At 62.9% G+C, this 54,863-nt stretch carries 60 protein-coding genes and 2 tRNA genes (1 of these 62 only partly in view); 36 read left to right on the top strand and 26 right to left on the bottom strand.

Translation table 11 applies throughout. The features are described 5' to 3' along the window. The 7 genes from LZ538_RS05220 to queA form a co-directional block, all read left to right on the top strand. Nucleotides 1-977, top strand: the 3' portion of a protein-coding gene (locus LZ538_RS05220; RefSeq protein ID WP_249830954.1) for an NAD(P)H-quinone oxidoreductase. It extends 25 nt beyond the left edge of the window; only the last 977 of its 1,002 coding nucleotides appear in the window; the start codon falls outside the window, past its left edge; its stop codon occupies nt 975-977. A 127-nt stretch (nt 978-1,104) separates the two neighbouring features. After that, nucleotides 1,105-1,794 carry a DUF1013 domain-containing protein gene (locus tag LZ538_RS05215; protein ID WP_249831567.1) on the top strand — a complete coding sequence of 230 codons (690 nt, stop codon included), beginning with the start codon at nt 1,105-1,107 and terminating at the stop codon, nt 1,792-1,794. A 44-nt stretch (nt 1,795-1,838) separates the two neighbouring features. Next, entirely contained in the window at nt 1,839-2,087 is a 249-nt protein-coding gene (locus LZ538_RS05210) for an exodeoxyribonuclease VII small subunit (RefSeq protein ID WP_249830953.1), read from the top strand. Then, nucleotides 2,077-2,991 (top strand): polyprenyl synthetase family protein, encoded by a 915-nt coding sequence (locus tag LZ538_RS05205; protein WP_249830952.1) that lies wholly within the window; start codon nt 2,077-2,079, stop codon nt 2,989-2,991. The genes LZ538_RS05210 and LZ538_RS05205 overlap by 11 nt, the downstream gene beginning before the upstream one ends. A gap of 15 nt (nt 2,992-3,006) precedes the next feature. Next, nucleotides 3,007-3,495: a pantetheine-phosphate adenylyltransferase gene (coaD, locus tag LZ538_RS05200; protein ID WP_249830951.1), complete on the top strand. Its 489-nt coding sequence runs from the start codon at nt 3,007-3,009 to the stop codon at nt 3,493-3,495. Between the two features lie 49 nt (nt 3,496-3,544). After that, the gene (locus LZ538_RS05195; protein WP_249830950.1) at nt 3,545-4,114 is read left to right on the top strand and encodes a peptidylprolyl isomerase; all 570 of its coding nucleotides are present in this window, start codon (nt 3,545-3,547) and stop codon (nt 4,112-4,114) included. Nucleotides 4,115-4,126: 12 nt separating this feature from the next. Next, nucleotides 4,127-5,155 carry a tRNA preQ1(34) S-adenosylmethionine ribosyltransferase-isomerase QueA gene (queA, locus tag LZ538_RS05190; protein ID WP_249830949.1) on the top strand — a complete coding sequence of 343 codons (1,029 nt, stop codon included), beginning with the start codon at nt 4,127-4,129 and terminating at the stop codon, nt 5,153-5,155. A gap of 3 nt (nt 5,156-5,158) precedes the next feature. Here queA and LZ538_RS05185 read toward each other — a convergent pair whose 3' ends face one another. Both LZ538_RS05185 and LZ538_RS05180 read right to left on the bottom strand, forming a co-directional pair. Then, nucleotides 5,159-6,169: a sulfotransferase family protein gene (locus tag LZ538_RS05185; RefSeq protein WP_249830948.1), complete on the bottom strand. Its 1,011-nt coding sequence runs from the start codon at nt 6,167-6,169 to the stop codon at nt 5,159-5,161. Nucleotides 6,170-6,238: 69 nt separating this feature from the next. Beyond that, nucleotides 6,239-6,994, bottom strand: a complete 756-nt coding sequence (locus LZ538_RS05180) for a TSUP family transporter (protein WP_249830947.1) — start codon at nt 6,992-6,994, stop codon at nt 6,239-6,241. A gap of 47 nt (nt 6,995-7,041) precedes the next feature. Here LZ538_RS05180 and tgt point away from each other — a divergent pair, with 47 nt between their 5' ends. Then, a complete protein-coding gene (gene tgt, locus LZ538_RS05175; protein WP_249830946.1) occupies nt 7,042-8,157 on the top strand; it encodes a tRNA guanosine(34) transglycosylase Tgt in 1,116 nt (371 codons plus the stop codon). On the opposite strand, the gene yghU is transcribed toward tgt, so the two are convergent. From yghU to LZ538_RS05160, 3 genes are all read right to left on the bottom strand, one after another. Beyond that, complete coding sequence (yghU, locus tag LZ538_RS05170; protein WP_249830945.1) at nt 8,154-9,062, bottom strand: glutathione-dependent disulfide-bond oxidoreductase; 909 nt, start codon at nt 9,060-9,062, stop codon at nt 8,154-8,156. The two genes, tgt and yghU, sit on opposite strands and share 4 nt — an antisense overlap. Before the next feature lie 74 nt (nt 9,063-9,136). Continuing rightward, nucleotides 9,137-10,456, bottom strand: coding sequence for a DEAD/DEAH box helicase (locus LZ538_RS05165; RefSeq protein ID WP_249830944.1), 1,320 nt, complete (start codon nt 10,454-10,456; stop codon nt 9,137-9,139). Between the two features lie 93 nt (nt 10,457-10,549). After that, on the bottom strand, nt 10,550-10,981 hold the full coding sequence (locus LZ538_RS05160; protein ID WP_249830943.1) for a hypothetical protein: 432 nt from the start codon (nt 10,979-10,981) through the stop codon (nt 10,550-10,552). Between the two features lie 198 nt (nt 10,982-11,179). Here LZ538_RS05160 and LZ538_RS05155 point away from each other — a divergent pair, with 198 nt between their 5' ends. Further along, on the top strand, nt 11,180-11,968 hold the full coding sequence (locus LZ538_RS05155) for a SapC family protein (RefSeq protein ID WP_249830942.1): 789 nt from the start codon (nt 11,180-11,182) through the stop codon (nt 11,966-11,968). Nucleotides 11,969-11,971: 3 nt separating this feature from the next. Here LZ538_RS05155 and LZ538_RS05150 read toward each other — a convergent pair whose 3' ends face one another. Next, entirely contained in the window at nt 11,972-12,811 is an 840-nt protein-coding gene (locus LZ538_RS05150; protein ID WP_249830941.1) for an N-formylglutamate amidohydrolase, read from the bottom strand. Between the two features lie 103 nt (nt 12,812-12,914). On the opposite strand from LZ538_RS05150, the gene cpdR reads away from it, so the two are divergent. After that, complete coding sequence (cpdR, locus tag LZ538_RS05145; RefSeq protein ID WP_249830940.1) at nt 12,915-13,292, top strand: cell cycle two-component system response regulator CpdR; 378 nt, start codon at nt 12,915-12,917, stop codon at nt 13,290-13,292. A 68-nt stretch (nt 13,293-13,360) separates the two neighbouring features. Then, nucleotides 13,361-13,435, top strand: a tRNA-Val gene (locus LZ538_RS05140). 93 nt (nt 13,436-13,528) lie between these two features. Here LZ538_RS05140 and LZ538_RS05135 read toward each other — a convergent pair. The 8 genes from LZ538_RS05135 to LZ538_RS05100 all read right to left on the bottom strand — a co-directional run bounded on the left by LZ538_RS05135 (nt 13,529) and on the right by LZ538_RS05100 (nt 21,039). After that, complete coding sequence (locus tag LZ538_RS05135) at nt 13,529-14,356, bottom strand: class I SAM-dependent methyltransferase (RefSeq protein ID WP_430741951.1); 828 nt, start codon at nt 14,354-14,356, stop codon at nt 13,529-13,531. Nucleotides 14,357-14,430: 74 nt separating this feature from the next. Next, nucleotides 14,431-15,966 carry a TadA family conjugal transfer-associated ATPase gene (locus LZ538_RS05130; protein WP_249830939.1) on the bottom strand — a complete coding sequence of 512 codons (1,536 nt, stop codon included), beginning with the start codon at nt 15,964-15,966 and terminating at the stop codon, nt 14,431-14,433. Nucleotides 15,967-16,054: 88 nt separating this feature from the next. Beyond that, nucleotides 16,055-16,315 (bottom strand): ATP synthase F1 subunit epsilon, encoded by a 261-nt coding sequence (locus LZ538_RS05125; RefSeq protein ID WP_249830938.1) that lies wholly within the window; start codon nt 16,313-16,315, stop codon nt 16,055-16,057. Continuing rightward, nucleotides 16,315-16,500 carry an eL24 family ribosomal protein gene (locus LZ538_RS05120; RefSeq protein ID WP_249830937.1) on the bottom strand — a complete coding sequence of 62 codons (186 nt, stop codon included), beginning with the start codon at nt 16,498-16,500 and terminating at the stop codon, nt 16,315-16,317. The genes LZ538_RS05125 and LZ538_RS05120 overlap by 1 nt, the downstream gene beginning before the upstream one ends. Before the next feature lie 3 nt (nt 16,501-16,503). After that, a complete protein-coding gene (atpD, locus tag LZ538_RS05115; protein WP_249830936.1) occupies nt 16,504-18,027 on the bottom strand; it encodes a F0F1 ATP synthase subunit beta in 1,524 nt (507 codons plus the stop codon). Nucleotides 18,028-18,054: 27 nt separating this feature from the next. Then, nucleotides 18,055-18,945: a F0F1 ATP synthase subunit gamma gene (locus LZ538_RS05110; protein WP_249830935.1), complete on the bottom strand. Its 891-nt coding sequence runs from the start codon at nt 18,943-18,945 to the stop codon at nt 18,055-18,057. Continuing rightward, nucleotides 18,946-20,475: a F0F1 ATP synthase subunit alpha gene (atpA, locus tag LZ538_RS05105; RefSeq protein ID WP_249830934.1), complete on the bottom strand. Its 1,530-nt coding sequence runs from the start codon at nt 20,473-20,475 to the stop codon at nt 18,946-18,948. It lies immediately after the preceding gene. A gap of 9 nt (nt 20,476-20,484) precedes the next feature. After that, nucleotides 20,485-21,039: a F0F1 ATP synthase subunit delta gene (locus tag LZ538_RS05100; RefSeq protein WP_249831565.1), complete on the bottom strand. Its 555-nt coding sequence runs from the start codon at nt 21,037-21,039 to the stop codon at nt 20,485-20,487. 200 nt (nt 21,040-21,239) lie between these two features. On the opposite strand from LZ538_RS05100, the gene LZ538_RS05095 reads away from it, so the two are divergent. The 3 genes from LZ538_RS05095 (at nt 21,240) to LZ538_RS05085 (ending at nt 23,770) form a co-directional block, all read left to right on the top strand. Then, nucleotides 21,240-21,707: a DUF1203 domain-containing protein gene (locus LZ538_RS05095; RefSeq protein ID WP_249830933.1), complete on the top strand. Its 468-nt coding sequence runs from the start codon at nt 21,240-21,242 to the stop codon at nt 21,705-21,707. 44 nt (nt 21,708-21,751) lie between these two features. Then, nucleotides 21,752-22,810 carry a bifunctional transcriptional activator/DNA repair enzyme AdaA gene (locus LZ538_RS05090; RefSeq protein ID WP_249831564.1) on the top strand — a complete coding sequence of 353 codons (1,059 nt, stop codon included), beginning with the start codon at nt 21,752-21,754 and terminating at the stop codon, nt 22,808-22,810. Nucleotides 22,811-22,873: 63 nt separating this feature from the next. Beyond that, complete coding sequence (locus tag LZ538_RS05085) at nt 22,874-23,770, top strand: CPBP family intramembrane glutamic endopeptidase (RefSeq protein ID WP_249830932.1); 897 nt, start codon at nt 22,874-22,876, stop codon at nt 23,768-23,770. Here LZ538_RS05085 and LZ538_RS05080 read toward each other — a convergent pair. After that, nucleotides 23,767-26,043 (bottom strand): primosomal protein N', encoded by a 2,277-nt coding sequence (locus LZ538_RS05080; protein WP_430741949.1) that lies wholly within the window; start codon nt 26,041-26,043, stop codon nt 23,767-23,769. The genes LZ538_RS05085 and LZ538_RS05080 overlap by 4 nt on opposite strands. Here LZ538_RS05080 and LZ538_RS05075 point away from each other — a divergent pair. Continuing rightward, nucleotides 25,979-26,281: a hypothetical protein gene (locus tag LZ538_RS05075; RefSeq protein ID WP_249830930.1), complete on the top strand. Its 303-nt coding sequence runs from the start codon at nt 25,979-25,981 to the stop codon at nt 26,279-26,281. The two genes, LZ538_RS05080 and LZ538_RS05075, sit on opposite strands and share 65 nt — an antisense overlap. Nucleotides 26,282-26,283: 2 nt before the next feature. On the opposite strand, the gene purC is transcribed toward LZ538_RS05075, so the two are convergent. The 3 genes from purC to LZ538_RS05060 form a co-directional block, all read right to left on the bottom strand. Beyond that, a complete protein-coding gene (gene purC / locus LZ538_RS05070) occupies nt 26,284-27,063 on the bottom strand; it encodes a phosphoribosylaminoimidazolesuccinocarboxamide synthase (RefSeq protein WP_249830929.1) in 780 nt (259 codons plus the stop codon). A gap of 92 nt (nt 27,064-27,155) precedes the next feature. After that, nucleotides 27,156-27,320: a hypothetical protein gene (locus LZ538_RS05065; RefSeq protein ID WP_249830928.1), complete on the bottom strand. Its 165-nt coding sequence runs from the start codon at nt 27,318-27,320 to the stop codon at nt 27,156-27,158. A gap of 28 nt (nt 27,321-27,348) precedes the next feature. Continuing rightward, complete coding sequence (locus LZ538_RS05060) at nt 27,349-27,537, bottom strand: hypothetical protein (protein WP_249830927.1); 189 nt, start codon at nt 27,535-27,537, stop codon at nt 27,349-27,351. 158 nt (nt 27,538-27,695) lie between these two features. Between LZ538_RS05060 and LZ538_RS05055 the strand changes: the two genes are divergently transcribed. From LZ538_RS05055 to LZ538_RS05035, 5 genes are all read left to right on the top strand, one after another. Next, a complete protein-coding gene (locus LZ538_RS05055; RefSeq protein WP_249830926.1) occupies nt 27,696-28,643 on the top strand; it encodes a LysR substrate-binding domain-containing protein in 948 nt (315 codons plus the stop codon). Nucleotides 28,644-28,696: 53 nt separating this feature from the next. Continuing rightward, nucleotides 28,697-30,922: a DNA topoisomerase IV subunit A gene (gene parC / locus LZ538_RS05050; RefSeq protein ID WP_249830925.1), complete on the top strand. Its 2,226-nt coding sequence runs from the start codon at nt 28,697-28,699 to the stop codon at nt 30,920-30,922. A gap of 87 nt (nt 30,923-31,009) precedes the next feature. Continuing rightward, nucleotides 31,010-32,752, top strand: coding sequence for a putative bifunctional diguanylate cyclase/phosphodiesterase (locus LZ538_RS05045; protein WP_249830924.1), 1,743 nt, complete (start codon nt 31,010-31,012; stop codon nt 32,750-32,752). A gap of 114 nt (nt 32,753-32,866) precedes the next feature. Beyond that, entirely contained in the window at nt 32,867-33,193 is a 327-nt protein-coding gene (locus tag LZ538_RS05040; RefSeq protein WP_249830923.1) for a hypothetical protein, read from the top strand. Nucleotides 33,194-33,518: 325 nt separating this feature from the next. Beyond that, a complete protein-coding gene (locus LZ538_RS05035; RefSeq protein ID WP_249830922.1) occupies nt 33,519-34,091 on the top strand; it encodes a LuxR C-terminal-related transcriptional regulator in 573 nt (190 codons plus the stop codon). Here the strand turns inward: LZ538_RS05035 and LZ538_RS05030 are convergent. Genes LZ538_RS05030 through LZ538_RS05020 form a run of 3 tightly spaced genes read right to left on the bottom strand, consistent with a single transcriptional unit; the run spans nt 34,088 to nt 36,431 of the window. Beyond that, a complete protein-coding gene (locus LZ538_RS05030; protein ID WP_249830921.1) occupies nt 34,088-35,248 on the bottom strand; it encodes a CCA tRNA nucleotidyltransferase in 1,161 nt (386 codons plus the stop codon). The two genes, LZ538_RS05035 and LZ538_RS05030, sit on opposite strands and share 4 nt — an antisense overlap. Nucleotides 35,249-35,283: 35 nt before the next feature. Beyond that, on the bottom strand, nt 35,284-35,865 hold the full coding sequence (locus tag LZ538_RS05025) for a CoA pyrophosphatase (RefSeq protein ID WP_249830920.1): 582 nt from the start codon (nt 35,863-35,865) through the stop codon (nt 35,284-35,286). Continuing rightward, nucleotides 35,862-36,431: a DUF1285 domain-containing protein gene (locus tag LZ538_RS05020; protein WP_249830919.1), complete on the bottom strand. Its 570-nt coding sequence runs from the start codon at nt 36,429-36,431 to the stop codon at nt 35,862-35,864. Before LZ538_RS05020 ends, LZ538_RS05025 begins: the two co-directional genes overlap by 4 nt. An 80-nt stretch (nt 36,432-36,511) precedes the next feature. Between LZ538_RS05020 and LZ538_RS05015 the strand changes: the two genes are divergently transcribed. The 8 genes from LZ538_RS05015 to glmS all read left to right on the top strand — a co-directional run bounded on the left by LZ538_RS05015 (nt 36,512) and on the right by glmS (nt 43,651). Continuing rightward, nucleotides 36,512-37,243 carry an SDR family oxidoreductase gene (locus LZ538_RS05015; protein ID WP_249830918.1) on the top strand — a complete coding sequence of 244 codons (732 nt, stop codon included), beginning with the start codon at nt 36,512-36,514 and terminating at the stop codon, nt 37,241-37,243. Beyond that, a complete protein-coding gene (locus LZ538_RS05010; RefSeq protein ID WP_249830917.1) occupies nt 37,240-37,662 on the top strand; it encodes a dihydroneopterin aldolase in 423 nt (140 codons plus the stop codon). Before LZ538_RS05015 ends, LZ538_RS05010 begins: the two co-directional genes overlap by 4 nt. 186 nt (nt 37,663-37,848) lie before the next feature. Beyond that, nucleotides 37,849-38,511, top strand: a complete 663-nt coding sequence (locus tag LZ538_RS13210; RefSeq protein WP_283937635.1) for an energy transducer TonB — start codon at nt 37,849-37,851, stop codon at nt 38,509-38,511. A 46-nt stretch (nt 38,512-38,557) separates the two neighbouring features. Beyond that, nucleotides 38,558-39,358, top strand: a complete 801-nt coding sequence (locus tag LZ538_RS04995) for a MotA/TolQ/ExbB proton channel family protein (RefSeq protein WP_249830915.1) — start codon at nt 38,558-38,560, stop codon at nt 39,356-39,358. 69 nt (nt 39,359-39,427) lie between these two features. Beyond that, nucleotides 39,428-39,913 carry an ExbD/TolR family protein gene (locus LZ538_RS04990; protein WP_249830914.1) on the top strand — a complete coding sequence of 162 codons (486 nt, stop codon included), beginning with the start codon at nt 39,428-39,430 and terminating at the stop codon, nt 39,911-39,913. Between the two features lie 12 nt (nt 39,914-39,925). Further along, on the top strand, nt 39,926-40,360 hold the full coding sequence (locus LZ538_RS04985; RefSeq protein ID WP_249830913.1) for an ExbD/TolR family protein: 435 nt from the start codon (nt 39,926-39,928) through the stop codon (nt 40,358-40,360). A 107-nt stretch (nt 40,361-40,467) separates the two neighbouring features. After that, nucleotides 40,468-41,823 (top strand): bifunctional UDP-N-acetylglucosamine diphosphorylase/glucosamine-1-phosphate N-acetyltransferase GlmU, encoded by a 1,356-nt coding sequence (gene glmU, locus LZ538_RS04980; protein ID WP_249830912.1) that lies wholly within the window; start codon nt 40,468-40,470, stop codon nt 41,821-41,823. A 4-nt stretch (nt 41,824-41,827) separates the two neighbouring features. Further along, on the top strand, nt 41,828-43,651 hold the full coding sequence (glmS, locus tag LZ538_RS04975; protein WP_249830911.1) for a glutamine--fructose-6-phosphate transaminase (isomerizing): 1,824 nt from the start codon (nt 41,828-41,830) through the stop codon (nt 43,649-43,651). 60 nt (nt 43,652-43,711) lie between these two features. On the opposite strand, the gene LZ538_RS04970 is transcribed toward glmS, so the two are convergent. Further along, nucleotides 43,712-43,785: transfer RNA gene (locus LZ538_RS04970), tRNA-Gly, on the bottom strand. A gap of 108 nt (nt 43,786-43,893) precedes the next feature. On the opposite strand from LZ538_RS04970, the gene LZ538_RS04965 reads away from it, so the two are divergent. The 6 genes from LZ538_RS04965 to LZ538_RS04940 all read left to right on the top strand — a co-directional run bounded on the left by LZ538_RS04965 (nt 43,894) and on the right by LZ538_RS04940 (nt 50,192). Continuing rightward, nucleotides 43,894-44,337 carry a MarR family winged helix-turn-helix transcriptional regulator gene (locus tag LZ538_RS04965; protein ID WP_249830910.1) on the top strand — a complete coding sequence of 148 codons (444 nt, stop codon included), beginning with the start codon at nt 43,894-43,896 and terminating at the stop codon, nt 44,335-44,337. Nucleotides 44,338-44,342: 5 nt separating this feature from the next. After that, nucleotides 44,343-45,389 (top strand): HlyD family secretion protein, encoded by a 1,047-nt coding sequence (locus LZ538_RS04960; RefSeq protein ID WP_249830909.1) that lies wholly within the window; start codon nt 44,343-44,345, stop codon nt 45,387-45,389. Nucleotides 45,390-45,396: 7 nt separating this feature from the next. Beyond that, nucleotides 45,397-46,947, top strand: coding sequence for a DHA2 family efflux MFS transporter permease subunit (locus LZ538_RS04955; protein WP_249830908.1), 1,551 nt, complete (start codon nt 45,397-45,399; stop codon nt 46,945-46,947). Continuing rightward, nucleotides 46,944-47,219, top strand: a complete 276-nt coding sequence (locus tag LZ538_RS04950) for a DUF167 domain-containing protein (RefSeq protein WP_249830907.1) — start codon at nt 46,944-46,946, stop codon at nt 47,217-47,219. The genes LZ538_RS04955 and LZ538_RS04950 overlap by 4 nt, the downstream gene beginning before the upstream one ends. A 16-nt stretch (nt 47,220-47,235) precedes the next feature. Continuing rightward, nucleotides 47,236-48,231 carry an aldo/keto reductase gene (locus LZ538_RS04945; protein WP_283937634.1) on the top strand — a complete coding sequence of 332 codons (996 nt, stop codon included), beginning with the start codon at nt 47,236-47,238 and terminating at the stop codon, nt 48,229-48,231. Between the two features lie 89 nt (nt 48,232-48,320). Beyond that, nucleotides 48,321-50,192: a M3 family oligoendopeptidase gene (locus LZ538_RS04940; protein ID WP_249830906.1), complete on the top strand. Its 1,872-nt coding sequence runs from the start codon at nt 48,321-48,323 to the stop codon at nt 50,190-50,192. On the opposite strand, the gene LZ538_RS04935 is transcribed toward LZ538_RS04940, so the two are convergent. From LZ538_RS04935 to rplM, 4 genes are all read right to left on the bottom strand, one after another. Continuing rightward, entirely contained in the window at nt 50,189-50,959 is a 771-nt protein-coding gene (locus LZ538_RS04935; protein WP_249830905.1) for a dimethylarginine dimethylaminohydrolase family protein, read from the bottom strand. The two genes, LZ538_RS04940 and LZ538_RS04935, sit on opposite strands and share 4 nt — an antisense overlap. Next, a complete protein-coding gene (locus LZ538_RS04930) occupies nt 50,959-52,221 on the bottom strand; it encodes a metal-dependent hydrolase family protein (protein WP_249830904.1) in 1,263 nt (420 codons plus the stop codon). Before LZ538_RS04930 ends, LZ538_RS04935 begins: the two co-directional genes overlap by 1 nt. A gap of 72 nt (nt 52,222-52,293) precedes the next feature. Further along, entirely contained in the window at nt 52,294-52,839 is a 546-nt protein-coding gene (gene rpsI, locus LZ538_RS04925) for a 30S ribosomal protein S9 (protein ID WP_249830903.1), read from the bottom strand. Next, nucleotides 52,839-53,318, bottom strand: coding sequence for a 50S ribosomal protein L13 (gene rplM / locus LZ538_RS04920; RefSeq protein WP_249830902.1), 480 nt, complete (start codon nt 53,316-53,318; stop codon nt 52,839-52,841). The genes rpsI and rplM overlap by 1 nt, the downstream gene beginning before the upstream one ends. Before the next feature lie 257 nt (nt 53,319-53,575). On the opposite strand from rplM, the gene LZ538_RS04915 reads away from it, so the two are divergent. After that, nucleotides 53,576-54,358, top strand: a complete 783-nt coding sequence (locus tag LZ538_RS04915) for a Crp/Fnr family transcriptional regulator (protein ID WP_249830901.1) — start codon at nt 53,576-53,578, stop codon at nt 54,356-54,358. A 169-nt stretch (nt 54,359-54,527) separates the two neighbouring features. Then, complete coding sequence (locus LZ538_RS04910; protein ID WP_249830900.1) at nt 54,528-54,818, top strand: hypothetical protein; 291 nt, start codon at nt 54,528-54,530, stop codon at nt 54,816-54,818. Nucleotides 54,819-54,863: the final 45 nt, after the last annotated feature.

The raw sequence follows: 54,863 nt of genomic DNA, 5'->3' as shown, positions 1-54,863 counted from the left end.
AGGCAATCGTCGCTCCGCAGCCGGATGGCGCGGAGGAGCTTGCGGTGGTCGAACGCCAGGTGCCGCGCGCTGGGCCAGGCGAAGTGCTGGTAAAAGTCGCGGCCGCCGGAGTGAACCGCCCGGACATATTGCAGCGGCGTGGGCTCTATCCGCCTCCCCCTGGGGCCCCGGATATCCTGGGCCTCGAAATCGCCGGCGAGGTTGTCGAGACTTCGGAAGGCGCCGAGGAGCTGCTTGGGCAAAAAGTCTGCGCATTGGTCGCAGGCGGCGGATATGCCGAATATTGCGCGGCCCCGATCGGCACGTGCCTTCCGGTACCCGAGGCAATTTCGCTCTCCGAAGCGGGAGCCATGCCGGAGACCCTTTTCACCGTCTGGGTCAACCTCTTCGAGCGCGGATTCGCAGCCGACGGGGACTGGGTCCTCGTGCATGGCGGAACCAGCGGGATCGGGACGATGGCGATCGCGCTGGGGAAGCTATTCGGCCTGCATGTCATCGTCACCTGCGGCACCGACGAGAAATGCGCGAAGGCGCTAGAGCTCGGCGCAGCCGCGGCGATCAATTACCGGACGCAGGATTTCGTAAAGGAAGCGAAGGCGCTCACTCAGGGTAGCGGCGTCAATGTCGTGCTCGACATGGTCGGCGGCGACTACCTCCCCCGCAATTTGAGCGCCATGGCGGAGGACGGCAGGCATGTCTCGATTGCGTTCCAGCGCGGAGCCAGCGCCGAAATCCACATCGCGGATGTCATGAGGCGTCGGCTGACACTGACCGGGTCGACACTTCGGCCACGTCCGGTCGAGTTCAAGACGATGGTCGCGGACGAGATCTCGAAGACGGTGTGGCCCTATGTAGCGGGGGGACGGTTGAAACCGGTGATGGACAGCAGCTTTCCACTTACCGAAGCGGCCGCGGCACACGCCCGGATGGAAGCAGGCGAGCATGTGGGAAAGATCGTCCTGGAGATCGCCGGCTGACGAAGTCGGTTGAACGAACGACCGTGCAGGTTTACATCGCCGCCAAGCCGGCCGCTCCGTGAGGGGCGGCCCTATTCATTTGTAAGTCCGGAGAAACGCCGTGGCCCAGCCGCCCGTCCAGCCCTTAATGCCGCACGCAACAGCCGCCTGGCTGGTCGACAACAGCTCGCTCACTTTCGAGCAGATCGCCGAATTCTGCGGCCTCCACATCCTCGAGGTGCAGGCGATCGCTGACGACACTGCCGCGACCAAGCTGACGGGCCGCGATCCGGTGCGAGCAGGCGAGCTCACGCATGAAGAGATCGAGAAAGGCCAGGCCGATCCCGATTATCACCTGCAGATGCACAAGGCGCCCGAAGCGGTCCGCCGCACGCGCGGCCCGCGTTACACGCCGGTCAGCAAGCGGCAGGACAAGCCGGATGGAATTGCGTGGATCATCCGCAACCATCCGGAAGTCAGCGACGGGCAGATCAGCAAGTTGATCGGCACCACCCGCACTACCATCGCCGCGATCCGCGACCGCACGCACTGGAACATGGCCAACATCACGCCGAAGGATCCTGTGACCCTGGGTCTGACCACGCAGCGCGAGCTCGATGCTGCGGTCGCGAAGGCCGCGAAGGCGGCCGGTATCGCGGCTCAAACGGATACCCGGCTCGAGGGAGACCGCGTGGCGCTGATCGAAGAGCTGCGCCGGGAGCGCGAGCAGCATGCCCGGGATGCGGAAGCCGCACTTGCCGGAGCAGGCGACGAAGCGCTGCGCGACGAGGTCGTGCCGGGTATTCGCGACCCGTTCAAGAACACGCCGATCGAATAGCAGTCCGCCTTGATTTGAAGGCGACCGACGCTCAAAAGCCCGCCATGGCAACCGCTGAGACAGACGTCGGCCAACTGAGCTTCGAAGCCGCGCTGCAGCGGCTCGAGGAAATCGTCCGCACGCTAGAGAAGGGCGAGGCTCCGCTTGACCGGTCGATTGAGCTTTACCAGGAAGGCGACCGGCTCAAGCGCCATTGCGAGGCGCGTCTTAAAGATGCGCAAGCACGTATCGAGCAAATTGCGTTCGGCAACGACGGTAAGCCGGCTGGCGTGAAGCCGTTCGATGCCGGTTGAAACGATCGACAGGGCAGCCGAAGAGCTCAACGCCGAGACAGCCCGTGTTGGACGGGACATAGACCGGCTGTTCGGCGAATTGTTGCCGACGGTGGCAGACGGCCGCGATCGGCTGTTCGAAGCGATGCGCCACGCCGCGATCGGCGGCGGCAAGCGCCTGCGTCCGCTGCTGACGATCGGCGCATCTCGGCTGTTCGCGATCGATCGGGAGCGCGCGCTGCGCGTCGGTGCGGCGATTGAGGCCATTCACGTCTATTCGCTGATCCACGACGATCTTCCATGCATGGACAACGCTGACCTGCGGCGCGGCAGGGCTACGGTGCACAAGGCTTTCGGAGAAGCGGTGGCCGTGCTTGCAGGCGACAGCCTTCACGCTCTCGCGTTCGAAATTCTTGCGGATCCCCTGACCCACGAGGACCCCTGGGTGCGGTCGGACCTCGTCCTCGAGCTTGCGGCGGCCGCTGGCCCCTCAGGCATGGCCGGCGGGCAGATGATGGACCTTGTTGCGGAGGGGCAGACGCTGGACCTTTCCGCGATAACGCGCCTGCAACAGCTGAAGACTGGCGCGCTCATAGAATATTCCGTCGAGGCCGCGTGCATCATGACCAAGCTGCCGGGCGAAGCGAGGACGCCCTATCGCGGATATGCCAGGAACATAGGTCTCGCCTTTCAGATCGCGGACGACTTGATCGATCACAGCGGGGATGAGACAGCCGCCGGGAAGCGCACGGGAAAGGACGCCGACGCAGGCAAGGCTACGTTCGTTTCGCTCTTGGGCGAGGAAAGGGCGAGGCAGCAGGCAAACTTCCTCGTCGAACAGGCGATCGAGCATCTTTCGGACCACGGCGATGAAGCCAACTTGCTGCGGAGCATCGCACGCTTCGCGATCGAGCGGGACCATTAGGGGAGGAGCGAAGGGGTGAAAGTCGCAGTCTATCCCGGAACCTTCGACCCGATCACGCTCGGGCATTTGGACATCATCCGCCGCGGGGCGCACCTCGTCGACAAACTGGTGATTGGCGTCACAACCAATCCATCGAAGGAGCCGATGTTCTCGGTCGCTGAACGGCTCGCGATGGTCCGTCGCGAGGTCAACGGCATCCCGGGACAGATCGAAGTGGTCGAATTCGACTCCCTGCTCATGGAGTTCGCCGAAGCGCAGGAGGCCACCGCGATCTTGCGCGGGCTCCGAGCGGTCGCCGATTTCGAATATGAGTTCCAGATGGCTGGAATGAACCAGCAGCTGAATGACGATATCGAGACCGTCTTCCTGATGGCCGACGTGTCGCTGCAGCCCATCGCCTCCAAGCTGGTGAAGGAGATCGCGCGATACGGTGGATGCATCGACAAGTTCGTGACGCCGGCCGTCGCCGAGGATGTTCGCCGGCACTTGAACGGTTCACGCTAGCGTCACTGCGGGTTTCCGATTAGCGAGGCCAGATTCCTGGGGGAGTGATATGTTCAGCAAAGCCTTGTTCGCGTTGTCTTCTGTGGCATTCCTGATCGCGGCCGCTCCCGCGCCTGCACCGCCGCCTGCGCCGAGCATTGCCGCACCGGCGGCCGTTGTGGCCGATCCTGCGAACCGGCTGATCCTCCAGCTTTCGAACGGCGGCACGGTCGTGATTCAGTTGCGGCCTGATCTGGCGCCGAACCATATCGCCCGGATCCAGACGCTTGTCCGTCAGGGATTCTACGACGGGCTGACCTTCCACCGCGTCGTGCCGGGCTTCATGGCGCAAGGCGGCGATCCCACTGGGACCGGCGAGGGCGGATCGAAGCTGCCCGATCTGAAGGCGGAGTTCACGGCAGTGCCATTCGTCCGGGGTACCGTCGGGGCCGCTCGGACGCAGGAGCCGGATACGGCGAACAGCCAATTCTTCATCATGTACAATCCGAATCCGAGCCTCGACGGCAATTACACGGTTCTTGGGCGCGTGATCTCCGGGATGGACGCGGTGGACAAGATCATGCCCGGCGAGCCGCCGGCGGAGCCGACGAAGATCGTCAAAGCCTCGCTCGGCGGTTAATGGCGCGACGCGATGCGCGTCGACCTCTTCGATTTCGAGCTTCCCCAGGAGCGGATTGCACTGCGTCCAGCGCGCCCGCGGGATAGCTCGCGGCTCTTGCTGGTCGACGGGTCGGAGATCACCGATCGTAAGGTGTCGGACCTTCCAATGCTTCTACGGCGCGGCGACGTACTGGTCTTCAACGACACCAAGGTCATTCCGGCGCAGCTCGAGGGGCGGCGGGGCGAAGCGACTATCGGCGCCACGCTCCACAAGCGCGAAGGCTCGCGGGAGTGGTGGGCGTTCCTGCGCAACGCCAAGCGTGCTCGTGTCGGCGACTTGATCGATTTCGGACAGAAGGTCTGCGCTTCCGTAGTCGAAAAGGCCGATGACGGTTCTGCGCTGCTGCACTTCCACGGCGATGACCCGGTGGAGGTCTTGCTCGAACGGGCCGGAAGCATGCCTCTGCCTCCTTATATCGCGGGCAAGCGACCCGTCGATGAAACGGACCGGGAAGATTATCAGACCTTGTTCGCGCGGAGAGAAGGCGCGGTCGCCGCACCGACTGCCGCGCTGCACTTCACGCCGCGGTTGATCGAAAGCCTCGACCAGGCCGGCATCGCGCGCGAGACGCTTACCCTGCACGTCGGAGCAGGGACCTTCCTGCCGGTCAAAAGCGAGACCGTGGCGGGACACAAGATGCACGCGGAGTGGGGGCGCATCGATCAACCTACGGCCGATCGGCTGAACCAGGCGCGGACGTCAGGCGGGCGGATCATTGCCGTGGGCACCACAAGCCTGCGGCTTCTCGAAAGCGCAGCGACGGACGCGGGACAGATCGAGCCTTTTGAGGGCGATACGGCCATCTTCATTACGCCCGGCTACCGCTTCAAGGCGATCGACGGCCTGATCACCAACTTCCACCTTCCGCGATCGACATTGTTCATGCTCGTCAGCGCGCTGATGGGCCTCGACGTCATGAAGTCGGCCTATGCGCACGCGATCGAGCGCGGGTATCGTTTCTATTCGTACGGGGATGCGAGCCTGTTGCTGCCGGCCTGATCCTCAATCCTGCTGCGCGACTTGTTCGCGCGGCTGGAGCCAGTGGCTGAGGTCGCGATCGATGAGGGTTCCCAATCGATCGATCTCGTCCTTGAAATGATCGCGGATCTGCTCTTGCACCGCCAGCGAGATCGGCTGCTTCTCGGCACTGTCCACGCGGTTCCACTGGAGCAGGCGCTTCCGGACCGACATCAGCTTGCCTGGACTTGGATCCGCTTTTCCGCCGCTCGACCCCGGCTCTTTCATGCGTCGTCGATAAAGCTTGCCGGCGAGATAGGGATGCAGCGCTTTCGGCGGTCGTTTCAATAATTGCTGAAGCCAGGGGTAACGGATCGTGCGCCCTTCGCGTTCGCCCGATAGGTCAACCTCCGCCTGCGGCTGCAACCCGAGGAAATCCATAATCCGCTCATATTGGCCGCGAGGATCGCGGGTCAGGTCGTCGAACACGGAGACGAAGCAACGATCGCGGCCGACCGTTGCGAAAAGGCGCTCTACATACGTCGCATAGCGACCGGCTTCATCATAGCGCAAGAAGCGGGGGTCGAGGCACAGGCGCGGAATCCGCCGCCCCGCCGCACGATCCGGAATAGCGGCCCAGGCTTCCTCGAAGCTCATGATATTCTCGTCGCCGACATAGATGAGCCGCCGGTGAAGCGAAGGCAGCAACGTCAAAGGATCGCGCACACCCACAATGAAGCGCGAGCCAGGCCAAAGGCGTAGGGCCGGCTCCAGCTGCTCGGGGACGTAGAGATAGGAAACCGACCCGTCCATCGCGACGGACCGCCCCGGCTCCGGATCGTCGAAGAACTTGTCGAGATATTCGGATTCGACCCTCGTCCGAAGCTCGGGCTCCGCTAGTCCGCGCAGGTCATGTTGCGTGAAAAAATGGGGTTCCTTGACGAACGGCACCGCGACATTCGGGTGCGTGCGGAGCATCTTGGACATGGTCGTCGTGCCCGACCGCGGAGCGCCCACGATGAAGGCAAATCTCTCGAAATCGCCAATATGCGGCATGCCCCGCCCAAGCTCCCGATGTCCCGTGCGCTGTCCCAACATGAAGCGTGAACGGCAGCAGTGCGCAAGTCACCCTGCGAAATAGCTCCACAGCAACCGGCCCGTCATCCCGAGCGAAATCACTACGAGCAACGGTCGGATGAGCTTTGCGCCGAAGCGTAGCGCACTGTGGCTCCCGAGCCACCCACCTGCCATTGCGCCGGCGGCCATGCACAAACCAAGAAGCCAGAACATGTGCCCGCCCAATCCGAACAGGAGCACGCTGGCGACATTGCTGGTGAAGTTGAACAGCTTGGTGAGCCCGGTTGCTTTGGTGAGCCCATAGCCTCGGAGCGCAACGAGGCTGGTGGTGAAGAAGGTGCCGGTGCCGGGACCGAAAAAGCCGTCATAGAAGCCGATTGCTCCACCGATCGGTGCGTAGCCCGACGAGGTCACCCGGTGATGCGCGTCCTGATCCGTCATCCGAGGGCTGAGCAGAATGTAGAGGGCAGCCGCGACCAGCAGCAGCGGGATGATGACGTTCAGTAACCGCGTCTCGATGAGCTGGACCGTGATGCACCCCACCACGGCGCCGAAGAATACGAGCAGGACGGTCAATCGATTTCGCGACCATTCCACCAGGCCGGCGCGCGCGTAGTTGCGAAGGGCCACGCCCGTGCCGAATACTGACTGAAGCTTGTTCGTGCCGAGTGCAAAAAGCGGCGGCACACCCGCCGAGAGCAAGGCGGGCATCATCAACAGCCCGCCGCCGCCCGCGATGGCATCGATGAATCCCGACACGACGGCGACGCCGGTCAGCGCCGGATAGACCCAAGGCTCAAGCATCCGAGTGTCCTAGCGGCGCCGTCCGGGTGCGGCTAGGAGCGCGCCCGATGACGCGTTTCTCCTTCACTGTTTCGGCGACCGACGGCGCGGCGCGCACCGGTACGATCCGAATGGCTAGCGGAGAGATACGCACGCCCGCCTTCATGCCGGTCGGGACTGCCGCGACGGTCAAGGCCATGCGCCCGGAGGAGGTTCGTGCGTCAGGAGCGGACATCATCCTCGGCAACACCTATCACCTGATGCTTCGGCCGGGCGCGGAGCGCGTTGCGAAGCTAGGCGGACTCCACAGGTTCATGGGATGGGATCGCCCGATCCTGACCGACAGCGGCGGTTACCAAGTGATGAGCCTGTCCGAGCTGACTAAGGTGACCGAGAAGGGGGTGACTTTCGCGAGTCACCTGGACGGGAGCCGACACCTGTTGAGCCCTGAGCGATCCATGGAGGTGCAGACCTTGCTCGGGTCGGACATCGTCATGGCCTTCGATCAGTTGGTGAAAACGACCGATCCGCTCGAAGGACAGCGCGCAGCGATGGAGCGCTCGATGCGCTGGGCGAGGCGCTCGCGACAGGCTTTCGACGAGCTCGGTAATGCAGGTGCGTTGTTCGGCATCCAGCAGGGCGGGCTCAACGAGGCAATGCGGCGCGAATCAGCCGAAGCGCTCATCGACATCGGATTCGACGGCTATGCGGTAGGCGGCCTGGCAGTCGGGGAGGGGCAGGAGGCAATGTTTGGCTGCCTCGACTTCGCGCCGGGACAGCTGCCAGAGGAAAAGCCGCGCTACCTGATGGGCGTTGGCAAGCCCGACGATATCGTCGGCGCGGTACAGCGCGGAATCGACATGTTCGACTGCGTCCTTCCCACACGTTCGGGCCGCACGGGCCAGGCGTTCACCGCCAACGGGCCTCTGAACATGCGCAACGCTCGCTTTGCGGAAGATCCAGACCCTATCGAGCTCGACTGCCCTTGTCCTGCCTGCTCGGCATTCGAACGGGCGTATGTCCATCATCTTGTCAAATCGGGCGAGATTCTCGGCGCGATGCTGATGACGCAGCACAATCTGTGGTTCTACCAGCGCCTGATGCACGGCCTGCGCGATGCCATATTGGGGCGGCGGCTGCAGGCATTCGCGGACGAATTCCTGCAGCGCTACCGAGCCAGCTAAATCGCGTCGTCCTTCGCGGCGGCGAAGTCTTCATCTTCCGGCGTCTGGGGAATCTTGTCCTCGGTCCGGAGCTCAAAATCCCTTGCGTCGTGCCGCTCGTGAAGCTGCTCCGACGGATCGCCAGTGAGCTTGTTGACGATTCGGCCGCGCCTGACTGCGGGGCGCGCATCGACCTGCTTCGCCCAACGCACCAGATGCTCATACTCGTGGGTGGCGAGGAAGACGTCGGCGCCCTCGTAGCTCCGACCGAGCGTGATACCCCCGTACCAGGGCCAGATCGCTATGTCGGCGATCGAATATTCGGGGCCAGCGATATACTCGCTTTCCGCCAGCCTGCGATTGAGCACGTCGAGCTGGCGCTTCGCTTCCATCGCATAGCGGTTGATCGGATATTCCTGCTTGGTCGGGGCATAAGCGAAGAAATGTCCGAAGCCGCCGCCGAGGAATGGCGCGCTGCCCATTTGCCAGAACAGCCAGGAGAGCGTTTCGGCCCGTTCCGGTCCCGATTTGGGCAGGAACTCGCCGAACTTCTCGGCGAGATAGACGAGAATCGCCCCGCTTTCGAACACGGGGACAGGTTTTGGCCCGCTGCGATCGACCAGCGCGGGGATTTTGGAGTTGGGATTGATCGCGACAAAGCCGCTGCCGAACTGATCGCCTTCGCCGATGCGTATCGGCCAGGCGTCATATTCTGCTTCGCGGTGGCCTCGCTCCAGCAGCTCCTCGAGCATGATCGAGACCTTCTGGCCGTTTGGCGTCGCAAGGGAATAGAGCTGCAGCGGGTGCTTGCCGACCGGCAAGTCCTTGTCATGAGTCGCGCCGGCGATTGGACGATTGACGTTGGCGAACTGCCCGCCGCTGGGCTGCTCCCAGGTCCAGACTTTCGGTGGAACGTATTCGGTCATCACAGCTCCTGCGTTGCCAGCCCGGAACGGAGCTAGGGACGCGAATTAGAGCATTCCAGTGTCAGCGGTGTTCCCTAGTCTGCCTTGATCGAGAGGAATGCCGGAAGCGGCCCGTTCCAGTCGTTGCTTATGTCCTCCACTACGGGCGAGCGCTCGCGCTCCGGTCGTGGCTGCTCGGCTCGCTTTTGCTGCTGACGCGGCTCATCGCGACGCTTGCGCGACGGGCGTGGGGCCTTCGCTTCGGCAGGCCGTTCGGCCTTTTCAGCCTTCTCTTCTTTCTGTGGGCCGCCGGCCCGCGGGATCTTGTGGCCGATCAGCTTTTCGATGCGGTCGACCGCTTCGCCATCTTCTCGCGTCGCCAATGTGATCGCGATGCCGGTCATGCCAGCGCGGCCGGTCCGTCCGATCCGGTGGATGTAGTCGTCGGGCTGCCATGGCACGTCGAAGTTGAAGACGTGACTGACGCCTTTGACGTCGAGGCCTCTTGCCGCAACGTCGGAAGCGACCAGGATGTTGATCTCATCACTTTTGAACCGGTCGAACTCGGCAATGCGGTCCGTCTGGTCCATGTCGCCCTGGATCTGTCCCGCCGCGAAGCCTGACCGCTTAAGGCTCGTGGTCAGCTCCCGGACCGTCGTCTTGCGATTGGCGAAGATGATGGCATTGCGGACCTCATCGGCGCGCAACAGGTCCTTGAGCGTGTCCTTCTTCTTGTCCGCGCGGACCTGGACAAGGCGCTGCTCGATGTTGACGTTGGCCGTCGCGGGGCGCGCGACCTCGACGCGTTTCGGGTCGTTGAGGAATTTCGCTGCCAGCTTCTGGATAGGCGGCGGCATGGTTGCGGAAAAGAGCAAGGTCTGGCGGCTCTTCGGGAGCTTCGAGCAGATTTCCTCAATGTCCGGGATGAATCCCATGTCGAGCATGCGATCTGCTTCGTCGATCACCAGCAGCTCGCAGCCCGTCAGAAGGATCTTCCCGCGCTGGAACAGGTCGAGCAACCGTCCCGGCGTCGCAATCAGCACGTCGACACCCTTTTCTAGCGCGGCAATCTGGTCGCCCATCTGAACGCCGCCGATCAGCAGCGCCATCGAGAGCGGATGATATTTGCCGTATTTCTCGAAATTCTCGGCGACTTGCATGGCCAGCTCACGCGTCGGCTCGAGGATCAGGGAGCGCGGCATCCGGGCACGGCTTCGCCCATGATGAAGAATGTCGAGCATCGGCAGGACGAAGCTTGCCGTCTTCCCGGTGCCCGTCTGCGCAATGCCGATCAGGTCCTTGCCCATCAGCACGGACGGAATCGCCGCCCGCTGGATGGGAGTCGGCTCGGGATAACCGCTGTCCGCGACGGCGCGGACCAATTCTTCAGATAGGCCGAGAGCGGCGAAAGGCATTTGGGATCCGGAAATAGAGGGCGGGCCGCAACTGCTTCGGCCTGCGCGGCGTCGGTTTGGCTATGGGGCGCGAGAGGGAAAAGTCAAGAAATCCTAGTGCCTAAACTTGGGCACGAGCAGCTTGAAACGTTCGATCGTGCGGCTTCCGCCCATCCGCGAGTGGATTGCATCGCGCCCGGCGCACAGCCGCGTGTCCTCCGGCCGGAGATAAAAGCCGCCATAGAAATCGAGCGCGGGACAATCCTCGTCGAATTGTGCGCGAACCCGGCTTGAGTTTGCGAGCACGAAGTCGACCTGCTCCGGGCCGGAGAGCAGCGCGCGGCGGACGGCGCCGGCTGCTATGCATCGCGGCCCTTTCTGCTCGACCCAGCTATAATGCTGGGAGAGCGGCCGCGGCTGGATGGGGACACGCAGGATGATCTCGTCCTCGACGACGAGCCTGGTAACCGACTGCACGGCGGCGGGCTGCGCGGACATAAGGCCGATCATGATCGGCACGAGCCCGATAAAGGTCGTTAAGGTCACCAAGAATTGCCCACCATCGCATCATCGGCTTCGCAGCGAAGGCTTGAACGATCAATGAATTATCATCGAGAGGCACGTGGTCGCCCTGCGGCTGTATCTTGCCTAATCATTGCGAGGCCAATAGAGGGCTGCGCACATGAAATTCCGGCTGCCTCGCAATGACGGGGCGGTAAGCCCGGATCCCAGGAGATTTTAAGAATGGCGACTGCAGCGCCGAACCAGGGCTTGCCATTGTTCTACGAGGCTCTCGAACCGCTCAATGTTTCCCAGCACGGCAAGATGCGGGTTCATTCTGCCACCAAGGTCTCCCAGTTTTCGAAAGCTCACGCGATTCCGGTCACGGTCGATGAGTTTGCGCTGGTTCAGCGCCACTATCCGATCGTCTTTTCGATCGGTGACTCACCGGTTCCGATCGCGCTGATGGGCCTTAACGAAGGCGTGAACGTCTTCCTGGATGAGCAGGGCAAGGCGCTCGATCAGGACCTGTACATCCCGGCATATCTTCGCCGCTATCCGTTCATGCTTGCCCGCCTGCGTCCGGAAAGCGACGAATTGTCGCTCTGCTTCGATCCAACCTCCGGCGCCGTCGGCGAGTTCGAAGACGGGGAGGCGCTGTTCGACGGCGATCAGCCCACCGAAGCGACCAAGGCCATCCTGCAGTTCTGCGAGCAGTTCGAAACGGCGGGGCAGCGTACTGCTGCCTTCATCGAGGAGATCAAGCAGTCAGGGTTGCTGATGGAAGGCGAAGTCGCAATCCAGCCGCAGGGTTATGAGCAGCCGTTCGTCTATCGCGGTTTCCGCATGGTCGACGAGGAAAAGCTGCGCGACCTGCGCGGGGACGAGCTGCGCCGGCTGAACCAGAGCGGCATCCTCCCGCTCATTTACGCCCACCTTTTCTCGCTTTCGCAGACGCGCGAAGTCTTCGGAAAGCAGCTGAAGCAGGGCAAGGCGCCGCAGCCCGCGCCACAGCCAGTTCCCGCCGCCTGACGTTCACTCGGCGGCGGTCGCGTACTGCCTGCCGATCAGGGCTTCGCCGAGCTCGACCGCAAGCGCTTCGATCAGCGATGCCGCGCGGTCGAAACCCGGGCCCGCGTCGCGGAGCTTCTCGTCGAGGTAGCAGCGCCGATCGAGCTCGATCTGGAGCGCGTGGACGCCACGTGCGGGAGCTCCGTGCCGGTCGATAACATGTCCGCCCGCGAATGGATCGTTGAGGCCTGCCTCGAAACCGCATTTAACCGCAATCGCAATTGCTTCCTTGCTGACCCACGCGTCGGCGGTGCGACCGCGACAATCGCCGAATACGACAGGCGGAATGCCGGTTGGGGCTGGAGGCATCGAATGACAGTCGAGGAGCAACGCACAGCCGAAGCGATCGATGAGGTTCTGGAGCTCGCTTTTCACGGCACGATGATAGGGGCGGTGCGACTGCTCGAGCCGCGCTTCCAGGTCGGTTGGGGTGATGGGGCGACGCCATAGATAACCGTGCTGCTGGGTGCGCGTCGGCACGATGCCGAGACCGCCCCGCGCACGCGCTGTGACCCGGCCGCGATGCGCACCGCCGACGATCGCCGGGTCGACTTCATCTTCGGATCGATTGCAGTCGATCGCCGCGCGCGGAGCACGCGCGATGACGGCGCCAATCCCGTGCTGCATTGCCCGCCACACCAGGCGGTCGACCAGCGGATCCTCCAGCGCGGTGAGCGCAGGGCGGCCGCGAGCGGCCATGTCGGTCAGCCAATCGGGATAGTCGGTCCCCGAATGCGGCACCGAAAGGAGCACCGGCAAGCGGCCGCGGGAAGAGTGGATCAGGGGTTTAGGAAGATCGTGCACGGTTAATATTCGTCCCAGATTAGGACTTTGCTGGAGGGGCTGCAACGCGCGAAGACGTTATTCGCTTCTGGCAAAACAATATTGATCGGCGCATATTCCGGTGATGGCACGAATCCTCCTTGCTGAAGACGATCAGTCGATGCGCGAGTATCTGCAGCGTGCGCTGCAGCGCGTCGGCTATGAAGTGGCTGCCGTCGGTTGCGGCACGGAGGCGATGCCGCTTCTCGAGACCGAGCAGTTCGATCTGCTGCTGACCGACATCGTGATGCCCGAGATGGACGGGATCGAACTCGCCCAGAAGGCGAGCGCGCTCGACCCCGCGATCCGCGTAATGTTCATCACCGGCTTTGCTGCCGTCGCGCTGCAGGGCGGCCGGACCGCTCCGGAGGCGAAGCTGCTGTCCAAGCCGTTCCACCTCAAAGACCTGGTCATGGAGGTGGATCGCATCTTCCAGACCGAGGACCAGCACGGCCGTCTCTGACCTGCGCCGCGAATGGGTTGCGCGGTCTCAATCTCGCCCCTAAATGCCCCTCTCGGCCCAAGGCCGGTGGGCGTGTAGCTCAGTGGTAGAGCACTGTGTTGACATCGCAGGGGTCGCAAGTTCAATCCTTGCCACGCCCACCATTTTTTCCTTCGAGAACAAAGTGTTGACGGCTTAGTTCACCTCGGCGTGCTTGGCGCTAACATGCCCATCGCGCGCTACGCTGCCTGAACCGTTCAGCGCGGTTTGACGAATTTCAGCGTCATGCGGTCGCTTTCGCCAATCGACAGATATTTGTCCTTGTCCTGCTCCTTGAGCGTGAGCGTCGGCGGCAGGGTCCAAACGCCGTTGGGCCAGTCGGCGCTGTCCTTCGGATTGGCATTGATCTCGCTGGCTCCTGCGAAGCGGAAGCCGGCAGCCTCCGCGAGGCGGCGCACCGTCGACACCTTGATATATCCGCTGCTGCGCTCCCGCTCGGCGTCGGCATTCTCGGGCAGCCGGTGATCCTCGATCCCCAGCACTCCGCCCGGCTTCAGCATCGCGTACATCTGCTTGAATGCCTCGGCGCTGTAATCGGCCTTGCCCTCGCGCCGGTATCCCATCCGCCAGTTGTGGACGTTGCGGAAGGTCAGGACAACGTCGGCGCTGCCATCGGGAACGCGTGTCGCGGTCGCGTCGAACGCTGGAAAGTCGACGGTCTGGATCGGGCCGTACAGGGCAGGGTCTGCTCCTTTTAGCTTGGCGATACCCTCAATCCCCCAATCGAGCGGAGCCGCAGCATAGAGCTTCCCGCCACCCGATTTGAGATAAGGAGCGAGGATCTCAGTATACCATCCGCCGCCCGGCCAGATCTCAACGACCGTATCGCTCGGCTTCACCCCGAAGAAGGCAAGCGTGTCCTGCGGATGCCGGTATTTGTCGCGCGCGCGGTTCGTGTCCGTGCGCGTCGATGCAGCTACCGCCGCAGTGAGCGCCGCGTTGTGCTGGCTGCTTCCACTATTCTCAGCCGATGCCGCAGGCATCGAAATCGCGATCGCACCGAGCGCCGCAATCCAAGGCTTCATCTTCCACTCCCTCGAAGTTCGGGAGCGACAATGGCTTGAGTAGAACAGTGGGGCAACTGCCCTCACGGCAAGGATCAGAGGCAGGCTTCCAGATACGGCTGGTCGAACCCAAACTGCTTCGCCTTGTCGAGCGTATAGGGGCGCAGGCCCATCGAGCGATATTCGCCGATGATCTTCCCGTCCGCGCTCTCGTCGAGATATTCGAACTTGAACAGCTCCTGGGTGACGATGACCTCGCCCTCCATGCCGATCACTTCGGTGACGTTGGTAGTGCGGCGCGAACCGTCGCGGAGGCGCTTCACCTGGACGATGAGGTCGACCGAATCCGCGATCTGCCGGCTGATCGCCTCCTTCGGGATCTTGATATCGCCCATCATGACCATGTTTTCCATACGAGCCAGGCATTCGCGCGGGCTGTTGGAGTGAAGCGTAGCCATTGAGCCGTCGTGGCCCGTGTTCATTGCCGCCAAGAGGTCGAAACACTCCTGGCCGCGAATTTCGCCGAGGATGATGCGGTCAGGACGCATACGCAGAGCATTGATGACAAGGTCGCGAATGGTGATCGCTCCCTGGCCCTCAAGGTTCGGCGGGCGGGTTTCGAGTGGAAGCCAGTGCGGCTGTTGAAGCCGAAGCTCGGCCGCGTCTTCGATCGTGATCACGCGCTCGCCCGGGTCGATCATCTTCGACAGAGCATTGAGCATCGTCGTCTTACCCGAACCGGTACCGCCGGAGATGATGACGTTCATGCGCGATGCGCCGGCGATCTTCAGCACCGTCGCCATCTTGTCCGACATCGAGCCGAAGCCCTTCATCATGTCGAGCGTGATCGGCTTCTCCGAGAACTTACGAATAGAGATGGCGGTGCCGCGGAGCGACAGCGGCGGAATGATGACGTTGACGCGGCTGCCGTCTTGAAGACGAGCGTCGGCGAGCGGCGTGGTTTGATCGACACGGCGGCCGACCTTGTTCACGATTCGCTGGGCGATCTGGAACAGGTGCTCCTCGTCGCGAAACTGGATCTGCGCCAGCTCCAGCTTGCCCTTGCGTTCGATAAAAGTCTGATCAGGGCCGTTGACCATGATGTCGCTGACCGCCGGGTCGGCGAGAAGCTCTTCGAGCGGCCCGAGGCCGAGAAGCTCGTCGACGAGCACCTTCTCAAGCGCGAATTGCTCGCGGCGGTTGAGCGTGATCTTCAGCTCGGCGAGCACCTCGGAGATGATCGGCCGGAATTCCTCCGCAAGCTCATCCTTGCTGAGCGTTGCCGCCGCTTCCGGGTCGACGCGTTCCAGGAGGCGTGGGAGCACTTGCTCCTTGATGCGGTGGACGGATGCCTCGAAGCCTTCGGTCTTGCTGCTCGCTGCCTCGCCGCTCGCATTCTGGCGCGCCGTAAGGCGGTCCATTGCGCCCAGCTGGCCGGCGCCATTGTCGATCTCGGTGCTTGCCGCAGTCTCTACGGGAGGCGTGAACTCTTCCAGCGGCGGGAATTGCTCCCCGCCCTCAGGAATAGTGATTGCTGGCGTCTTGCCGCCGTGGGCGCCCTTCATGGGCTTGGCGACGCCGAAACTCGGCCGCCCGCCACCAATGCCGCCACGCTTACCGAATGCGCTCATGCCACCCCGTCCATGCGGTTTCCGCCTAGGTCGGGTGGTGAATAGAACCGAAACTTTTAGAAAAGACTAATTGCGTTAATCGAAGCCGTCAGGCCTCGGCGCTCTCCGCAAGCACGGTAAGGCCGCGTTCGCCCACCTCGGCGAAACCGCCGGTGACGGAGATTCGCTCCGGCTGCGCGCCTTGGGTGCGGTAGATCGCGACTTCTCCGTTGCGAAGGGTAGTCATGTAAGGCGCATGGCCTGCCATGATGCCGGACTCGCCCTCGGTGCCGGGGACGACGACCATGTAGACGTCATCCGACATGACGAGACGATCGGGCGTAACGAGCTCGAAATGCAGGTCGGCCATCAATTACGTCCTTCGATCCTCGAATCGAACGCCTTCGCGGCGGTCTCGAATTTGTCGCGGCATCCCGGATTGCAGAAGCCGACGACGTTGCCGCGATATGTCGTCAGGCTGTCGGCGCTAACGGGCTTGCCCGACCACGGACAAACGTCGTTGACGCAATCCTCGATATCGAGCGTACCCGCCATGCCTCAGGCTTCCTCGGCCAGCTTCTCGGCCTTGGCGATCGCTTCCTCGATGCCTCCGACCATGTAGAAGGCCGCCTCAGGAAGGTGGTCATATTCGCCTTCGACGACCGCCTTGAACGAGCGGACCGTGTCCTCAACCTGCACGAACTTGCCCGGGATGTTGGTGAACACCTCGGCGACGTGGAAGGGCTGGGACAGGAAGCGCTGGATCTTGCGAGCGCGCGAGACGGTCAGCTTATCCTCTTCGGACAGCTCGTCCATGCCGAGGATGGCGATGATGTCCTGCAGCGACTTGTACTTCTGGAGCGTCTCCTGAACTGCGCGGGCGACCTCGTAGTGCTCCTGACCAACGACGCTCGGCGTGAGCACGCGTGACGTAGAGTCGAGCGGGTCGACGGCCGGATAGATGCCGAGCTCGGAGATCGCGCGGCTCAGCACGGTTGTGGCGTCGAGGTGGGCGAAGGACGTTGCCGGCGCGGGGTCGGTCAAGTCGTCGGCCGGCACGTAGATGGCCTGCACCGAGGTGATCGATCCCTTGTTGGTCGACGTGATGCGCTCCTGAAGGGTGCCCATGTCGGTGGCCAGCGTCGGCTGATAGCCCACGGCCGAAGGGATACGGCCGAGCAGCGCCGAAACTTCCGAACCCGCCTGGGTGAAGCGGAAGATGTTGTCGATGAAGAAGAGCACGTCCTGCCCTTCCTGATCGCGGAAATATTCCGCCTGGGCGAGGCCGGACAGGGCGACGCGCGCGCGCGCTCCGGGCGGTTCGTTCATCTGGCCGAAGACCAGGGCCACCTTGGAGCCCTCAGGCGTTGGATTGCCGTCCGCGTCCTTGGCGATAACCCCGGCTTCGAGGAACTCGTGATAGAGGTCGTTGCCTTCACGAGTACGCTCGCCGACGCCCGCGAACACCGAGGTGCCGCCGTGGCCCTTGGCGATATTGTTGATCAGTTCCTGGATCAGCACGGTCTTCCCGACCCCGGCGCCGCCGAACAGGCCGATCTTGCCGCCCTTCGCATAAGGCGCGAGCAGGTCGATGACCTTGATGCCGGTGACGAGGATGCTGGTTTCGGTCGACTGGTCGACGAATGCCGGCGCGTCCGCGTGAATCGGCGCCGACAGGTCGGTGTTGATCGGGCCGCGCTCGTCGATCGGCTCACCGACGACGTTCATGATGCGTCCGAGGGTCTGCGGGCCGACCGGCACGCGGATCTGCGATCCGGTGGCGTTGACGACCTGGCCGCGGGTGAGTCCGTCGGTCGAGTCCATCGCGATCGTGCGGACGACATTCTCGCCCAGGTGCTGAGCGACCTCGAGGACAAGGCGGTTGCCCTGGTTGTCCGTTTCCAGCGCCGAAAGGATCGGCGGCAGGTCGCCTTCGAAGGCGACGTCGACGACCGCGCCGATGACCTGCGCGATGCGACCGGTCAGGTTGCTCGGCGTCCCGGGCGTGCCGAGCGGGGTGTTCGTCGTCGCTTCGGCCTTCTTGGATCGGCTGCGGGGCTTGGTTTCAGCGGCGGTGGCCATGTTACTCTTCCTTGCCTTCGTATCTGGTTAGAGCGCTTCGGCGCCCGAGATGATTTCGACGAGTTCGGTAGTGATCGCCGCCTGGCGCTGGCGATTGTACTGGATCGACAGGCGATTGATCATGTCGCCGGCGTTGCGCGTCGCATTGTCCATCGCGGTCATCTGCGAGCCGTAGAAGCCGGCCTGGTTCTCGAGCAGTGCATGATAAATCTGCACTGCGATGTTGCGCGGCAGCAGGTCGGCGAGGATGTCCTCTTCGTCCGGCTCATACTCGACCGCGGCCGGCGGCCCGGAGGCGGCGCCGCGCTCATCCTGCTGCGTGCCGCGCGGGACAGGGATGATCTGCTCTACGGTCGGCTCTTGCACCAGTGTCGAGCGGAAGTTCGCGTAGGCGAGGTGGACGACGTCGATGCTGTCGGTCGTGTAACGGTCGATGATGTCCTGCGCGATGCGCTGCGCATCGGCGTAGGTCGGCGCCTTCATCGCACTTGTGTCGTACTGGGCAACGATGCCCTTCGGGTAGAGGCGCTGGATCACCGGGCGTCCCTTGCGGCCGATGATGTAGAACAGCACCGTCTTGCCCTGTGCGATGAGCTCGTCGGCGGCCTTGCGGGCGAGGCGCACGACGTTCGTGTTGAACGCTCCGGCGAGGCCGCGATCGCTCGTCGCGACGATGATGAGGTGCGTGTCGTCCTTGCCCGTTCCCGTGAGCAGCTTCGGGCTTTGCGGGCCCGGCACCACGCGGGATGCAAGCGACGTCACGACGCCGGTCATCCGCGACGAATAGGGACGGCCGGCTTCGGCGCCTTGCTGCGCCCGGCGCAGCTTGGCCGCGGCGACCATCTTCATCGCCTTGGTGATCTTCTGCGTCGACTTAACCGAGCCGATGCGGATCTTCAGGGCTTTGAGCGACGCCATTTAGGCGAACTGCTTCCCGAACTCGCCCAGCGCGTCCTTGAGCGCCGCAGCGGTGTCGTCGTCGAGCTGCTTGGTGTCGCGGATCTTGGCGAGCACTTCCGGCTTCTCCGCGCGGAGGTAGCTCAGCATCGCGGCCTCGTAGCGGACGACCTCGCGGACTTCGACGCTGTCGAGGAAGCCCTGCGTGCCGGCGAAGATAGACGCAACCTGGTCCTCGACCGGCATTGGCGCATATTGCGCCTGCTTCAGCAGCTCGGTGAGGCGAGCGCCGCGCGCCAGTAGCTTTTGCGTCGAAGCATCGAGGTCCGAGCCGAACTGCGCGAAGGCAGCCATTTCGCGGTACTGCGCGAGCTCCAGCTTGATCGAGCCGGCGACCTTCTTCATCGCCTTGGTCTGCGCGGCCGATCCGACGCGGCTGACCGAGAGACCGACGTTAATCGCCGGGCGGATGCCCTGATAGAAAAGGTCCGTCTCAAGGAAGATCTGCCCGTCGGTGATCGAGATGACGTTGGTCGGAATGTAGGCCGACACGTCGCCCGCCTGCGTCTCGATGATCGGAAGCGCGGTCAGCGAGCCGCCGCCGTTGTCCCCGTTCATCTTGGCGGCGCGCTCAAGCAGGCGGCTGTGAAGATAGAAAACGTCGCCGGGATAGGCTTCGCGGCCCGGCGGGCGGCGCAGCAGAAGCGACATCTGGCGGTAGGCGACGGCCTGCTTCGAAAGATCGTCGTAGACGATGACGGCGTGCATGCCGTTGTCACGGAAATATTCGCCCATCGCGCAGCCGGTGTAGGGCGCGAGGAACTGCAGCGGAGCCGGCTCCGAAGCAGTCGCGGCGACGACGATGGAATATTCCATCGCGCCATTCTCTTCGAGCGCGCGAACGATCTGCGCGACCGTCGAACGCTTCTGACCCACCGCAACGTAGATGCAGTAAAGCTTCTGCTTCTCGTCGTTGCCGGCGTTCGCCTGCTTCTGGTTGATGAAGGTGTCGATCGCGACGGCGGTCTTGCCGGTCTGGCGATCGCCGATGATCAGCTCACGCTGACCGCGACCGACCGGGACGAGGGCGTCGAGCGCCTTGAGGCCCGTCTGAACAGGCTCGTTGACCGACTGACGCGGGATGATGCCCGGCGCCTTGACCTCGACGCGGCTGCGCTTCTCGGCTTGGATCGGGCCCTTGCCGTCAATCGGGTTGCCAAGCGCGTCGACGACGCGGCCAAGCAGGCCCTTGCCGACGGGGACGTCGACGATCGTGCCGGTACGCTTGACGCCGGAGCCTTCCGAAATCTCGGCGTCCGAACCGAAGATCACGACGCCGACATTGTCGGCCTCGAGGTTGAGGGCCATGCCCTTCGTCCCGTTGTCGAACTCGACCATCTCGCCAGCCTGGACATTGTCGAGGCCGTAGATGCGGGCAATGCCGTCACCGACCGAAAGGACGGTGCCGACTTCCGAGACTTCGGCCTCGGCGGCGAAATTCGCGATCTGGTCGCGGATGACGCGGGAGATTTCAGCGGCGCGGATGTCCATGGGTCTGTCTTAGCCTTTCATCGCGGATGCGAGTCGGTTGAGTTTGGTGCGGATCGATGCGTCGATACGCTGGCTGCCCAGCTTGACGACGATGCCGCCGAGGATGTCTGGATCGACTGTAGCGTCGATTTCGACGTCCCGGCCGGCGCGAGTCCGAAGCTGCGTCTTCAGTTGCGCGATCTGGTCATCGTTCAGGGGACGCGCTGTCACGACCTCGGCAGTCGTCTCACCGCGGTGGTCGGAAGCAAGGCGACGGAAGGCGCGGATGATCGGACGCAACTCGTGCTTGCGTCCGTTCCGGGCAAGGACGCCGAGGAAATTCGCCGTGAGCGGATCGATGCTGAGCTCCGGCACTAGCGCCGCGAAAGCCTTGGCGGCTTCCTCGCGTGACACGAGGGGGCTTGCGATAAGCTCGGCGAAGTCCTTGGAATCCACGAGAGCCTGGCCAAGCGCCTCGAGGCTGCGGCCAACGGAATCGATCTGCCGTTGGTCACGTGCAAGGTCGAACAAAGCGGAAGCGTAACGCCCCGCTAAGCTGGCCCGAATGCCGCCGGATGTCTCCACGCGCGAATAGCTCCAGAACTGGAATTGCCCCACGAAAAAATGGGGCGCTATCGGGGTTTATCCCCGACGCCCCGTGTGGGTTGCGCGGCCCCTAGCAAGGGGTTTGCGGCGATGCAACCGCCTACGCAGGTTTGAACGCAAGCTGCTGGAAGCAGGGCTCTTCCCATGCCGGTAAAGGAGCATTCGAAAGGAGCAATTCGATGTCATATGTTGTCCGCGGGCTCGACCCTTCGCCGTTCCGGCCGCTGTTCGGCTTGTCCGATGATGAGCTGGAGCAGCGCGGCGTGGTCCGGATGGCGGTCACCAGCCCAACTTTTCCTTGCCGGGTGAGCCTTACGGATCGCGATCTCGGCGAAACGGTCCTTCTGTTGAACCACACGAGCCACGACGTGGCCAATCCGTACCGCGCCAGCCACGCGATCTTCGTGACCGAAAGCGATCAGGATGCCGCCGAATATGTAGACCGGGTCCCACCGGTCTTCGAGACGCGGGTGCTCTCGCTCAGGGGCTTCGACAGGGATGGCATGATGGCGGACGCGATCCTGACTCAGCCCGGGGAAGCGGACGCAGGGATCCGACGATTATTCGAGAACCCAGAGGTGCAGACGATCCATGCGCACAATGCGACCCGCGGCTGCTTCTCCGCCAAGATCGAAAGGAACGGATGATGGTGCAGCTTGCACAGCGGCTCGAGGAGCGTAGAGCCGAAAACATGGACAATGTCGCGCGCCTCGACGCGGACACCGCCTGGGCCGCCTTCATGCGGCGGGACCGCGCCTGGGACGGCCGCGTCATCGGTGCGGTTAAGACCACCGGAATCTACTGCAAGCCGAGCTGTCCGGCGCGTCGCCCCAAGCGCGAGCATGTCGAATTTTTCGCAACCGCGGAGGAAGCCCGCGCGGCGGGCTATCGTTCATGCCTGCGCTGCAAGCCTGACGAGGTGGGCCGTGACCGAGAAGCCGTTGCCAGGGCGGTCAGCCTTATAGAAAACGCGGAGGAAGTCCCAAACCTCACGGAGCTGGCTGACGCGGTGGGTTATGCGCCGCATCACTTCCAGCGCATCTTCAAGCGCGACCTGGGGGTCTCGCCGGCAGAATATGCGCGAGCGCTGCGGAAAGGCCGCGCGCAGTCGGCTTTGCGGGCGACCAGCCGAGTGACCGACGCAATCTACGATGCGGGCTATTCCGGTCCCAGCGGCTTTTACAGCGACGCAAAGGAGCGGCTCGGCATGAGCCCGTCCGCCTGGCGCGACGGAGGGCGGGGAGAAACCATCCGCTGGACGACCTTCGACAGCCCGCTCGGGACCATGCTGATCGCGGCGACGAGCAAGGGCATTTGCCGCCTGACGTTCGACGACGACGTCAACTCATTGCGGCGACTGTTCCCTAGGGCCGAGCTCATAGAGGACCGGGGCGGGCTGCGGGAACTCGTTGAAGGTGCACTTGCAGCCATCGAGCGGCCGCTTGCGGCTCCGGACCTGCCGATCGATGTTGCAGGCACGGCATTCCAGGAAGCGGTGTGGCGTGAGTTGCGCAAGATCCCGCCTGGCGAAACCCGCAGCTATGCGCAGATCGCCGCTGCGATCGGCCAGCCAACCGCAGTCCGGGCGGTGGGAACCGCCAATGGCGACAATCATGTCGCAGTCCTCATCCCGTGCCATCGCGTGATCCGCAGCGACGGGACCTTGGGTGGTTATGCCGGCGGCCTCGACCGCAAGCGCCAGCTGCTCGCCGCGGAGGGTTCGAACCCGGAGCTGCCGCGCCTTTTCTGACGGGTGTGTTGACGTTACAACACACCAAGGCTAGCGAAGCTTCCTTTCGTGAGAGGAAGTGGAGTGGCCGATCAGTCTGGCGCCGAGGTTGTTGAGCGGCCAACGTGGCTGCGCGTCGCCGATTTTCCGCTGGTCGCATTGCTGATCGCAGCGACCCTTTTCATCGCTGCATTCGCTGCTTCCATCCTCATCGGAAAGTATCTGCTGCCACCGCCCGATACGACGGCTGGACTGTTGGCCAATGCCGCTGTCGGCCTCATCCTGGTCGCCGGCATTTACAAGCTAGCGATCGCTCGGCTTGGCGAGCACCCCCGGGACGATTTGCGCAAGGACCGGGCGAGTCGCGATCTTGCGCTGGGCTTGCTAGCGGGCTTTGCGCTTTTTTGCCTCGTAGTCGGCACAGCCGCTGCGCTCGACGTCTACAATATCGTCGGAACCGGCGGGACGGGGCAGCTGCTGCGCCTGCTGATAGTGGCGGGCATCGCGCCGGCCGTTTTCGAGGAGATCTTCTTCCGCGGGATCCTGTTCCGCTGGATCGAGGATTTCGGCGGGAGCTGGGCGGCCCTGATCGTGACATCCGCGTTGTTCGGCCTTGCCCATATCGTGAACCCCGGCGCCACCTGGTTCTCGTCATTCGCCGTCGCGATGGAGGCGGGCCTTCTGCTCGGTGGGGCATATATGCTGACGCGCAGCCTGTGGATGCCGATCGGACTTCACGCGGCCTGGAACTTCACGCAGGGTTTCATTTTCGACGTGCCCGTATCGGGCATCGATCAGCAAGGCCTCGTGCAGGCGAAGCTGTCCGGGCCGGAGCTTTTGTCGGGAGGCGCATTCGGCCTCGAAGCTTCCGTCATCGCGGTGGTGATTGCATCCGCCGCGGGCCTGCTCCTCGTGCACCGCGCCGCGAGGATTGGGCGCGTCGAGCAGCCCTGGTGGGTGCGGCGGCGGCGTCTAGGCTAGAGGAAGCTGTATGGGTCGACGTCGACGCTGACCCGAACCTTCGGGCTCCATTCGATATCAGCCAGCCAGTCACGGATCACGTCCTGCACGTCGAGGCTGCGGCGGGCATGGACAAGAAGTCGCTGCCGATGACGGCCGCGAAGCATCGCTAGAGGCGCTGGGGCAGGGCCGAATACCGCCATTCCCTCCACGTCGGGCGCCGAATGGCCGATGCGCCGCGCGACCGCCTCCGCTTCCGAGGCATCTTCGGCGGACACCACTATCGCCGCGAGGCGGCCGAACGGCGGCATTGCCGCTTCCCGCCTGGCTTCGGTCTCGGCCCCGTAGAAGCCCGGGACGTCTCCGGAAACGAGCGCCGCAATAACCGGCGCATCCGGATCGTGGGTCTGGACGAGAACGCGCCCGGGCTTGTCGCCACGGCCGGCGCGGCCAGCGACCTGCTGGATCTGCTGGAAGCTCCGCTCCGCTGCTCGCAGATCTCCTCCCGCGAGGCCGAGATCGGCGTCGACAACTCCCACGAGGGTCAAATTGGGGAAATGGTAGCCTTTCGTCACAAGCTGCGTACCGACGACGATGTCGATCGCGCCGGCATCCATGGCGCCCACAAACTCTGCCGCTTTGAGCGGGGACCAAATGGTGTCCGATGTAACGATCGCCGCACGAGCATCGGGAAACAGGTCCGCGACCTCGTCGGCGATCCGCTCAACGCCCGGCCCGCACGCGACGAGGCTGTCCTCCTCGCCGCACTCGGGACAAGCCTTGGGAGGCGGCATCACATGGCCGCAATGATGGCAGGCGAGCCGGTGCATGAGGCGGTGCTCGACCATCCACGCGGTGCAGTTGGGGCACTGGAAGCGGTGGCCGCAATGCCGACAAAGGGTGAGGGGGGCGAAGCCTCGCCGATTGAGGAACAATAAAGATTGCTCCCCGCGATCCAGGTTCGATTCCAGTTCTCTGACGAGTTCCGGCGCAAGCCAGCGTCCCCGAGGCGGCGGATCCTGAGTCAGGTTGATCGCGCGGATTTCAGGCATCGACGCGCCAGCGAAGCGCTTCGGCAGGCTCACTTCGCGATAGCGGCCGATCTCCACCATGTGCCTGCTCTCGATAGCTGGCGTAGCCGAGGAGAGGATGACGGGGATGCCTTCGAACCTGGCCCGCATGACCGCCGTGTCGCGGGCGTGATACTGAACGCCGTCCTCCTGCTTGAAGGTCGGCTCATGCGCTTCGTCGACGACGATCAGGCCAAGGTTTGGGTAGGGAAGGAACAGCGCCGACCTGGCGCCCACGATGACGGCGGCCTCTCCCGAGGCGATCCCTCGCCAGGCCCGCCTCCGCTGCGATGAACGCAAGCCCGAATGCCAAGCGACCGGAGCGCAGCCGAAGCGCGCTTCGAAACGTTTCAGGAAGGGTTCGGTCAGCGCGATCTCGGGCAACAGCACCAGCGCCTGCCGGCCCTGCCGCAGGCATTCAGCAATCGCTTCGAAATAGACTTCCGTCTTTCCCGATCCGGTGACTCCGTCGAGGAGTATCGGATCGAAGCCTTTTCCGACCGCGGAACTCAGGTCTGATGCCGCTTCGCGCTGGTCATCGTTGAGGTCTGGCGGTGCGTGATCTGGGTCTGGGCAGGGAAGGGGCCGGTCCGCATCGACAGCGACCGCCTGAAGAGCGCCTGCATTGACGAGGCCGCGCATCACGCCGTCGCTTACTCCGGCATGGTCCGCAAGCTCGCGGATTGTCCCTTGCCGCCCCTCCACAGCAGCCAGCGCCTTCTCGCGTTGCGGAGTCAGACGGGCCGGACTTGCGCCGGTGGGACGATATTCCGTCAGCTGGCGGGGCCCGTCGAGCGCTGCCGAGGAAGGCAGCACCATCCGCAAAACGGAGGCGAGGGGCGCGAGGTAATAGTCCGCAGTCCACTCGCAAAGCCGCCGAAGCGGCGCCGCGATGGGCCGGACGTCGAGCGTGCCGGCAAGGGGGCGAAGGCGAGAGTCCGGGACTTCGTTGCTCGACAGGCGATCCGGCTCCCAGGCAACGCCGAGCAATTGACGTGGGCCCAGCGGCGCCACGACGATCGAGCCCGGTACCACGTCCATGCTCTCGGGCACGCGATAGTCGAGCGGCCCGAGCGCGGCATTCATGGTGACGACACGGGCGCGCTTCATTGCTAGGGCAGATGCGGGCTGAGAGGACGTCAAGCAAGAGGACGTTCGAATGATCGCACGACGCTGGCACGGCCGGGTTCCCGCATCCAAGGCCGACGAATATCTCGAGCTCATGAAGGAGGTCGGCCTGCCCGACTATCGCTCAACCGAAGGGAATCGTGGCGCCTGGTGCCTGTACGGTCGCGAAGGCGACGTGATGCATGTGGAGATGTTCACCTTGTGGGACGATCTCGACGCGATCCGGCGTTTCGCGGGCGAGGAGCTGACCAGGGCAAAATATTACGACTTCGACCCTGACTATCTCCTCGAGCTTGAGCCCGAGGTGACGCACTTGGAGGTAATCGAAGCCTAGGCTTACTTGCCCCGCTTCTTCCGGTGCGTGTCGAGATCCAGGACCGCGAATTCATCGTCCGGCTGCAGCAGGCCGAGCCGGCGTGCGACCTCCTGATAGGCCTCCTCCACCCCACCGAGGTCCTGGCGAAAGCGGTCCTTGTCCAGCTTCTGGTTGGTCTTCATGTCCCATAGCCGGCAGCCGTCGGGGCTGATCTCGTCGGCGAGGATCACGCGGCTGTAGTCGCCGTCCCATACGCGCCCGAACTCCAGCTTGAAGTCGATCAGCCGGATGCCGATCGCAGCGAACATTCCGGAGAGGAAGTCGTTCACTCGGATCGCCATGTCGGCGATGTCGTTCATCTCGTCCTGGGTGGCCCAGCCGAAGCAGGCAATATGCTCGTCTGCGATCATCGGATCGCCGAGCGCATCGTCCTTGTAATAATATTCGATTATCGTACGCGGCAGCTGCGTGCCTTCCTCGATCCCGAGACGCTTTGAAAGCGAGCCGGCCGCCACGTTACGGACCACGACTTCGATGGGGATGATCTCGACCTGGCGGATCAGCTGCTCCCGCATGTTTAGGCGGCGGATGAAATGGGTCGGGACGCCGATCGACGCGAGCGCGGTAAAGACATGCTCGGAGATCCGGTTGTTGATGACGCCCTTGCCGCTGATGGTACCGCGTTTCTGCGCGTTGAAAGCGGTCGCGTCGTCCTTGAAATATTGGATGAGCGTGCCGGGTTCGGGCCCCTCGTAAAGGATCTTGGCCTTACCTTCGTAAATCTGACGGCGGCGGGACACGGTCGCGCTTCACTCCAATGGCAATGGGGAAAGGGAGCGGGCGCTATAAGCGAGGAGCGCGGTGCGTGCTAGTCCGCGCTCCTCACCTTCCGTCAGACACGGCTGGCGGTTTTCTTTTTGGATGCCCAGGGGGCGCTCCATTCGATGTGATGCAGGGCCTTGAGGCTGTCGCCCAGGGTCCGTCCAAGGCCCGCGAAGGAAGCATTCAGCTGAGCGCGGCTGGACTGGTAATCGCGGTCATAGAGTTCGTCGACCATGGTGATCATCCTTTCCTTTTCCTTTGCGTCAGAGCGCGATTGGATAGGCGTCGATCAGATCGTTCGCCGGGATGAGAGCAGCTTCGATAAGCGCAATGCGGCGATCGGCGTCGAGAGCGCGCCAGCTCCGGGCTGTCGAGCGCGATGCCTGCGCTTCGATTGCCCGTACTGCCGGCCCATTTTCGACGAACACACGCGTGCTGAGGCCATAAGTCATGGCGTATGTCCTTTCCCATTTTTGTGGGCCGCTGACGGTGGGGGCTGGAGGGGAGGGATCAGTCACCGCCAGCGGCTGATCCTCATCTACGAAACGGGGCGTCGTTTCGCCAATCAAACACTCGACAGAATCGATAAGATGGCCTTATGATCTGCGAGATGCGACGCCTTCCACCCTTGGCTGCCGTCAGGGCTTTCGAAGCCGCCGCGCGGACGGAGAACTTCACGGCCGCCGCCGCCGAGCTCGGCATGACACAGGCCGCGGTTTCCTATCAGGTGAAAAGCCTCGAGGAGCGCTTGGGAGCGCCGCTGTTCGTTCGGGAGAAGGGACGGGCCAAGCTGACGCCGCTAGGCTCGCGATTGCTCCCTGCCTTGACCGGCGCGTTCGATGCCATCGAGGCGGCGTTCGCGAGTCACCGCCAGGAGGACGAAACGCTCCTGACGGTCACCACCACGCACACGTTCGCGAACACGTGGCTGGCATGGCGGCTGGGTGGCTTTCAGATGGAGCATCCGGACCTCGCTGTTCGAATGACGACGAGCAACGAAGTGGTGGACCTCCGCTCGGGCGAAGCCGACATCGCCCTACGTGCCGGCCGCGGTGGCTGGGAGGGCATGGAAGAGCATGAGCTGTTTGCGTCCACTTTCACGCCGATGGCCGGGCCGCAATGCATTGCCCAGGCCGAACGGAAGCTTGGTAGGCCGCTAGAGCCGGGCGACCTTGCCAGCGAGACCCTCATCAGCCCGGGCGACGAATGGTGGGAGCAATGGTTTGCGGACAATGGCGTCGTGGCGGGCGAACAAGCGATGCGCCGTCCCGGCGTGCGGCTCGATAACCAGGCAAACGAAGGCCACGCGGCGATGGCGGGCCAAGGCTTTGCCTTGCTCACGCCGTTGCTGTGGAAGGGGGATGTCGCAGCGGGACGACTGGTGATCCCGTTCCCGGATCGCCTTTCCGCTCGAGGGTGGGCCTACTGGATGGTCTATCCGAAAGAGCGGCGCATGATTCCTAAGGTGAAGCGCTTCCGCGAATGGCTGCTTGCCGAGATGGCTGCGGCGCTGGCGACGGATAGCTTGGACCTGGAAGGCGCGAGACCCCCCGCCTAACTGACCGCGAACAGCCAGTGGTCGAGGCTCCGCCGTCTTGCTAGGCAATCGCCATGCCCGACCAAGATCTTTCGTCCGTAATCGAAACACCGTTCGACGCCGCCCTCTCGGAGCGGTATCTCGTCTACGCGCTATCCACGATCACCGCGCGATCGCTCCCCGATGTCCGCGACGGATTGAAGCCAGTTCACCGACGCCTTCTATGGGCGATGCGACTGCTGCGGCTGGACCCGACCGGCGCCTACAAGAAATCGGCCCGCGTCGTCGGCGACGTGATCGGCAAATATCACCCGCACGGGGACCAGTCGGTCTATGACGCGATGGTCCGGCTCGCGCAGGACTTCGCTCTCCGCTACCCCTTGGTCGACGGCCAGGGGAACTTCGGCAATATCGATGGCGATAACGCGGCTGCTTATCGGTACACTGAAGCCCGGCTTACGCCGATCGCAATGCGTCTCATGGCGGGGCTCGACGAGGGGACCGTCGATTTTCGCGCAACCTATAATGGCGAGGAAGAAGAGCCCGAGGTCTTCCCTGGACTCTTCCCGAATCTGCTCGCGAACGGCGCAAGCGGCATTGCAGTGGGAATGGCGACGTCAATCCCGCCGCACAATCTCACCGAACTGGTCGATGCGGCCGTCCACCTGATCGACAATCCCAAGGCCGGCGACCGGGAGCTGACGGACATCGTGAAGGGCCCGGACTTCCCGACCGGGGGCGTGCTCGTCGATGACAAGGACACGATCACCCGCGCTTACGTGAGCGGACGAGGCGCGTTCCGGCTGCGCGCAAGGGTTTCGACCGAACGCGAGAAGGGCGGCGGCTGGCATCTCCTAGTGAGCGAGATCCCCTATGGCGTTCCGAAGTCGAAGCTGATCGAGCAAATCGCCCAGCTCATCGCCGACAAGAAATTGCCGATCCTTGCCGACGTCCGCGACGAGAGTGACGAGCAGGTTCGGTTGATCCTCGAGCCGCGGGCGCGGACGGTTGATCCTGATCTGCTGCTCGAGAGCCTCTATCGGCTGACCGATCTCGAAATTCGCTTCCCGCTGAACCTTAACGTTCTCGATGCAAGCCGCACCCCGGGCGTGATGAGCCTCAAGGAAGCGTTGCTTGCCTGGCTTGCTTTCCAGATCGACGTGCTCGTCCGGCGCAGCCGCGTCCGCATCGAAAAGATCGACGACCGGTTGGAGATCCTCGCAGGTCTTCTGGCCGCTTACCTGAACCTGGACCGCGTGATCGCGATCATTCGCTCCGAGGACGAGCCCAAGCCACTCATGATGGCGGAATTCTCGTTGTCCGATCGCCAGGCCGAAGCGATCCTCAACATGCGACTCCGCAGCTTGCGCAAGCTGGAGGAAATGGAGATTGGCCGGGAGCGCCAGTCGCTCGAAAAGGAACGTGACGAGCTCGCCAAGCTGATCGACAGCCCAGCGCGCCAGCGCACCAGGCTAAAACGCGACCTCACGACACTCAAAGAGAAGTTCGGAGACGAGCGGCGGACTTCGATCGAGGAGGCCGCTGTCGCGCGTGACATCGACTGGTCGGCGATGATCGAGAAGGAGCCGATCACCGTCATCCTTTCACAGCGCGGGTGGATTCGCGCGATGAAGGGCCATCTCGCGCTGGACCAGGTGGCGGAACTCAAGTGGCGCGAAGGAGACGGCCCTTTCATCCACTTCCACGCCCAAACGACCGATCGGCTCGCGCTGTTCGCCTCTAACGGGCGTGTCTACACGCTTGCCGGAGACAAGCTGCCGAGCGCCCGCGGCTTTGGCGAGCCGGTGCGGCTCTTCATCGACCTCGAAGCGGAGATCGACATCGTCCAGCTGCTCGCTGTTCGGCCAGACATGAAGCTGCTGGTCGCTTCGTCGGATGGGCGCGGTTTCGTGACAAGCGGGGAGGGAACGCTGGCTGAAACGCGCAAGGGGAAACAGCTGGTGAACTTGCGTCCGGGCGGGAGCGTTGCAGTCGTGCGGCCGATACCAGATGAGGCGGACGCGGTCGCTGTTATCGGCGAGAACCGGAAGATGGTGGTGTTTGCCCTCAGCGAGTTGCCGGAGCTCGGTCGCGGGCAGGGGGTCACCCTGCAGCGCTATCGCGACGGCGGGCTTTCCGATGCGGTCGCTTTCCGGCTGGAACGGGGTCTTAGTTGGGCGCTTGGCGGGGAAACGGGCCGAGTGCGCACCGAAACGGACCTGTCGCCATGGCGCGCCGCGCGTGGCGCCGCGGGCCGGATGCCGCCAATCGGTTTCCCACGGAATAACCGTTTCGCTTGAGCGTCCGCTGAGACCCCAGCCGTTAACCGCAAATCGCTGAAGAGAAAGATACTCGGAATTAACCCATCCGCGTCAATAGCGGAGCGCATGCAGGCTGCAATCAACCGTCTGCCGGCTTCGGGCCGGCATCGGCGGACAGAAAATATGGCCGGAAAACCGCATGTTGTCATTGCGGATGACGCCAGCCTGCTCGATGCGCTTCCGATCGCCGCAGCCGTGATCCAGCGCGATGGCGATGGCTCGCTGACTGTCGTCGCTCATAACAGCCGCTTCTTCGACACGGTCCGGCAGTCCACCTGCACTGCCGCCGATTGGAACCAGGCCGATTGCCTCAAATCCGGGCCCATAGGCGAGCTGCTGCATTCCTACTTCGACGGTACGGATACCGCTGGAGAACTGGATTTCAGGGACGGTGAGGGCGTCTCTTCAAAATATTTTCGTGTGAAGCTCGCTCCCCTGCCGAAGAAGAAGGGCGAAGGCCCGCGGTGCCTTCTCAGCGTTGTCGACCGCACCGCAGAGGTTCAGAGCGAGCGCGCTCTGCGCGCGGAGATGCTTCGCGACAGCCTGACTGGCCTGCCGAACAGGCTGGCCTTCAGCGAAGCGATCGAAAGCGCTGGTGAGAAGGTCGGCCGGGACCTCGAGCATGCGGTGCTAGTCGTCGATATGCTAAGGTTCAGCCGCATCAACGAGAGCATGGGCGGGCTCGCCGGCGATGAGCTGCTGATCACCTTCGCCCGGCGCCTCATCCTCGCCTTGCGCGCTGGCGACGTCCTCGCTCGTACCGGCGGAAATGAGTTCGGCGTTCTCGTATCGCTGCGGCGGGGCATCGCCGACGCATTGAAAGCGGCGGAGCGCATTCAGCAGGTGATGGCGACGCCTTTCAAAATCTCGGACCTCGAAATCCGCGTGGAATGCGCGATCGGCCTCGCGCTCATGCATGCCGGGCAGGATCCAGAGGAACTATTCCGGAATGCGCAATTCGCGGTCAAGCAAGCGAAACTGGCCGGAGCGCCTCAAGTTTACGAGCCAAAGCAGGCGACCGAAGCCCGCCGCCGCTTCTCTATCGAGACAGAGCTTCGCCGCGCGCTCGACAAGGACCAGCTCAAGCTGTTCTACCAGCCCCTTATCAACCTGAAGTCAGGCGAGGTGGCCGGCTTCGAGGCTCTTGCCCGATGGGACCATGAGGACCGAGGCGAAATCAGTCCGACAGAATTCATTCCAGTTGCCGAGGAAAGCGGTCTGATACTGCACCTCGGTCGCTGGGCGATGGACAAAGCCGCTCAAACCCTTGCGAGCTGGGATCAGGAGGCGGGAGAGGCTCTGCCGCTTTACGTCGGCGTGAACCTTTCCGCGATTCAGGTTGCCCGCGACGACGTCGCGGGTGTGGTCCGGAGCGCGCTCAAGTCGAGCGGTCTGAGTGGGAATCGACTGACGCTGGAGCTGACGGAAAGCTCGATCGTCCAGGATCCGGCGCGGGCCACCCGCGTGTTCGACGCTCTGAAGGCGCTCGACACGACGGTAGCCATGGACGACTTCGGCACCGGCTATTCGAGCCTGGCCTACCTCCAGCGTCTGCCCATCGACGTCCTCAAGATCGACCGCAGCTTCGTTTCCGGGATGATGGTCGACCCCGACAGCGTTGCGATCGTGCGCGCAGTCCTCAGCCTCGCGGAGGCGCTGGGAATGTCGACCACGGCCGAAGGTATCGAGACCGTCGAACTCGCGACCACACTGGCCACGCTCGGCTGCGCTTCTGGACAGGGGTATTATTTCGCGCGACCGCTCGAAGCCCAAGCCGCCTACGAATATTGGAAGTCGCGCCGCCGCTGAAGGCGCGCCCTCCCTCTCCACTACGGCTGACTACGGGACAATCCCGGTAGCAGTCGGAACCTCAGTTCCCGATCATGGGTTGAATCTCTCGAACAGGGGAGATGACGAGCCGTGGTGCGATGGCTTGCGATCATGGTCGTGCTTGGGCTTGCCCCGTCGACGGCGCAGGCGCTGGACATGCAACGCGGTCCAAACGCCCAGCCGGGCCAGTCCGCTGCGCCGAGGGTGAACTTCCGGATCGTCCAGGACAATCTCTATCAGTCTCGATCATCCCATCGGTCGGGCATGATCGCGTCGACGGACGTAGCTCCGGGAACGACGGTCGGCGTTGGCATCATCAAGACGCCGTCCCGCCGAAGCAATGCCGCTGGCGATTGGCGCCTCGATTCGAGGGGAGCGGTCTCCCGGCGAGCGGCGGTAACGTTCCAATTCCGCTTCTAAATCACGGAAACTACCTCAAGTTATCGCCGGACTGACCCATTCAATCCATATTCAGCGCGCTCGAGACAAAGATGTCCGAGCGAGCGGTGGTTGGAATGTTGGATCCAAAGAACGAGGATTATCTCCGCAGGCGCGAGAGAAGTGAGCGAGCCGCAGCGAAAAAAGCGGCCTGCGATGCTGCACGTCGTGCGCACCAGGAATTGGCGCAGGTCTATGCCGAGAAACTCCGCAACAGATAGATCAGGCTACCAGTGCGCGCTTGTGCGCAAAGCCGCTCCTGCGCCACAAGGTCTCCATGCGTCCCCACGGGAGCCTTGTTGACTCGGTGATCGACAGTCCGGTCGCGATGGTGATCACGAATCCGAATTTGCCGGATAACCCAATAGAAATCGCAAATGCGGCTTTCAGCGCGCTGACCGGATATGAGGAACGCGACGTTGTTGGCCGCAATTGCCGTTTGCTCGGGGGGGATGGCACCGAGCCTTGGGCTAGAGATCAGCTGGGTTTGGCGGTGAGGCGGCAAAAGCCTGCGCTGGTAGAGATCTTGAACTACCGCAAGGACGGGACCGCATTCCGCAATGGCGTGATGGTTTCACCGATCTTCGATGCGAGCGGTCAAATCGCCTGGTTCCTGGGGTCGCAGGTGGATCTCGGTACGGGCGACCCGCAGGCGTTGGGTCGCCGTCGTTCCCGGGCCTCCGCCCTCGTAAGTGCGCTTCCGCTTCGCCAGCGGCAGGTTCTTCAAGCGATGGCAAATGGACTTCTCAACAAGCAGATCGCCTATGAGCTCGGCATCGCCGAGAAGACCGTCAAGATGCATCGGGCGCTAATGCTTGAAAGGCTAGACGTCGCTACGAGCGCTGAGGCTATCCGCATAGCCGTGGAGGCGGGGCTTTAGGTCCCGAGACCGCCTCGTGTCGCGCTGAGCTCCGCTTCCAATATCTCCTCGAATTCGCGGCCGCCGGGGAATCCCGCCTCAACCCATCGATCTTCTATTTTTCGAAGGGTTCTAGCCACGATTGGCCCTTCCTCCAGGCCGCGTTCGATCAGCGCCCCGCCCGTGATCGGCAAGCGAGGCGCGGTCCACTTGGTCAGGGCCGAAGCCTCCGCGGTCTTTCCACCGAGCAGCAGCCGATCGACTGCGCATTCAGTACCCATCCTGTAGGCAAGGGCCTCTGGCGTCGCGTCCAAATCTGAGCTGGCGGCCGCCGCGACGCGCTTGCGAGACTTGTTGGACAGCTTGAGGCGTACGGCAATTGCGCCCGTGAGTTCTGGATCTCGCGGCAATAAAGCCACAAGGCGCCTCAATGGATCGGGATCGATCCCGGCGCTCTGCTCAGCTGCAACCAGCGCTTCCAGGTCGCGAAGCCGCTCCGCCTCGATTTCAGGCAGCACCGGCGTGAGGATGCCGCGTTGGAGCATGACGCCGACGGTCGCGGTCGGATCTTCGACGGCCAGGAGCTTCAGAAGCTCGTCTGCGATGCGTTCGCGGGACAGCGCCATCAAATCGTTGGCCCGGCGCGTGCAAGCCTCGAGCGCGGACGCATCCGGCTCTCCGGCCCCGAAGCGAGCGTGGAAACGGAAAAACCGCAATATCCGCAAATGATCTTCGGCGATGCGGGCCAGCGGATTTCCAATAAACCTGACGCGCCGCTCAGCGAGGTCCTCGAGGCCGTCGAAATAGTCGAAAATCTCGCCTGTTTGCGGGTCCGCGAAGAGCGCATTGATGGTGAAATCGCGCCGCGCCGCATCCGCCTGCCAGTCATCGGTGAAGGCGACGGTGGCGCGCCGCCCGTCGGTGGATACGTCATGCCGCAGAGTAGTCACCTCTACTGCATGACCGTCGCTGACTGCCGTGACGGTGCCGTGCTCGATCCCGGTTGGAACGGCCTTGATCCTTGCCTTGGTCAAGCGTTCCACCACCTCGCCGGGGCGAAGCTCTGTCGCGAGGTCCACATCGTTGACGGGAAGTCCCAGCAACTCATCTCGCACAGCACCGCCGACGTAGCGCGTTAGGCCTTCGTCGGCGCCTAGCGCTGTCAACAGGCGGTCCATGCCGCGGCGCTTCCGCCAGCTTGCTGCGTCGAGCTTCACCGCTCGACCAATGTTCTTGAGAGATTGACGATCATTGCGGCGGTCGCCCCCCAGATCCTGCGGCCGTTCCAGTCGATTTCGTAATAGTGGCGCTCTTTGCCACGGAACAGTGCGCTTCGGCGATGCTGGTTCTCGGCCGCCAGGACGAAGCTCAGGGGGGCCTCGAACCAGTCGGCCACCTCGTGCTCGTGGGCCTCAAGGGGGAGATTCGGTGGAATGACCCCTATCACAGGTGTGACCAGATAGTCGGTCACAGTCCGATATTCCGAGAGGCTCCCGATCACCTCCACGTTTTGCGGGTCAAGCAAGATCTCTTCCTGCGCTTCGCGCAAAGCCGCAGCCACTGCATCTTCACCGGGGTCGAGCCGCCCGCCCGGGAAGGCTACCTGTCCCGCATGCGTCCGAAGATGCTCGCGCCGAACTGTGAGGATCACCCCTGGCTCTTCACGCTCTGTGATGGCGACGAGGACCGCCGCCGGAATGCTGTCCAGCGGAGGGTGCTCCGGCATGTCGCCCGGCAGCAATTCGCACGACGCGGTGCGTGAAAGCGCCTCGCGCAGACGCTCGACAAGGTTCATTCCGTCGGTTCCAGTCTATAGAACTCGCCGTTGCTCCATACCCCCACAGGATTGTTCTTTTCGGCAAGAGCAAGCTCTGCCAGCTCGTAATAGACTGTGCGTGAGAGCTCCGCCTCCAGGCCGTGCCGGACTAGCACGCGCGGGGAAGGGCCTAGCTCGGTGTCAAAGACCTTCAGAGGATGACCGGGTCCTAAAATGACGGCATCGCCACTGTCCAATCTCAAGGCGATTTTGCGTTGCCTCCCCGTGCCTTCGCTATGAAGTTCAACGGCGCGAAAAGCAGTCGCATCGACGTCGATCTCCAGCTTCTCGACAGGCGTCACCAGAACGTGAGTTCCATCCGGCTCGCGTCGGAGCACAGTTGAGAACAGCCGAACCATCGCAGGCCTGCCAATGGGCCGGCCCTCATGGTGCCAAGTGCCGTCGCGGCCGATCCGCATTCCCGAGTGACCGCACTTTTCCGGCTGCCAGCGATCGACGGGAGGCAGCCTTCGCTCTTCAATCAGCTTCTGCAAGTCCGCGAGGCTGACGCCTTGTAACTCCAGGGGCGGACGGCTTTCCGGCATGCGCTCACTAGTCATTGTGAGAGGCCGGCCGCAATCGCCTGCGGATTGCTTCAGTCCCTCAATCGGCTAGGTGGCGCACAATGGAAGGGCGCACTGCGATCGTCACCGGCGGCGGCAAACGCGTCGGCGCTGAAATCGTCGCCGCACTGCTTGTCGACGGCTGGCACGTGATCGCTCACGTCCATCACGAAGATGATAAGGTCCCGGATGGGGCGGTCAAAGTTGTCGCGGACCTTGCAGAATGCGACTGCGCGGACCGTATCTTTGCAGCAGCCCAGGGGCTGCCGCCTGTCCGGCTGCTGGTGAACAATGCGGCCAGGTTCGCCTGGGACGGCTTTGGCGAGTTCAGTCCCTCCGAATTCGACGCCCATATGGCGGTCAACGTCCGCGCCCCGGCCCTGCTCATTGAGCGATTGGCGGCCTCGCACTTCGGGACTGGAGACGTGCTCGTCGTCAATCTGCTGGATGCGAAGCTCGTAGCCCCGAACCCCGACTATCTAAGCTACACCTTGTCCAAGCAGGCCCTCGCCGGACTTACTGAAATTGCGGCGCGTGGCCTCGCGGCCCGCCGAATTCGCGTGAACGCAATTGCGCCGGGGCTGATGTTTCAATCGTCCGGCCAGAGCGCGGAAAACTTCGAGGCGATGCATGCGAGCAACCCTCTTGGACGGGGTGTCGAGCCGCACGACATTGTCGCAGCAATCCGCTATTTAGTCGCAGCGCCTTCCGTGACCGGCGAAACCATCGTCATAGATTCCGGCCATTCTTTCTTAGGGCGGGAGCGCGATGTTCAGTTTTTGGAGACCCCATGACAGTTGTTCCGGCGACGCTGTCCGGCCTCGTGCCCGAACAGCTGAAAGTGAGATCGGCGCGGATCGTTCTCGACAGCCTCGAGGTGCGGGCCGATATCGGCTTCCACGAGTTCGAAGTCGGCAGTCCACAGCGGCTTTTGGTCAGCGTGGAAATTTGGCTGGACGATCTTTCCGCGCCCGTCGAGGACGATCCGCTGCACGCCTGGGATTACGATTACCTGCGTTCGCAAGTTCAGGAGATGGCGCTCGCGCGCCGTTTCAATCTCCAGGAAACGCTTGCGCATGCAATCTTCGACCGCATTGCCGCCCTTCGCGGCGTCAAGGCGTTGAGAGTGCGAACCTCAAAACCCGACGTTTATCCAGAGGCGCAGGGTGTAGGGGTAGATATCGCATCCTTCGCCGGCCAGTGGCCGGACTAGTGTTTCCATGCCTTCCGGGAGTGGAACAAAATGCATTGCGCGGTCTTTGAGGCAGCGATAAGGGTGCGCGCTTTATTGCTGATGATATGTTGATACATCGGCACATCATCTGAAGGCAGGGCTCGCGTCCGACTGCCCGGTCTGGCCGTGGCACCACACGGCGCGTCGAGGAGAATTGCGGGTTAAATGTCATACGCCCAACGGAAAGAACTCACCGGCAATCGCACGATGTCGATCATCTTCACCGCGATCGTGGTGGGCGGATTGATGTACGCGATTATCACCGGTCTGGCCTATAACGTGATCAAGAAGACGGCCGAGAACCTGAAGGTTATTGACGTCGAAGAGCAGCCGCCGCCACCGGAAGAGCCGCCACCCCCGCCGAAGGATATGCCGGATGTGCCTCCGCCTCCGGTTACTCCTCCGCCGCTGGTCCGGATGAACACGCCGCCGCCGCCAATTCAGGTGGTGGAATCGCCAGTGATTCCGCCGCCCATTCCGCCGGTGGTTGCGGCGCCGCCGCCCCCGCCTGCTCCGCCGCCGCCCCGCAAGGTCGAGGCTGCCCGCGCTCGCGGTGACGTCCGTACGTTGTTCAGTACGGACGATTATCCGGCATCGGCGCTGTCCGCAGGTGCCGAAGGTACGGCCCAGGCACAGCTGACGATCGGTCCTGACGGCCGCGTCGTCGGGTGCAGTTTGGTCAAGTCGACGGGCAACGGAGCGTTAGATTCGGCAACCTGCAACATCCTTCGTCGCCGCGCGAAATTCACGCCGGCAAAGGACAGCAACGGCCAGCCGACGACAGATACTTACACGACTCCGCCGATCAGGTGGCAGTTGGAAGGCTAATCGGTCCAGTTTCAGAAACACAGAATTTCAAGAGGGAATTAGAGTTATGCAAGCAGCACACGCCGGAGATAATCCATATGGTCTGGTTCCTGCGCTTCAGCAGGGCGGCGTCATTGCCTGGTCGGTGTTCATCATCCTGGTCGGCATGTCGATCTTCTCTTTCTACATCCTGTTCACCAAGTTGATGCAGCAGCAGAAGATCATCAGCCAGGGGCGCAAGGTTCGCGCCAGCTTCTGGAACTCGCCGAACCTTCGCGAGGCGGCGACCAAGCTGGAATCCAAGAGTGCGTATCGCGCGATCGTGGACGATGCCCTTGTCGCCCAAGAGCAGCATGGCAAGCTGACCGATCCGATCGATCAGCATGACTGGATGGCGAACAGCCTGGCGCGCAGCCAAGGGGCCATCGGCGCCCGCTTGGGTGAAGGCCTCGCCTTCCTTGCAACGGTTGGTTCGACTGCGCCGTTCATCGGTCTGTTCGGCACCGTCGTCGGCATCTATCGCGCACTCATCAAGATCGGCGCTTCCGGTCAGGCGTCGATCGACGCCGTCGCCGGTCCGGTCGGTGAGGCGCTCATCATGACTGCGCTCGGCCTCGTCGTCGCGGTTCCGGCCGTGCTTGCATACAACTGGCTGGTCCGCCGCAACAAGTCGATCATGGAGGATCTCGCTGCCTTCACGAACGACCTTCACGGCTACCTGATGTCCGGTGGCGCGGTGAAGCCGCACATGGTCAGCAGCAGCGGCGCTGCGGGCAAGGGGTCCGCTCCGAGGACCGGCCACGTGCCGACGCAGTCGGGAACCGAGCCCGTACGTGCGGGCAGCAACGCGACCACGCCCGCGAAGTAATTTCGATGGAGGGTTCGGCTCGATCAGCGAGCTGAGCCTTCCCTCGACAAAAGGAAAGAAACCGGCCGTATGGCAGGACAAGTAATCCAAGGCGACGAAGAAGAAGCCCTCTCCGACATCAACGTCGTTCCGTTGACCGACGTTATGCTCGTGCTCCTGATCGTCTTCCTGATTACCACGCAGGTGATCAAACAGGCAGTTCCGGTGAAGTTGCCCGACGTTCGCTATGAGCCGACGATGACAAAGCCGGAAAATGTGTCACTGACCGTTCGTAACGGTCCGAGTGGTACCTGCGAGGTGTATTGGGGCGTGACCAAGGTCACGCAGAAAGAGCTTCTCGACCGTTCGGTGCAGAAGCTCCAGAAGCTGATCGATGACGTCGGTGGCGTGCAGAACGTCAACGAAGAAAATATGCCTGAGGCGCACATCCGTGGCGATGTGAACACCCAGTATAAATGTGTCGGCGCTGCGATCATCACCATGCAACAGGCTGGGTTCCAGCGTGTCGGCTTCATTTCCGAGCCGCCGCCGCTGACCGGCTATCGCAGCGAGTAGGAGTAGTTCGCCATGTCAATGCAGACCACTAGCGACAACGCTACCGGCGAACCGATGCTGGATATGAACGTGACGCCGCTCATCGACGTCATGCTCGTCCTGCTGATCATGTTCATCATCACCATCCCGATCCAGACCCACGCCGTGAAGCTGGACTTGCCGGTGAATCAGGACAAGACGCCGCCGCCGCCGATCGACCCGATCAAGAACAAGGTCGTCGTCACGGCTCAAAACCAGATCCTGTGGAATGGCAGTCCGGTGACTCAGCCACAATTGCGCCAGTATCTGGACGTGACGCAGCAGATGAATCCAATTCCGGAGCTTCACCTGCAGCCTGACGCGACTGCGCGTTACGAGCTCGTCGACCAAGTGCTGGCCGTCACCAAGCAGGCGCACGTCCAGAAGATGGGCTTCGTCGGCAACGAATATTATATGAACATATTCTAGGAAGCCTCGGCTTCCCGGAGGTAGGGGCGGTGCCTTCTGGCGCCGCCCTTTTTCTTTGATTCAGGACATCTGGCGCTCGCCACCTTGCCATGCCATTGCTCCCGCCGATGAGCGATCAACGCCGCTTCGCAGTTGTGATCCTGGCCGCGGGGCAGGGCACGCGCATGCGCTCCGATACGCACAAGGTGTTGCATCCCATCGCCAGCCGACCCCTGCTTCTGCATCTGCTCGACCGCGTCGATGGCCTGGGCGCTGAGAAGCGTGTCGTCGTCGTCGGGAAAGGCCGCGAGCAGGTCGAGGCGGCAATCGCCGGCCGCGACACGACCACCGCCCTACAGTCTGAACAAAAGGGAACGGGGCATGCTGTGCAGCAGGCGGCTGAAGCTCTGTCCGGCTATGATGGACCCGTCCTCATCCTCTACGGCGACACGCCCTTCGTTGAGACTGAAACGCTCGGGCGCATGCTCGACCGCCTCAATGGCGATGGCGGTCCGGGTGTGGTGGTGCTTGCGTCAACCCCACCCGACCCTCTGAAATACGGTCGGATCATCCTGGGCGATGGCGACCGCATTGCAAAAATGGTCGAATATAAGGACGCGACCGACGAGGAGCGCGCGGTGCGCCTGTGCAATTCAGGCATGATGGCGGTGCGCGCGAACGATCTTTTCCGATGGCTGGACCGGGTCGGGAACGACAATGCCGCGGGCGAATATTATTTGCCCGATATCGTCAATATCGCTGCGGCCGAGGGCCGTGACGCGGTCGTCATTGAGGGCGATCCTTATGAGACTGCAGGCGTGAATAGCCGTGCTGAGCTCGCTCATCTCGAACTCGAGTGGCAACGGCGCCGTAGGGAGCAGGTGCTCGACGAGGGCGCGACGCTGATCGACCCCGAGAGCGTCTGGTTCGCCTACGATACAAAGCTCGGAAGGGACGTCACCGTCGAGCCGCACGTGGTCTTCGGGCCAGGCGTGCAGGTCGCGGATGGAGCAACGATCCATGCATTCAGCCATATCGAAGGTGCGGTAATCGGTGCCAAGGCGAGCATCGGACCGTTCGCGCGCATCCGCCCAGGCACGCAGCTCGCCGATAATACGAAGGTAGGCAACTTCGTAGAGCTGAAGAAAGCCAACATCGGCGAAGGGGCGAAAGTGAACCATCTGTCCTACGTCGGTGACGCAAGCGTAGGCGCCAAAGCCAATATCGGCGCAGGCACCATCACCTGCAATTACGACGGTTTTGGAAAGTACCGGACAGTGATTGGCGCCGGCGCCTTCATCGGCTCCAACACGGCGCTGGTCGCGCCGGTGTCGGTCGGAGATGGTGCGGTGATCGGCGCGGGTTCCGTCATCACGGAGGACGTTGAGGCCGACGCGCTTGCAGTAGAACGGAGTGAGCAGAAGGGCATCGCCGGTTGGGCCAAGCGCTTCCGTGAGCGGATGACGCGGAAGGCAGCCGAGTAAGCCCATGTGTGGAATCGTCGGAATCGTCGGCAAGAGCGATGTCGCGCAGCGGCTCTTCGACGGCCTGAAGCGGCTTGAATATCGAGGTTACGATTCCGCGGGCATCTGCACGATCGATCAGGGCGAGCTGAAGCGCAGGCGAGCCGAGGGGAAGCTGGAAAATCTCGCGCGGGAGTTGAAAGCCGACCCGCTGCACGGCGTTACGGGCATCGCACATACGCGTTGGGCAACCCATGGAGCGCCGACCGTGGGTAACGCGCATCCTCACATCGTCGGACCCGTGGCTCTCGTCCACAACGGCATCATCGAGAACTTCAAACCCCTGCGGGATGAACTGATCGGCGAAGGACGAAAGTTCGAGAGCGAGACCGATACGGAAGTCGTCGGCCATCTCGTAGCCCGCGAAGTCGAGAGCGGGTCGTCGCCGCAGGATGCGGTGGCGGCGGTCCTGCCGCGGCTTCACGGAGCGTTCGCGATTGCCTTCCTGTTTCGCGACCACCCCGATCTGATTATCGGAGCACGCATGGGCGCGCCGCTCACCGTGGGCTATGGGGAGGGCGAGAATTATCTCGGGTCGGACGCCCTCGCAGTGGCTCCTTGGACCCAAAGAATTGCTTATCTCGACGAGGGCGATTGGGCTGTCGTCCGCCGCGACAGCATCGAGATCTTCGACCGCAGCAACCAACCGGCGGAGCGTGAGATCGTAGAATCGGGCGCCTCATCGGCGCCTGTCGAGAAGGGCAATTACCGGCATTATATGCAGAAGGAGATCTTCGAGCAGCCGATCGTGGTTGCGCAGACTCTCCAAAGCTATGTTCGGCCGTTCGAAGGCGAAGTCGCGCTGCCCGTCTCCGAAGCCGACCTCGAGCAGGTCGGCCGTCTCACGATCGTTGCTTGCGGCACGAGTTACTATGCCGGCCTGGTCGCAAAATATTGGGTCGAGCAATTCGCGCGGGTCCCGGTCGACATCGATGTCGCCAGCGAGTTTCGCTATCGCCAGCCTGTGCTTGAGCCCGGCGGACTGGCACTCTTCATCAGCCAGTCGGGCGAGACCGCGGACACCCTGGCGGCGCTGCGTCACGCCCGGGAGCAACAGCAGCGCATTGCCGTTGTCGTCAACGTACCGACCAGCTCAATGGCGCGCGAGGCGGACCTGCTCCTGCCGACCCATGCGGGGCCGGAGATCGGTGTGGCCTCGACCAAGGCCTTCACTTGCCAGCTAGCGGTGCTTGCCGCGCTCGCCGCAAACCTTGCCCGGGCAAACGGCCGCCTCACCCGGCAAGAGGAAGAAGACATCGTTGCTCATCTGCAGGAAGCGCCGGCAGCGCTGAATGCAGCCTTGAATCACGACGACGATATCGCTGCTATGGCGCACCTGATCGCGCCGGCGCGTGACGTGCTGTACCTGGGACGCGGCCCCGACTATCCCATGGCTCTCGAAGGCGCGCTCAAGCTCAAGGAAATCAGCTACATACATGCTGAAGGCTATGCGGCGGGCGAGATGAAGCATGGCCCGATCGCGCTGATCGACGACGCCGTTCCCGTCATAGTACTTGCGCCGTCCGGCCCACTTTTCGAGAAGACCGTCAGCAATATGCAGGAGGTGCGCGCTCGGGGCGGCAAGATCGTCCTTATCAGCGACGCCAATGGCATCGCGCAGGCTGGTGAGGGCTGCATGGCGACGATCGAGATGCCCGAGGTGCATCCGTTGATCGCGCCGCTCGTATACGCAGTGCCGGTCCAGCTGCTCGCTTATCACGTGGCTGTATTGAAGGGGACAGACGTGGACCAGCCGCGCAATCTAGCGAAGAGCGTGACAGTCGAATGAGGGGACTGGGCGAGCCCAGTTAGCAGTCCCTCGCTCCTTAGTCGCCGCATGGCCTGTGCATGGAGCGGGTAACGGGAATCGAACCCGTGCGTTCAGCTTGGGAAGCTGACAGGCTACCATTACATCATACCCGCCCAGCGCCATCGAGTTAGGTCGGACCGCGCCAGCCGTCAACGCGCACGCAACCATCCCCCGCAATTGAACGTTGCGCATTATAAGCAGGCTTACTATATTCGTTGCTAATGGAAACTCTTCCTTTCGAGATTGGCGAAACGGCGCACGTGCTGCGCAGGGCTTTCGACCGCAAGGCGGCGGGCCTTGGAGTGACGCGCGCGCAATGGAAGGTGCTGTTTCGGCTCACGCGCTCTCCCGGGCTCCGACAGGTCGAACTGGCCGATCTCCTGGAGGTCGAGCCGATCACCCTTTGCCGCATCGTGGATAGATTGGAGGAAGCCGGTCTGGTCGAGCGAGTCCGCGATCCGGCGGACCGGCGCGCATGGAGGCTTCACGTCACCGCACAAGCGCAGCCGCTCGTCGAGAAATTGCGAGCCGTCGCGGACGAGCTTTTCGCTGAGACGTTTGGTGGGATCGACCCGCAAGACTTGGAAAACGCACGGCAAGTGCTGGCGCGCATCCGCGAAAATGCCGGACGGCCGAGCGTAACGAACAGGGCTTCGAACGAATGAACAAGATGGCAACCGAGCCTATGGCCGGAACCGCGGCGGAAGCGCCGGCCGAAGTGGCCGCAACGCCTTCGCGAAAGCGTTGGCTGCGAACGATCCTGATGTTCCTTGTGCCTGCGTTGCTGGTTGTTGGCGGAGCTTACTATTGGTTCAGCAGCGGTGGCGTCGTCTCGACCGATAATGCGCAGGTCAAGCAGGACATTGTTTCGGTAAGTGCGCAGGTGAATGGGCCGGTCATCCAGGTTGCCGTCAAGAACGGCGATCGGGTGAAGCGCGGACAGCTGCTCTTCCGCATAGATCCGGCGCCCTTCCGCGTCGCGTTGGAGCAGGCGGAAGCACAGCTCGCAGCGGCACGCTTGCAGACGACGCAGCTTCGCACGCAGGCAGCCGGCACGGGTGCCGATATCACTGGCGCCCGGGCCAATCTTTCGATCAAGCGTAACGCGCTGGGACGGCAGTCGGCACTTCTCAAACAGGGCTTTACCACCCGTTCCGATTACGAGGACGCGCTCAACGAGGTACGTTCCGCGGAAACCCAGCTCGCCGATGCGCAAGCTCGGGCGGCAAATGCACAATCCGCCATCGCGCCGGGCGAGCAGCCTTCGATCGCTCAGGCTCAGGCAGCCGTCGACAAGGCGCGGCTGGACCTTTCGCGGACCGAGATCCGCGCGCCGATGGATGGCACGGTCGCGAATGCAGACAGGCTTCAGGTGGGCCAGATGGCCGTGACTGGCGTGGGCATGCTTTCCGTCGTCCGAAGTCAGGAAGCCTGGGTCGAGGCGAACTTCAAGGAGAAGGACGTCGGCAGGATGGTTCCCGGACAGAAGGTCAAGATCGAGATCGATGCTTATCCCGGGACCGATTTCCACGGCCATGTGTTGAGCGTGGGCGCCGGAACCGGCAGCGAATTCGCTCTCCTCCCCGCGCAGAACGCAAATGGAAACTGGGTGAAGGTCACGCAGCGCGTACCGACCCGCATCGCGTTCGACGGAAATCCCGGCAAGCCGCTGATTGCTGGCCTGTCGACCACTGTGACCGTGTATCTAGACGACTAGGCTCCGCGTGGCCGAAACCCCGGCTCATATCGCGACCCATCCGCTACCCGCGGGGGAGCGGATCATCGTCACCATTGGTGTGATGATGGCCGTGCTTCTGCAGGTGCTGGACACGACCATTGCGAACGTCGCCCTGCCGCATATGCAGGCCAGCCTCAGCGCGACCCAGGAGAGCATCAACTGGGTGCTGACGAGTTACATCGTGGCGTCGGCGATTGCGCTTCCGATTAGCGGCTGGCTTGCGGACCGGGTGGGCCGCAAGCGGCTCCTCCTCATCTCGGTCGTGGGCTTCACCATCGCGTCAATGCTCTGCGCAATGGCGACTTCGCTGACGGAGATGGTGTTCTTCCGGGGGCTCCAAGGCATTAGCGGCGCCTTCATTGTCCCCCTCGCGCAGGCAACCTTGTTCGACATCAACCCGCGCGAGAAGCACGGCCAGGCGATGGCGCTGTTCGGCGGCGGCGTGATGATCGGTCCGATCCTCGGACCTGTCCTGGGCGGATGGCTGACCGACAATTACAATTGGCGCTGGGTCTTCCTGGTGAACCTTCCAGTCGGCGTCCTTTGCACGCTGGTGATGCTTCGTTTCATGCCGAAGACCGAGAAGCACCGCCGACCGTTCGACCTCTTTGGCTTCGCACTGCTCGCACTAGCGCTTGGTGCACTCCAGATGTTTCTCGACCGGGGCGAACAGAAGGACTGGTTCGAGAGCTGGGAGATCATTGTGGAGGCGGGCCTCGCGATTGCCGCCGCCTGGATGTTCGTCGTTCATATCGCAACAGCCAAGCACCCTCTCTTCGAGCGCAGCATGTTCGCGGACCGCAATTTCGCGACAGGCCTCGCATTCATGGCGGTTACAGGTGTTCTGCTCCTCGCGGGCTTGGCTCTGCTGCCGCCGCTGTTGCAGAACATGTACGGCTATTCCGTCCTGCAGTCTGGCTTCCTGACAGCACCGCGAGGCGTGGGCACGCTCATCTCCATGCTGCTTGCAGGACGGCTTACAGGGAAGGTGGACTCGCGTCTCTTGGTTGGGCTGGGTGTCGTTCTGATGGGCGCGTCGCTGTGGATGATGACGGGCTTCGCAATCGATCAGCCGTCCCGGCCAGTGATCATGAGCGGTGTCGTACAAGGCTTGGGCCTCGGCCTGATCTTCGTGCCGCTCCAGAGCCTCGCCTTCGAGACTTTGGTGCCGCGCCTGAGAACCACCGCCGCAGCGCTGCTCAACCTCTCGCGGAACATTGGAGGTTCGGTCGGGATTTCGATCGTTAGCGCGCAACTCGTGCGCATGACCCAGGTCGCTCATGCCGACCTTGCACAGCACATCACCGATCAATCGATTCCGAGCGCGGATCCGACCTTGTTGCAGACGATCGCTCCCCAAGGGGCGGTCGCGCTTGCGGCGATCAACGCTGAGGTCACGCGCCAAGCCTTGTTCATTGCCTACCTGGACGACTTCAAGCTGATGATGATCATCACCTTTGCGGTCCTGCCGCTCCTGTTGCTGATGCGCCGCGGCAAGCAGGTCGGGACAGGGCAGCCTCACGTGGCGATGGATTGAGCTGCACGTTCGGAATTCGCGTGACGCCGCGCGCGTCGAAGCCCGGGATCGGCGCCTGGCGGCAAGTTACGGGCGGCCACGAGGAGCTGGAGGTTCGCGTGACTGAGGCGCCGGCGGACGGAGCGGCGAATGACGCCGTCGTGAAACTCCTCGCCGTGGCACTTGGGATCAGCCGTTCCGAAGTCGCGATCATCTCGGGTGCGACCAGTCGCCACAAGCGCATCCGCGTACCATTTGAGGCCGACGAGCTGCGCCAGCGGCTGGGCCAATAATCACAGGAGCCTTCACATGCACACGATCGGAAAACGGCGGCTTGGACGGGAAGGCCCCGAAGTCTCGGCGATCGGCCTGGGCTGCATGGGGATGAGCGAATTCTATGGGAGCGGCAGCGATGACGAGTCGATCGCGACCATCCATCACGCGATCGACCGCGGTGTGACCTTTCTCGATACCGCCGACATGTATGGTGTCGGCAGGAATGAGGAACTCGTCGGCCGAGCCATTCGCGATCGTCGAGACCAGGTTTTCCTCGCAACCAAATTCGGCAACGTGCGCGGGCCGAACGGAGAATTTGCCGGCGTGCGCGGAGACCCGGAATATGTCCGCTCGGCCTGCGAGGCGAGCCTGAAGCGCCTCGGCGTGGACGTGATCGATCTCTATTACCAGCATCGCGTCGACCCGAACGTGCATATCGAAGACACGGTGGGCGAAATGGCACGGCTCAGGGAGGAGGGGAAAATCCGCTTCCTCGGCCTTAGCGAAGCTGCGCCCCGCACCATCCGGGCCGCTCACGCAACGCATCCGATCACTGCCGTGCAGACGGAGCTTTCCCTCTGGAGTCGCGATGCGGAAGCGGAGGTGCTTCCAACGGTTCGCGAGCTGGGTATCGGATATGTCGCTTATTCGCCTCTCGGGCGCGGTTTCCTGACCGGCCAGATCAAGTCTCCGGAGGACTTTCCGGACGATGACTTCCGGCGTTTCCATCCCCGCTTCACGGGCGAGAACTTCGAGAAAAACATTCAGCTGGTTCGCGAAGTCGAGGCTTTGGCTCGCGACAAAGGCTGCACCACCGCCCAGCTGGCCCTCGCGTGGGTGCTCGCCAAGGGAGACGACGTCGTTCCCATTCCGGGGACGAAAAGGCGGCGCTATCTCGACGAGAATATCGATGCGCTCGACGTCCGGCTCACGGAAGAGGATCTGCGCCGCCTGGACGAAATCCTGCCGCCGGGCGCGGCCGCCGGCGAACGCTATCACGAGCGCGGAATGGAGACCGTGAACCGCTGAGTCCGCCGTTCGGCCATTCGTCGACCGGGTCTGGCGTACTGTTGATGCGCATGCCAAGGCTCTTCCCGCCTACCGGGAGGGGTTAGTTGATGCTCGATCTGTCACGCCGTGAGATCCTGGCGACCGCCGCCGTAGCCACCGCCGTTTCTGTAGCCGCACCCGCTCGAGCGTTCGCGCAAACAGCGGCTGGCGGCGGATCCACGGCAGCAGCGTGGGACCTTGCCGACCTTTATCCGAGCGATGCTGCATGGGAGACCGAGCGCCAGGCGCTGTTGAAGGCGATACCGTCGCTCAAAACGCACAAGGGCACGCTGGGACGTGGCGCGTCGACCATGCGCGCCGTCCTTGACGCGCAATCGGAGATCAACAAGCGGACGTCACGGTTGTACACCTATGCGTCGCTCAAGGCCGACGAGGATCTGCGCGTTTCGCCCAACCAGGAGCGTAAGAGCCAGGCGCAGGACGTCTTCACGGCCCTTGGCGAAGCGACCGCATGGACGAACCCGGAGATCGTCGCTCTCGGCGGGGCTAAAGTGAATGAATTCATCAAAGCCGATCCGGGCCTCGGCAAGTTCGCTTTCTATCTGCGCGATGTCATTCGCACGTCGGCGCACACGCTTTCGCCCGACGAAGAGGCACTGCTTGCTTCGGCGAACACGCCGCTCGCAGGGCCCCAGGACATCCGCGACCAGCTAGCTGCGTCGGACATTCCGCGGCCGACGGTGAAGCTGAGCGATGGCAAGGAAATCCGCCTGGACGATCAAGGCTACACGCTCGCTCGGGGTGCCCTCGATCGCAACGATCGCAAAAATGTCTTCGACAAATTCTGGGGCAGCTACAAAGCGTTCGAAAATACCCTCGGGACCGCCCTCGCGGCCAAGGTCAATGGTGACAAGTTCACTGCCAAGGCGCGCAAATACGACAGTGCGCTGCAGGCCGCGCTCGACGGCAGCAATCTGCCTGAGGCGGTTTATCGCTCGCTGATCGCCGAGACCAATCGCGGCCTGCCGGTGCTCCATCGCTATTTCGAGCTCCGCCGCCGCATGCTCGGCCTTTCCGACATGGGCTATTGGGACATCTATCCGCCGCTGGTGAAATCGGATCGGAGCTACAGCCTGGCCGAGATGCGGCAGCTGACGATCGACGCGATCAAGCCTCTTGGCCCGGATTACGGGCGCATCTTCGCCGACGCGAGCGCCAAACGCTGGATGGATCCCTTGCCTCGCCAAGGCAAAGCATCCGGGGCCTATATGCAGCCGGGGGCCTATGACGTTCACCCCTACCTGCTGCTCAACCTCAGCGACAAATACGACGGGCTAACCACCTACGCGCACGAGTGGGGCCATGCGATGCATACCCTGCTCGCAAATGCCGCGCAGCCGTACGAGCTGTCCAACTACCCCACCTTCACAGCCGAGGTTGCTTCCACAGCTCACGAGCTGCTGCTCGCCAACATGATGGTCGAAAGGGCGAAGTCGAAGGAGGAGAAGCTCTTCTACCTCGGCCAGATCATGGAGAATTATCGCGGGACATTTTTCCGCCAGGCCATGTTCGCGGAGTTCCAGCTGGCCATCAACGACCTGGCCAACAAGGGCGAGGCACTCTCAGGCGAGAAGATGTCGGCGCTCTATTTCGACCTTCTGAAGCGCTATCACGGCCCGAAGGTCATGCTGGAGCCGGTGTATTCGGCCGAATGGATGTACATCCAGCACTTCTTCTTCGGCTTCTACGTCTGGCAATATGCGACCTCGATCACCGCCGCGAACTATTTCGCGCAGAAGGTCATGCACGGCACGCCGGCGGACAGGGACCGTTATCTCGGCGTGCTGCGCGCTGGCGGGTCGGACTACGGCTATAATCTGCTGAAGGGCGGGGGCCTCGATATGGCCACTGCAGAGCCGTACCGGCTGATCGTCGATAGCTTCAGCAAGGTGCTCGACCAGGCCGAAGCGCTGGTCTAGCCGTCGATCAGGCTCATGCAGGTCACACCTGCCTCGGCCTTCTGAAGTTCGGATACATCCAGCTCGACGACGTCGAAGCCCTTTGCTCGCAAGCGGTCCGCGGTGCGGGGATTCCCGGCGGGGAGGATGAGTCTTCTGTTCGCGCGCAAGCAGTTTGCCGCGGCACGCTCACCATCGGCCACTGCCAGAGGTTCAACATCGGCGAATTGCGCGGAATCGACCGAGCGCGGATCGTATAGGAGAAGAGGGCGTCCGGCGGCGTCTATCCCTGGGAAGGTCACGCCGGTCTTCAGGTGTAGGCAATCGCGCAGCTCGGCGTGGATCACCTCGTAACCCAGCGCGGACGCGATGTTCTGCAGCGACGAGATGCCCAATGCATCCGTCCGCGTGGACAGGCCAACGTACAGGATTTTGCCGATCCGCATGACGTCGCCGCCATCGAGGAAGCCATTTTCGATCCGATGAACCTCGAAATGGTTGGCGAGACCTGCCTCGGTCGAAGCCGTTTCGCCTATTCGCGAGGCGGCGCCTGGACGGGTGATGATTGCATGTTTGTCCAGGAGGATCGCAGTATCCTCCACAAACACGGCGTCAGGATCGTCCGCTAGCTCCGGTAGCCGGATGACGTCGAATCCGGCGGCTGAAAGGGCAGCCTCATAGGCAGCATGCTGAGCCGCGGCTTTTGCGACGTCGATCGGCACTCGCTCGAGATGAGTGAGTTGGCATTCGGCAATCCGCGGACTGACAGCGCGGGTGAACGCGCGCATCAGCGGCTGTTTCCGCGAACGATCTGCCCGCCCTTCATGACCATGCGGACATTACGCACCGCCGAGACGGATATTGTCGGGTCCCCGTCGACCACCACAAGGTCGGCGATCAAGCCGGGCCGCACCTCGCCGCGATCGGCCAGGCGGAAGATCCGGGCGTTCCCGGACGTCGCTGCGATAAGCACCTGGGCCGGCGCCATGCCTGCGCGTTGCATGGCGTCCATCTCGAGCCAATTCTGGCCGTGCGTGTACACGCCCACGTCACCGCCCATGCAGATTGGCACACCCTCCTTCATTGCCAGACGGAACGAGCGGCGATTTTCCTGCACGTTCTCGGGGGCCGGTTCCAGACCGTTCCAATTCTCGAAATAGCGCGCGTAAGCCTCCGAGGCCGCGAGAGTGGCGCATAGCGCGATCCCCTTGGCACGCATGGCCTGGAATACGGTCTCCGTGCCGCCGTAACCGTGCTCGATAGTGTCCGCGCCGGCCCCGACGGCCCGTATCATGCCTTCCGCTGTGGTGGCGTGAACAGCCACTTGGCGGCCCGCATCATGTGCCGCTGCCACTCCGGCATCCAACTCAGCCTGCGATAGCGTGACGCGGGTCGGTTCGCCTTTGCCCCAATGATAGTCGGCGTAGAACTTCACGACATCCGCGCCGCCGGCGATCTGGTCCCGCACCGCCCGAATAGTCTCGTCTTCGCCGGCGACCTCCTGCGCGCCCTGCGGAACGGACAGCCCGGGCTCGAAGCCCTTCGGGCCGTAGGCACCGCGGGCAACGATAGCCTTGGTCGAGACAAGCAGGCGAGGGCCGGGGACAACGCTCTGGTTGATCGCCTGCTTGAGGCCGACGTCCGCGAAGCCTGCGCCCTCGGTGCCGAGATCGCGCTCCGTCGTGAAGCCGGCATCAAGCGTCCGTTCCGCGTTGACAACCGCGCGGGCTGTGCGGAGCGCCAGCGGCTCGTGAAGGACCTGATCGTCCCACAAGGTCTCGTTGTAGGGGTGCAGGAAGAGGTGAGAATGACCCTCGATCATGCCGGGCATCAGTGTCGCGCCAGGAAGGTCGATCAGCTTCGCGCCGACGGGAGGAGGGAGGTTCGGACCAACGGCGGCGATCTTGTCGCCTTCGACAATCACGGACCAGCCTTCGTGCAGCTGAGGATTCACGCCGTCGAAGACCCGTGCAGGTCTTAGCAGGAATGTCTCGCCGGCGGCAGGCGAGGCGAATTGCAGCGCAAGGATGGCAATGAGGAGGCGGCGCATCGTTGCAGCCTAGAATCGAAAAGGGCGGCTGGGATAGTCCCAACCGCCCTTCTTGTTTCGAACTGAAGGCGACTAGCGCTTCGAGAACTGGAAGCTGCGGCGTGCCTTGGCGCGACCGTACTTCTTGCGCTCGACGACGCGCGGGTCGCGAGTCAGGAACCCCGCCTGCTTGACGACCGTGCGGAGAGCCGGTTCGTAGCGGCTGAGCGCCTGGGCGATGCCGTGCTTCACGGCGCCGGCCTGTCCCGACAGCCCTCCGCCCTTGACGGTCGCGATCACGTCATACTGGTCTCGGCGATCCGCGACGTCGAACGGCTGGTTGATGACCAGCCGCAGCGTGGGACGCGCGAAATAGACTTCCTGCTCGCGCCCGTTGACGAGGATCTTGCCCGAGCCCGGCTTCAGCCAGACACGCGCGACCGCGTCCTTACGGCGACCGGTCGCATAAGCCCGACCGAACTTGTCGAGCTGCTGCTCGCGAAGCGGAGCCGCTTCCTGGACCGGAGGAGGCGCTGCTGCAGGCGCTTCGGCAGCTGGAGCTTCAGCCTGAGGGGACTCCGCCGGTGGAGCGGGAGTGGCGCCGAGCTGGTCGGCGATGGATTCACGAGTATCGGACATTAGGCGCCCACCTTGTTCTTGCGGTTCATGCCCGCGACGTCGAGGACTTCTGGGTTCTGCCCAGCGTGCGGATGCTCCGCGCCGTTGTAGAGGTGCAGGGCCCGCATCTGATCGCGGCCGAGGGGCCCGCGCGGGATCATGCGCTCGACGGCCTTCTCGAGGACGCGCTCGGGGAAACGCCCTTCGAGCACCTTCCCAGCGGTCACGCTTTTGATGCCACCAGCATAGCCGGTGTGCTTGTAATAGACCTTTTGGTCGAGCTTGCGGCCAGTGAAGCGAACCTTGTCCGCATTGATGACTACGACATGGTCGCCGCAATCAACGTGCGGGGTGAAGCTCGGCTTATGCTTGCCGCGCAGGATATTGGCGATAATCGTTGCAACGCGACCGACCACCAGTCCGTCGGCATCGATCAAATGCCACTTTTTTTCGACCTCAGCCGGCTTTGCCGACTTGGTCGTTTTCATCAGCGCCTTCATGGCGGAACCTCTCTAAAGCGAAAAGCGCCGTCAAAGAGCGGCGCTGCGGAAGCGCTATTTGCGGGGCGGCAGCGAAAAGTCAAGGAAAAGCGGGCAATTCTAGAGAGGTAAAATAATACCCCTCAACGCTTAGAGTGCATTGGGAGTCGAATTTTACGTTGGAGCGCTCGCGGCACAGCCATGATATATACCGATGGCTCGACCGCCTCTTTCAGACGACGCTCGCGAGCTTTCTGCGTAGTGGCAAAATAGCATAGGTGAGGGTGAAGCGTGATGACGCCGCCTACCGTTGTTACTTCGGCTCGGATCCGGCAGTGGTTTTGAAGCTCGAAGCATTCACGAGTCTCTCAAAGGACAATCGCGCAGCGCTTTCGAGCATCAGCCGAAACATCCGATACGTTGACGCGCGCCGCGACCTGATCAGCGAGGGCGACAAGCCGCGTTTCGTTCACCTCGTCCTCGACGGCTGGGCGTGCAGGTACAAAACCCTGCCAGACGGGAAGCGCCAGATCGTCAGCCTCTTTGTCCCGGGCGATTTCTGCGATCTGAACGTCTACATCCTGAGGCACATGGATCACAGCATCGGAGCCATTACTCGGCTGAAAGTCGCGATGATCACGCCCGACGAGATGGGGTCGCTGACAGCAGAGCGCCCACGCGTCACGCAAGCGTTGTGGTGGCATGAGCTCGTCACCGTTGCCATTCAGCGAGAATGGACGCTGAACCTCGGACAGCGCAGCGCTTACGAACGCCTCGCTCATCTGTTGACTGAACTTTACCTGCGTCTGGACGCGGTGAGGCGGGCGAGGGACGGCCGCTGCGACTTTCCGCTGACGCAGAACGATCTCGCGGACGCGACCGGCCTTACATCGGTGCATGTGAACCGAACTCTGCAGGAGTTGCGTCGAGATGCCCTCATCGAACTCGAGCGCAAGCAGCTTCACATCCGCGATCTGAAGCGGATGATGGACGTGGCGATGTTCAACCCCAATTACCTGCACCTGGATCATGAAGGGCGGCATCTGAACGCCAATTCTTGAATGCTCAGGCGCCGCCTAGCGCAACGCATGCCCAGCCTGTCCTTTCGAAGGCAAATTTTTCGAGTATCGGCGCGTTGCACCGCGGTGTTGAGCGACCTAGTGGCGTCGCGACGCAGTTCTCAGCGATGTCCAATAACCGGCCGGAGAGAGATCGCCAGTGGCAAGACGCGTGAAGGACTACATCGATATCAGCGAGTTTACTTCGCTGGACGACCTCATTCGCTACCTTCAAACAATACGCGATAATTTGCCGGCTGACTGCGAAGCGGAGATGAAAATCCGTGGCGACGAGATCTTTGGGAAGCGTCTGACGATTACCTATTTCCGAGAGCAAACTTCGGAGGAGGCCGACCTCGAGTCCAAATATTCGGGGTCCGACACTGACGACGCTTCTATCGAAGAGCTGCGTCAGAAGCTTGATAAAGTCCCCTACAGGAATGCGGATCGCAAGAGAGGCTAGGTGGGCCGGAAATTCACGGCCGGATCGATCGAGCCGACAAGCGGA

Source organism: Sphingomonas hankyongi (assembly GCF_023516575.1).
Taxonomy (GTDB): Bacteria; Pseudomonadota; Alphaproteobacteria; order Sphingomonadales; family Sphingomonadaceae; genus Sphingomicrobium; species Sphingomicrobium hankyongi.
The sequence above is the reverse complement of the archived record's forward strand: the minus strand, read 5'-3'. Positions and strand labels throughout refer to the sequence as shown.

Bases quoted from the DNA above. Each gene is read 5' to 3' on its own strand.
- LZ538_RS05215 (WP_249831567.1), top strand. From the start codon at position 1,105: ATGCCGCACGCAACAGCCGCCTGGCTGGTCGACAACAGCTCGCTCACT.
- LZ538_RS05210 (WP_249830953.1), top strand. From the start codon at position 1,839: ATGGCAACCGCTGAGACAGACGTCGGCCAACTGAGCTTCGAAGCCGCG.
- LZ538_RS05205 (WP_249830952.1), top strand. From the start codon at position 2,077: ATGCCGGTTGAAACGATCGACAGGGCAGCCGAAGAGCTCAACGCCGAG.
- LZ538_RS05195 (WP_249830950.1), top strand. From the start codon at position 3,545: ATGTTCAGCAAAGCCTTGTTCGCGTTGTCTTCTGTGGCATTCCTGATC.
- queA (WP_249830949.1), top strand. From the start codon at position 4,127: ATGCGCGTCGACCTCTTCGATTTCGAGCTTCCCCAGGAGCGGATTGCA.
- LZ538_RS05185 (WP_249830948.1), bottom strand. From the start codon at position 6,169: ATGCCGCATATTGGCGATTTCGAGAGATTTGCCTTCATCGTGGGCGCT.
- LZ538_RS05180 (WP_249830947.1), bottom strand. From the start codon at position 6,994: ATGCTTGAGCCTTGGGTCTATCCGGCGCTGACCGGCGTCGCCGTCGTG.
- tgt (WP_249830946.1), top strand. From the start codon at position 7,042: ATGACGCGTTTCTCCTTCACTGTTTCGGCGACCGACGGCGCGGCGCGC.
- yghU (WP_249830945.1), bottom strand. From the start codon at position 9,062: ATGACCGAATACGTTCCACCGAAAGTCTGGACCTGGGAGCAGCCCAGC.
- LZ538_RS05165 (WP_249830944.1), bottom strand. From the start codon at position 10,456: ATGCCTTTCGCCGCTCTCGGCCTATCTGAAGAATTGGTCCGCGCCGTC.
- LZ538_RS05155 (WP_249830942.1), top strand. From the start codon at position 11,180: ATGGCGACTGCAGCGCCGAACCAGGGCTTGCCATTGTTCTACGAGGCT.
- cpdR (WP_249830940.1), top strand. From the start codon at position 12,915: ATGGCACGAATCCTCCTTGCTGAAGACGATCAGTCGATGCGCGAGTAT.
- LZ538_RS05135 (WP_430741951.1), bottom strand. From the start codon at position 14,356: ATGAAGCCTTGGATTGCGGCGCTCGGTGCGATCGCGATTTCGATGCCT.
- LZ538_RS05130 (WP_249830939.1), bottom strand. From the start codon at position 15,966: ATGAGCGCATTCGGTAAGCGTGGCGGCATTGGTGGCGGGCGGCCGAGT.
- LZ538_RS05125 (WP_249830938.1), bottom strand. From the start codon at position 16,315: ATGGCCGACCTGCATTTCGAGCTCGTTACGCCCGATCGTCTCGTCATG.
- LZ538_RS05120 (WP_249830937.1), bottom strand. From the start codon at position 16,500: ATGGCGGGTACGCTCGATATCGAGGATTGCGTCAACGACGTTTGTCCG.
- atpD (WP_249830936.1), bottom strand. From the start codon at position 18,027: ATGGCCACCGCCGCTGAAACCAAGCCCCGCAGCCGATCCAAGAAGGCC.
- LZ538_RS05110 (WP_249830935.1), bottom strand. From the start codon at position 18,945: ATGGCGTCGCTCAAAGCCCTGAAGATCCGCATCGGCTCGGTTAAGTCG.
- atpA (WP_249830934.1), bottom strand. From the start codon at position 20,475: ATGGACATCCGCGCCGCTGAAATCTCCCGCGTCATCCGCGACCAGATC.
- LZ538_RS05095 (WP_249830933.1), top strand. From the start codon at position 21,240: ATGTCATATGTTGTCCGCGGGCTCGACCCTTCGCCGTTCCGGCCGCTG.
- LZ538_RS05090 (WP_249831564.1), top strand. From the start codon at position 21,752: ATGGACAATGTCGCGCGCCTCGACGCGGACACCGCCTGGGCCGCCTTC.
- LZ538_RS05075 (WP_249830930.1), top strand. From the start codon at position 25,979: ATGATCGCACGACGCTGGCACGGCCGGGTTCCCGCATCCAAGGCCGAC.
- LZ538_RS05080 (WP_430741949.1), bottom strand. From the start codon at position 26,043: ATGAGCTCGAGATATTCGTCGGCCTTGGATGCGGGAACCCGGCCGTGC.
- LZ538_RS05065 (WP_249830928.1), bottom strand. From the start codon at position 27,320: ATGGTCGACGAACTCTATGACCGCGATTACCAGTCCAGCCGCGCTCAG.
- LZ538_RS05060 (WP_249830927.1), bottom strand. From the start codon at position 27,537: ATGACTTATGGCCTCAGCACGCGTGTGTTCGTCGAAAATGGGCCGGCA.
- LZ538_RS05055 (WP_249830926.1), top strand. From the start codon at position 27,696: ATGCGACGCCTTCCACCCTTGGCTGCCGTCAGGGCTTTCGAAGCCGCC.
- parC (WP_249830925.1), top strand. From the start codon at position 28,697: ATGCCCGACCAAGATCTTTCGTCCGTAATCGAAACACCGTTCGACGCC.
- LZ538_RS05045 (WP_249830924.1), top strand. From the start codon at position 31,010: ATGCAGGCTGCAATCAACCGTCTGCCGGCTTCGGGCCGGCATCGGCGG.
- LZ538_RS05030 (WP_249830921.1), bottom strand. From the start codon at position 35,248: ATGGACCGCCTGTTGACAGCGCTAGGCGCCGACGAAGGCCTAACGCGC.
- LZ538_RS05025 (WP_249830920.1), bottom strand. From the start codon at position 35,865: ATGAACCTTGTCGAGCGTCTGCGCGAGGCGCTTTCACGCACCGCGTCG.
- LZ538_RS05020 (WP_249830919.1), bottom strand. From the start codon at position 36,431: ATGCCGGAAAGCCGTCCGCCCCTGGAGTTACAAGGCGTCAGCCTCGCG.
- LZ538_RS05015 (WP_249830918.1), top strand. From the start codon at position 36,512: ATGGAAGGGCGCACTGCGATCGTCACCGGCGGCGGCAAACGCGTCGGC.
- LZ538_RS05010 (WP_249830917.1), top strand. From the start codon at position 37,240: ATGACAGTTGTTCCGGCGACGCTGTCCGGCCTCGTGCCCGAACAGCTG.
- LZ538_RS13210 (WP_283937635.1), top strand. From the start codon at position 37,849: ATGTCATACGCCCAACGGAAAGAACTCACCGGCAATCGCACGATGTCG.
- LZ538_RS04995 (WP_249830915.1), top strand. From the start codon at position 38,558: ATGCAAGCAGCACACGCCGGAGATAATCCATATGGTCTGGTTCCTGCG.
- LZ538_RS04990 (WP_249830914.1), top strand. From the start codon at position 39,428: ATGGCAGGACAAGTAATCCAAGGCGACGAAGAAGAAGCCCTCTCCGAC.
- LZ538_RS04985 (WP_249830913.1), top strand. From the start codon at position 39,926: ATGTCAATGCAGACCACTAGCGACAACGCTACCGGCGAACCGATGCTG.
- glmU (WP_249830912.1), top strand. From the start codon at position 40,468: ATGAGCGATCAACGCCGCTTCGCAGTTGTGATCCTGGCCGCGGGGCAG.
- glmS (WP_249830911.1), top strand. From the start codon at position 41,828: ATGTGTGGAATCGTCGGAATCGTCGGCAAGAGCGATGTCGCGCAGCGG.
- LZ538_RS04965 (WP_249830910.1), top strand. From the start codon at position 43,894: ATGGAAACTCTTCCTTTCGAGATTGGCGAAACGGCGCACGTGCTGCGC.
- LZ538_RS04960 (WP_249830909.1), top strand. From the start codon at position 44,343: ATGGCAACCGAGCCTATGGCCGGAACCGCGGCGGAAGCGCCGGCCGAA.
- LZ538_RS04945 (WP_283937634.1), top strand. From the start codon at position 47,236: ATGCACACGATCGGAAAACGGCGGCTTGGACGGGAAGGCCCCGAAGTC.
- LZ538_RS04940 (WP_249830906.1), top strand. From the start codon at position 48,321: ATGCTCGATCTGTCACGCCGTGAGATCCTGGCGACCGCCGCCGTAGCC.
- LZ538_RS04935 (WP_249830905.1), bottom strand. From the start codon at position 50,959: ATGCGCGCGTTCACCCGCGCTGTCAGTCCGCGGATTGCCGAATGCCAA.
- LZ538_RS04930 (WP_249830904.1), bottom strand. From the start codon at position 52,221: ATGCGCCGCCTCCTCATTGCCATCCTTGCGCTGCAATTCGCCTCGCCT.
- rpsI (WP_249830903.1), bottom strand. From the start codon at position 52,839: ATGTCCGATACTCGTGAATCCATCGCCGACCAGCTCGGCGCCACTCCC.
- rplM (WP_249830902.1), bottom strand. From the start codon at position 53,318: ATGAAGGCGCTGATGAAAACGACCAAGTCGGCAAAGCCGGCTGAGGTC.